This is a genomic window from Venatoribacter cucullus (assembly GCF_016132445.1).
Taxonomy (GTDB): Bacteria; Pseudomonadota; Gammaproteobacteria; order Pseudomonadales; family Oceanobacteraceae; genus Venatoribacter; species Venatoribacter cucullus.
On the sequence record NZ_CP046056.1, the window covers coordinates 2,773,187 to 2,827,114 of the forward strand.

At 57.1% G+C, this 53,928-nt stretch carries 53 protein-coding genes and 2 tRNA genes (1 of these 55 running past the window's edge); 20 read left to right on the top strand and 35 right to left on the bottom strand.

Going from position 1 to position 53,928, the window contains the following annotated elements; genetic code table 11:
- Nucleotides 1–658: the end of an FG-GAP repeat domain-containing protein gene (locus tag GJQ55_RS13065; protein ID WP_228345410.1), read on the top strand. The gene continues 707 nt to the left of window position 1, outside the view; only the last 658 of its 1,365 coding nucleotides appear in the window; the start codon falls outside the window, past its left edge; it ends in the stop codon at nt 656–658.
- A gap of 3 nt (nt 659–661) precedes the next feature.
- Here GJQ55_RS13065 and GJQ55_RS13070 read toward each other — a convergent pair whose 3' ends face one another.
- From GJQ55_RS13070 to GJQ55_RS13085, 4 genes are all read right to left on the bottom strand, one after another.
- Nucleotides 662–1,915 carry an NAD(P)/FAD-dependent oxidoreductase gene (locus GJQ55_RS13070; RefSeq protein ID WP_228345411.1) on the bottom strand — a complete coding sequence of 418 codons (1,254 nt, stop codon included), beginning with the start codon at nt 1,913–1,915 and terminating at the stop codon, nt 662–664.
- Between the two features lie 203 nt (nt 1,916–2,118).
- The gene (locus tag GJQ55_RS13075; RefSeq protein ID WP_228345412.1) at nt 2,119–2,412 is read right to left on the bottom strand and encodes a PA4642 family protein; all 294 of its coding nucleotides are present in this window, start codon (nt 2,410–2,412) and stop codon (nt 2,119–2,121) included.
- Between the two features lie 69 nt (nt 2,413–2,481).
- A complete protein-coding gene (trmB, locus tag GJQ55_RS13080) occupies nt 2,482–3,153 on the bottom strand; it encodes a tRNA (guanosine(46)-N7)-methyltransferase TrmB (protein WP_228346796.1) in 672 nt (223 codons plus the stop codon).
- A gap of 65 nt (nt 3,154–3,218) precedes the next feature.
- Nucleotides 3,219–3,620 (bottom strand): DUF423 domain-containing protein, encoded by a 402-nt coding sequence (locus GJQ55_RS13085; RefSeq protein WP_228345413.1) that lies wholly within the window; start codon nt 3,618–3,620, stop codon nt 3,219–3,221.
- 158 nt (nt 3,621–3,778) lie between these two features.
- Here GJQ55_RS13085 and ubiD point away from each other — a divergent pair, with 158 nt between their 5' ends.
- The 4 genes from ubiD (at nt 3,779) to GJQ55_RS13105 (ending at nt 8,733) form a co-directional block, all read left to right on the top strand.
- Nucleotides 3,779–5,242 carry a 4-hydroxy-3-polyprenylbenzoate decarboxylase gene (gene ubiD / locus GJQ55_RS13090; protein WP_228345414.1) on the top strand — a complete coding sequence of 488 codons (1,464 nt, stop codon included), beginning with the start codon at nt 3,779–3,781 and terminating at the stop codon, nt 5,240–5,242.
- The gene (locus GJQ55_RS13095; protein WP_228345415.1) at nt 5,239–6,282 is read left to right on the top strand and encodes a 2Fe-2S iron-sulfur cluster-binding protein; all 1,044 of its coding nucleotides are present in this window, start codon (nt 5,239–5,241) and stop codon (nt 6,280–6,282) included. The genes ubiD and GJQ55_RS13095 overlap by 4 nt, the downstream gene beginning before the upstream one ends.
- A gap of 19 nt (nt 6,283–6,301) precedes the next feature.
- Nucleotides 6,302–7,135, top strand: coding sequence for a mechanosensitive ion channel family protein (locus GJQ55_RS13100; protein WP_228345416.1), 834 nt, complete (start codon nt 6,302–6,304; stop codon nt 7,133–7,135).
- Nucleotides 7,136–7,449: 314 nt separating this feature from the next.
- The gene (locus tag GJQ55_RS13105; RefSeq protein WP_228345417.1) at nt 7,450–8,733 is read left to right on the top strand and encodes an ABC transporter substrate-binding protein; all 1,284 of its coding nucleotides are present in this window, start codon (nt 7,450–7,452) and stop codon (nt 8,731–8,733) included.
- A gap of 96 nt (nt 8,734–8,829) precedes the next feature.
- Here the strand turns inward: GJQ55_RS13105 and GJQ55_RS13110 are convergent, their stop codons facing one another.
- The 6 genes from GJQ55_RS13110 to GJQ55_RS13135 form a co-directional block, all read right to left on the bottom strand.
- Nucleotides 8,830–10,020, bottom strand: a complete 1,191-nt coding sequence (locus GJQ55_RS13110) for a heme biosynthesis HemY N-terminal domain-containing protein (protein WP_228345418.1) — start codon at nt 10,018–10,020, stop codon at nt 8,830–8,832.
- Nucleotides 10,017–11,177, bottom strand: coding sequence for a uroporphyrinogen-III C-methyltransferase (locus tag GJQ55_RS13115; RefSeq protein WP_228345419.1), 1,161 nt, complete (start codon nt 11,175–11,177; stop codon nt 10,017–10,019). Before GJQ55_RS13115 ends, GJQ55_RS13110 begins: the two co-directional genes overlap by 4 nt.
- A 53-nt stretch (nt 11,178–11,230) precedes the next feature.
- Entirely contained in the window at nt 11,231–11,983 is a 753-nt protein-coding gene (locus GJQ55_RS13120; protein ID WP_228345420.1) for a uroporphyrinogen-III synthase, read from the bottom strand.
- Nucleotides 11,983–12,936: a hydroxymethylbilane synthase gene (hemC, locus tag GJQ55_RS13125; RefSeq protein ID WP_228345421.1), complete on the bottom strand. Its 954-nt coding sequence runs from the start codon at nt 12,934–12,936 to the stop codon at nt 11,983–11,985. Before hemC ends, GJQ55_RS13120 begins: the two co-directional genes overlap by 1 nt.
- A 239-nt stretch (nt 12,937–13,175) precedes the next feature.
- Complete coding sequence (locus GJQ55_RS13130) at nt 13,176–13,901, bottom strand: LytR/AlgR family response regulator transcription factor (RefSeq protein ID WP_228345422.1); 726 nt, start codon at nt 13,899–13,901, stop codon at nt 13,176–13,178.
- A gap of 1 nt (nt 13,902) precedes the next feature.
- Nucleotides 13,903–14,964, bottom strand: a complete 1,062-nt coding sequence (locus GJQ55_RS13135; RefSeq protein WP_228345423.1) for a sensor histidine kinase — start codon at nt 14,962–14,964, stop codon at nt 13,903–13,905.
- Nucleotides 14,965–15,117: 153 nt separating this feature from the next.
- Between GJQ55_RS13135 and argH the strand changes: the two genes are divergently transcribed.
- From argH to GJQ55_RS13155, 4 genes are all read left to right on the top strand, one after another.
- On the top strand, nt 15,118–16,524 hold the full coding sequence (gene argH / locus GJQ55_RS13140) for an argininosuccinate lyase (RefSeq protein WP_228345424.1): 1,407 nt from the start codon (nt 15,118–15,120) through the stop codon (nt 16,522–16,524).
- Between the two features lie 180 nt (nt 16,525–16,704).
- Entirely contained in the window at nt 16,705–17,658 is a 954-nt protein-coding gene (locus GJQ55_RS13145) for an ABC transporter substrate-binding protein (protein WP_228345425.1), read from the top strand.
- Complete coding sequence (locus GJQ55_RS13150) at nt 17,655–19,724, top strand: putative bifunctional diguanylate cyclase/phosphodiesterase (RefSeq protein ID WP_228345426.1); 2,070 nt, start codon at nt 17,655–17,657, stop codon at nt 19,722–19,724. The genes GJQ55_RS13145 and GJQ55_RS13150 overlap by 4 nt, the downstream gene beginning before the upstream one ends.
- 87 nt (nt 19,725–19,811) lie before the next feature.
- Nucleotides 19,812–21,029 carry a hypothetical protein gene (locus tag GJQ55_RS13155; RefSeq protein ID WP_228345427.1) on the top strand — a complete coding sequence of 406 codons (1,218 nt, stop codon included), beginning with the start codon at nt 19,812–19,814 and terminating at the stop codon, nt 21,027–21,029.
- Between the two features lie 23 nt (nt 21,030–21,052).
- Here GJQ55_RS13155 and GJQ55_RS13160 read toward each other — a convergent pair whose 3' ends face one another.
- From GJQ55_RS13160 to rsmG, 15 genes are all read right to left on the bottom strand, one after another.
- Nucleotides 21,053–21,961, bottom strand: a complete 909-nt coding sequence (locus GJQ55_RS13160) for a LysR family transcriptional regulator (RefSeq protein ID WP_228345428.1) — start codon at nt 21,959–21,961, stop codon at nt 21,053–21,055.
- Between the two features lie 2 nt (nt 21,962–21,963).
- Nucleotides 21,964–24,825 carry a bifunctional diguanylate cyclase/phosphodiesterase gene (locus tag GJQ55_RS13165; protein WP_228345429.1) on the bottom strand — a complete coding sequence of 954 codons (2,862 nt, stop codon included), beginning with the start codon at nt 24,823–24,825 and terminating at the stop codon, nt 21,964–21,966.
- Between the two features lie 140 nt (nt 24,826–24,965).
- Nucleotides 24,966–25,042, bottom strand: a tRNA-Pro gene (locus GJQ55_RS13170).
- Nucleotides 25,043–25,197: 155 nt separating this feature from the next.
- Nucleotides 25,198–25,626 (bottom strand): F0F1 ATP synthase subunit epsilon, encoded by a 429-nt coding sequence (locus GJQ55_RS13175; RefSeq protein ID WP_228345430.1) that lies wholly within the window; start codon nt 25,624–25,626, stop codon nt 25,198–25,200.
- Between the two features lie 64 nt (nt 25,627–25,690).
- Nucleotides 25,691–27,085, bottom strand: coding sequence for a F0F1 ATP synthase subunit beta (atpD, locus tag GJQ55_RS13180; RefSeq protein ID WP_228345431.1), 1,395 nt, complete (start codon nt 27,083–27,085; stop codon nt 25,691–25,693).
- Nucleotides 27,086–27,124: 39 nt separating this feature from the next.
- Nucleotides 27,125–27,985 carry a F0F1 ATP synthase subunit gamma gene (atpG, locus tag GJQ55_RS13185; protein ID WP_228345432.1) on the bottom strand — a complete coding sequence of 287 codons (861 nt, stop codon included), beginning with the start codon at nt 27,983–27,985 and terminating at the stop codon, nt 27,125–27,127.
- 56 nt (nt 27,986–28,041) lie between these two features.
- On the bottom strand, nt 28,042–29,586 hold the full coding sequence (gene atpA / locus GJQ55_RS13190) for a F0F1 ATP synthase subunit alpha (RefSeq protein WP_228345433.1): 1,545 nt from the start codon (nt 29,584–29,586) through the stop codon (nt 28,042–28,044).
- Nucleotides 29,587–29,603: 17 nt separating this feature from the next.
- A complete protein-coding gene (locus GJQ55_RS13195) occupies nt 29,604–30,140 on the bottom strand; it encodes a F0F1 ATP synthase subunit delta (RefSeq protein ID WP_228345434.1) in 537 nt (178 codons plus the stop codon).
- A gap of 11 nt (nt 30,141–30,151) precedes the next feature.
- Nucleotides 30,152–30,622 carry a F0F1 ATP synthase subunit B gene (locus tag GJQ55_RS13200; RefSeq protein ID WP_228345435.1) on the bottom strand — a complete coding sequence of 157 codons (471 nt, stop codon included), beginning with the start codon at nt 30,620–30,622 and terminating at the stop codon, nt 30,152–30,154.
- A gap of 67 nt (nt 30,623–30,689) precedes the next feature.
- Nucleotides 30,690–30,926, bottom strand: coding sequence for a F0F1 ATP synthase subunit C (atpE, locus tag GJQ55_RS13205; RefSeq protein ID WP_228345436.1), 237 nt, complete (start codon nt 30,924–30,926; stop codon nt 30,690–30,692).
- Nucleotides 30,927–30,988: 62 nt separating this feature from the next.
- Nucleotides 30,989–31,855, bottom strand: a complete 867-nt coding sequence (gene atpB, locus GJQ55_RS13210; protein WP_228345437.1) for a F0F1 ATP synthase subunit A — start codon at nt 31,853–31,855, stop codon at nt 30,989–30,991.
- Between the two features lie 23 nt (nt 31,856–31,878).
- Complete coding sequence (locus GJQ55_RS13215; protein ID WP_229367418.1) at nt 31,879–32,211, bottom strand: ATP synthase subunit I; 333 nt, start codon at nt 32,209–32,211, stop codon at nt 31,879–31,881.
- 202 nt (nt 32,212–32,413) lie between these two features.
- Nucleotides 32,414–33,343: a ParB/RepB/Spo0J family partition protein gene (locus GJQ55_RS13220; RefSeq protein ID WP_228345439.1), complete on the bottom strand. Its 930-nt coding sequence runs from the start codon at nt 33,341–33,343 to the stop codon at nt 32,414–32,416.
- A 23-nt stretch (nt 33,344–33,366) separates the two neighbouring features.
- Entirely contained in the window at nt 33,367–34,146 is a 780-nt protein-coding gene (locus GJQ55_RS13225; RefSeq protein ID WP_228345440.1) for a ParA family protein, read from the bottom strand.
- A 34-nt stretch (nt 34,147–34,180) separates the two neighbouring features.
- Nucleotides 34,181–34,834: a 16S rRNA (guanine(527)-N(7))-methyltransferase RsmG gene (gene rsmG / locus GJQ55_RS13230; protein ID WP_228345441.1), complete on the bottom strand. Its 654-nt coding sequence runs from the start codon at nt 34,832–34,834 to the stop codon at nt 34,181–34,183.
- A 209-nt stretch (nt 34,835–35,043) separates the two neighbouring features.
- Between rsmG and GJQ55_RS13235 the strand changes: the two genes are divergently transcribed.
- From GJQ55_RS13235 to GJQ55_RS13255, 5 genes are all read left to right on the top strand, one after another.
- Complete coding sequence (locus GJQ55_RS13235; protein ID WP_228345442.1) at nt 35,044–36,222, top strand: YbfB/YjiJ family MFS transporter; 1,179 nt, start codon at nt 35,044–35,046, stop codon at nt 36,220–36,222.
- Nucleotides 36,223–36,286: 64 nt separating this feature from the next.
- Nucleotides 36,287–36,904, top strand: a complete 618-nt coding sequence (locus tag GJQ55_RS13240; RefSeq protein WP_228345443.1) for a cytochrome b/b6 domain-containing protein — start codon at nt 36,287–36,289, stop codon at nt 36,902–36,904.
- A gap of 50 nt (nt 36,905–36,954) precedes the next feature.
- Nucleotides 36,955–37,269, top strand: coding sequence for a PepSY domain-containing protein (locus GJQ55_RS13245; RefSeq protein ID WP_228345444.1), 315 nt, complete (start codon nt 36,955–36,957; stop codon nt 37,267–37,269).
- A gap of 8 nt (nt 37,270–37,277) precedes the next feature.
- The gene (locus GJQ55_RS13250; RefSeq protein WP_228345445.1) at nt 37,278–37,949 is read left to right on the top strand and encodes a response regulator transcription factor; all 672 of its coding nucleotides are present in this window, start codon (nt 37,278–37,280) and stop codon (nt 37,947–37,949) included.
- Nucleotides 37,946–39,289, top strand: a complete 1,344-nt coding sequence (locus GJQ55_RS13255) for a sensor histidine kinase (RefSeq protein ID WP_228345446.1) — start codon at nt 37,946–37,948, stop codon at nt 39,287–39,289. The genes GJQ55_RS13250 and GJQ55_RS13255 overlap by 4 nt, the downstream gene beginning before the upstream one ends.
- On the opposite strand, the gene GJQ55_RS13260 is transcribed toward GJQ55_RS13255, so the two are convergent.
- Nucleotides 39,273–39,506: a hypothetical protein gene (locus tag GJQ55_RS13260; protein ID WP_228345447.1), complete on the bottom strand. Its 234-nt coding sequence runs from the start codon at nt 39,504–39,506 to the stop codon at nt 39,273–39,275. The two genes, GJQ55_RS13255 and GJQ55_RS13260, sit on opposite strands and share 17 nt — an antisense overlap.
- A 552-nt stretch (nt 39,507–40,058) precedes the next feature.
- Between GJQ55_RS13260 and GJQ55_RS13265 the strand changes: the two genes are divergently transcribed.
- Nucleotides 40,059–40,586, top strand: coding sequence for a hypothetical protein (locus GJQ55_RS13265; protein WP_228345448.1), 528 nt, complete (start codon nt 40,059–40,061; stop codon nt 40,584–40,586).
- A 98-nt stretch (nt 40,587–40,684) separates the two neighbouring features.
- Here the strand turns inward: GJQ55_RS13265 and GJQ55_RS13270 are convergent.
- The 3 genes from GJQ55_RS13270 to GJQ55_RS13280 form a co-directional block, all read right to left on the bottom strand.
- A tRNA-Arg gene (locus tag GJQ55_RS13270) sits at nt 40,685–40,761 on the bottom strand.
- A gap of 106 nt (nt 40,762–40,867) precedes the next feature.
- Nucleotides 40,868–42,766, bottom strand: coding sequence for a tRNA uridine-5-carboxymethylaminomethyl(34) synthesis enzyme MnmG (mnmG, locus tag GJQ55_RS13275; RefSeq protein ID WP_228345449.1), 1,899 nt, complete (start codon nt 42,764–42,766; stop codon nt 40,868–40,870).
- Nucleotides 42,767–43,100: 334 nt separating this feature from the next.
- Nucleotides 43,101–43,943: a hypothetical protein gene (locus tag GJQ55_RS13280; protein WP_228345450.1), complete on the bottom strand. Its 843-nt coding sequence runs from the start codon at nt 43,941–43,943 to the stop codon at nt 43,101–43,103.
- 213 nt (nt 43,944–44,156) lie between these two features.
- Between GJQ55_RS13280 and GJQ55_RS13285 the strand changes: the two genes are divergently transcribed.
- The 3 genes from GJQ55_RS13285 (at nt 44,157) to GJQ55_RS13295 (ending at nt 46,494) form a co-directional block, all read left to right on the top strand.
- Entirely contained in the window at nt 44,157–44,825 is a 669-nt protein-coding gene (locus GJQ55_RS13285; protein ID WP_228345451.1) for a cupin domain-containing protein, read from the top strand.
- Between the two features lie 120 nt (nt 44,826–44,945).
- Nucleotides 44,946–45,797: a metal-dependent hydrolase gene (locus GJQ55_RS13290; RefSeq protein WP_228345452.1), complete on the top strand. Its 852-nt coding sequence runs from the start codon at nt 44,946–44,948 to the stop codon at nt 45,795–45,797.
- A 121-nt stretch (nt 45,798–45,918) separates the two neighbouring features.
- Nucleotides 45,919–46,494 (top strand): hypothetical protein, encoded by a 576-nt coding sequence (locus GJQ55_RS13295; RefSeq protein WP_228345453.1) that lies wholly within the window; start codon nt 45,919–45,921, stop codon nt 46,492–46,494.
- Here the strand turns inward: GJQ55_RS13295 and GJQ55_RS13300 are convergent.
- Nucleotides 46,491–47,003 carry a cytochrome b gene (locus GJQ55_RS13300; RefSeq protein WP_228345454.1) on the bottom strand — a complete coding sequence of 171 codons (513 nt, stop codon included), beginning with the start codon at nt 47,001–47,003 and terminating at the stop codon, nt 46,491–46,493. The genes GJQ55_RS13295 and GJQ55_RS13300 overlap by 4 nt on opposite strands.
- A 192-nt stretch (nt 47,004–47,195) precedes the next feature.
- Between GJQ55_RS13300 and GJQ55_RS13305 the strand changes: the two genes are divergently transcribed.
- Together GJQ55_RS13305 and GJQ55_RS13310 are read left to right on the top strand one after the other, a co-directional pair.
- Nucleotides 47,196–49,031 (top strand): sensor domain-containing diguanylate cyclase, encoded by a 1,836-nt coding sequence (locus GJQ55_RS13305; RefSeq protein ID WP_228345455.1) that lies wholly within the window; start codon nt 47,196–47,198, stop codon nt 49,029–49,031.
- 171 nt (nt 49,032–49,202) lie between these two features.
- On the top strand, nt 49,203–49,547 hold the full coding sequence (locus GJQ55_RS13310; protein ID WP_228345456.1) for a PhnD/SsuA/transferrin family substrate-binding protein: 345 nt from the start codon (nt 49,203–49,205) through the stop codon (nt 49,545–49,547).
- A gap of 9 nt (nt 49,548–49,556) precedes the next feature.
- Here GJQ55_RS13310 and mnmE read toward each other — a convergent pair whose 3' ends face one another.
- The 5 genes from mnmE to rpmH form a co-directional block, all read right to left on the bottom strand.
- Nucleotides 49,557–50,945, bottom strand: a complete 1,389-nt coding sequence (gene mnmE / locus GJQ55_RS13315) for a tRNA uridine-5-carboxymethylaminomethyl(34) synthesis GTPase MnmE (RefSeq protein WP_228345457.1) — start codon at nt 50,943–50,945, stop codon at nt 49,557–49,559.
- An 82-nt stretch (nt 50,946–51,027) separates the two neighbouring features.
- The gene (gene yidC / locus GJQ55_RS13320; protein ID WP_228345458.1) at nt 51,028–52,677 is read right to left on the bottom strand and encodes a membrane protein insertase YidC; all 1,650 of its coding nucleotides are present in this window, start codon (nt 52,675–52,677) and stop codon (nt 51,028–51,030) included.
- Nucleotides 52,678–52,679: 2 nt separating this feature from the next.
- Nucleotides 52,680–52,976, bottom strand: a complete 297-nt coding sequence (gene yidD, locus GJQ55_RS13325) for a membrane protein insertion efficiency factor YidD (protein WP_228345459.1) — start codon at nt 52,974–52,976, stop codon at nt 52,680–52,682.
- On the bottom strand, nt 52,924–53,328 hold the full coding sequence (gene rnpA, locus GJQ55_RS13330) for a ribonuclease P protein component (protein ID WP_228345460.1): 405 nt from the start codon (nt 53,326–53,328) through the stop codon (nt 52,924–52,926). The genes yidD and rnpA overlap by 53 nt, the downstream gene beginning before the upstream one ends.
- Nucleotides 53,329–53,358: 30 nt before the next feature.
- On the bottom strand, nt 53,359–53,493 hold the full coding sequence (rpmH, locus tag GJQ55_RS13335; RefSeq protein ID WP_228345461.1) for a 50S ribosomal protein L34: 135 nt from the start codon (nt 53,491–53,493) through the stop codon (nt 53,359–53,361).
- Nucleotides 53,494–53,928 lie beyond the last annotated feature (435 nt).

Below are 53,928 nucleotides of genomic sequence, written 5' to 3' on the forward strand. Positions count from 1 at the left end.
CGATGAAGATGGCAATGGCTGGATCGACAGCAACGACAGCCTGTTTCCGCAGCTGAGCCTGCTGATGTTTGAAAAGGGCGAACCCATGCTGATGTCCGCCGCCGACGCCGGACTGGGCGCACTGTATCTGGGCAGTGCCAGCGCCAACTACAGCCTGCTGGACAGCGCTGGCGAGGTACAGGGCAGCATCCGCAACAGCGGCGTAGCGCTGAGCGAAAACGGCAACGTGCTGCTACTGCAGGAAGTGCATTTAAAGGTGGAAAACCAGCCCGACGCCGGGTCGGATAAGCTGCAGACGAACCTCTGGCCCATCAACCGTACGCCGGTGCTGAGCATTGCGGCTAATGCGGAAGTCGGGCAGATGATCGGCTCCCGTATCAGCAGCCTGAACCTGCAGCAATGGGTAGCCGAGAGCATGAATGGTTTTAATCTGGCCGACCACCGCGGGCCGGATTTACCGCAGCAATACTGGGCCAGCGTACCGGACACCATGCAGCGACCGGATGAACCACGGACCCTGAACACCAGCCCGCAAGACACCGATGGACAGCTGCAGATGCTGCGCGCCACCATCGAAACCCTGCGCGCCATGCGCCAGCAAGCCAGCGCCGGCCCGTTGCATCAATATCAGCATATTGGTCGCTTCGGGCCGCGCTGAAACTCAGGCCTTAACGGCTTTTGGCAGCTGCTCGGCAAACTCGCGTTTCTGGTGGGTTTCACGCAGGTTGCGGCCTTTCAGCAGCAGATTCCAGTAAAACCAGGGCAGGAACGAACGCTTTAACCAGCCATAAAAGCGGCGCGGAATACGCGAGTCCAGCGGCAGCGTGGTGGAAATCACACCGCCATAAGTGAACTCAGCCAGCAGCACTTTGTTGCGCGACGTAGTCAGCGGGCAGGCAGCATAACCGTCGTACTGCGCGGCAAGCTCCTGCTGCGCACGCGCGCTCAGCAGGTTCGCCACCAGCACCGGCACCTGGCTTTTAATCGCGGCGGCGGTTTTGCTGTTCGGCGTGGAAGTGCAGTCGCCCAGACCAAACACATTGGCGTAACGGGCGTGGCGCAACGTCTGCTGATTCACGTCCAGCCAGCCCTCGGCGTTGGCCAGCGCACTGGTGCGGATAAAGTCCGGCGCGCTTTGCGGCGGCACCACGTGCAGCAGATCGAACGCCACTTCCTCGCGTACTTTTTCGCCGTCTTTGCTGATTTCAAACACGGCAATTTTTTCTTCGCCGCGCACTTCCACCAGCGTTTGGGTGAAGCGCGCATCGGCCTCATAAGACGCCATAATCTGATTCAGTGCCTTGGCATAAAACGGCACCCCGAATACTGCCGGCGCGCCGGTACGGAACTGCAGACTGTTCACCTGAACACCCTGCTGACGCCAGTAATCGGCGGATAAATACAGCGCCTTCTGCGGCGCACCCGGGCATTTCACCGCCCCGGCCGGCTGCGTGAAAATAGCGGTGCCGCCCTTAAATTGCTGGACCAGTTCCCAGGTGTAGGGCGCCAGATCGTAGCGGTAATTGCTGGTCACGCCATTTTTACCCAGCGTTTCCGGCAAGCCCTTAATGGCTGCCCAGTTAATCTGAATACCGGCCGCCAGCACCAGCTGGTCGTAACCGATGACATCACCATTACCCAGTAGTAACTGATTATCGTCGGCGCGTACCTCGGCCACCGCCTGCGCAATGTGCGTCACCCCGGCTGGCAGCACCGAACTGAACGGCCGCTGCGTAGCTTCGGCTTTATACGTACCGCCGCCCACCAGCGTCCAGGCCGGCTGGTAATAATGAAACTGCGCTGGCTCAACAATGGCCACATCCAGCTCTGGCTGCGTGCGGCGCAATTTGGCCGCCACACTGATACCTGCTGTGCCACCACCAACAATCACCACACTGTGCTTCTGAACTGACATAACCCACCCCACGCACGAATAAAAAAGCAGCTTTTATGCTGCGAACGGAGAAGATTCTAGGAAAAGGCAGACCGAACAAAAAGGAATATAAAAGAATATCTATATGCAATTTACTGATATTAAGAATTCTGCCTTACTGCAGAATCCGATGCTGGTTTAAACCCATCACAGCTGATGGGCTTAAACCGCAAAATCAGAGCGGATTACTCCGCTCCGGCAGCGCGCAGCGCAGCGGCGTAAGGTTCACCTTTAGCGTGGCTGGCAATGGTTTGCAGCAGGGTTACGCCGTCGGCGTTTTTGGCGTTCAGGTTGTGGCCTTCTGCTTTAAACAGTTCCACGTAGTCGGCGAATACGTCCGGCAGCATGTGGCGGTAGGCGCGAATGGCGGCGACGTAGTCGGCATCGCTGCCGTCGTAGCTGTCGGCGTGCAGAAATTCGCGCAGCATGTCTTCGGTCCACTCACCGCCGAATACTTTTTCTTTGTCTTTCTTTTGCATGATGTTCTCCTTTTAAAACCAGAAGCCAGAAGCCTATACAATGATCGCTCGGCGAGGCCTGCAACGCAGTTAGCTTACCGTTTTGCGGTACATTAAATCCCACACCCCATGCCCCAGCCTCTCACCCCGGTTTTCAAACTTGGTCAGCGGGCGGTGCTCGGGGCGCGGTACGCAATTACCAATACCGGCAATATTTTCATAGCCTTCGGCCACGTCCATCACTTCCAGCATGTGTTCTTTGTACTGCTCCCAGTCGGTGGCCAGATGAAAAATACCGCCCGGTTTTAAAACACGGCGGATGGTCTGGGCAAAGGCCGGTTGCACAATGCGGCGCTTGTGGTGTTTTTTCTTGTGCCAGGGGTCGGGGAAAAACAGCTGCACGGTATCGATGCTGTTGTCGGGCAACAGCTTCAGCACTTCAATGGCGTCTTCTTTATAAGTACGCAAATTAGTAACACCGGCTTCTTCAGCCAGATGCAGCAGCGAACCCACGCCGGGCAGGTGCACTTCCACACCAATAAAATCTTTTTCCGGCGCGGCAGCCGCCATGGCCACCAGCGACTGGCCCATGCCGTAGCCGATTTCCAGCACCACATGGCTGTCGCGGCCAAACACCTGCACCGGGTTAATTGGCCCCTGCGCCAGTTCCAGGCCCATTACCGGCCATTGGTGATCGAGTGCGCCCTGCTGACCTTTGGTTAAACGGCCGGCGCGGATCACAAAGCTTTTAATGGCGCGCATGTATTTGGGTTGTTCCGGAGTTTCACCGGCCGGGCTGCTGCCGGGCTTGAGTTCGTCGCTCACAATCATTCCTGCTCAGAGGGTTTAAGAGTGCTGGCGGCCAGCACCAGGCCGAACCAGCCCATCAGCCAGCTCAGTCCGCCAAAGGGGGTTACGATACCCAGCGCCCGCATATCGGTAATGGCCATGCTGTACAGGCTGCCGCTGAATAGCACCAGGCCCAGCACCATCATCAGGCCGGTGCGGCGCAGCCAGCGGCTGCACGAGTCGTTGGGGCTGATCTGCAACCATACCGACACACCCAGCAAGGCCACGGCATGCACCAGATGGTATTGCACGGCGGTGGTCCACCAGCCCAGCTGTTGCGGGTTAAGGCTGCCTTTCAGGCCGTGGGCACCGAAGGCGCCCAGCGCCACCGCGCTGAAGCCGGCGATGGCGGCGATGATTAACAGGTGTTTGCCTTGCATAACGGCTCCGGTTCCGGGGTTAATAGCGGGCGCTTTGCGCATACGGCGCGCGATTATAAAGGAGCCGGGCAGGCAGGTCACTTGTACAGGTTTTGCAGCAGTTTCCGGCACCGGCTGCTATCATAGCGCCCATCTATCGTTGGCCCGTGGAACTACCCGTGAAATACACCGACCTGCGTGACTTTATCGACATGCTGGAAAAGCGCGGCGAGCTGAAACGCATCCGTCGCCCGGTCGACCCACATCTGGAAATGACCGAAATCGCCGACCGCGTGCTGCGCGCCGGCGGCCCTGCCTTGCTGTTTGAAAACCCCAAAGGCTACCGCATGCCGGTGCTGGCCAACCTGTTTGGTACACCCGAGCGGGTGGCCATGGGCATGGGCGAAGAATCGGTGGAAGCGCTGCGCGATGTGGGCAAGCTGCTGGCGTTTCTGAAAGAACCCGAGCCGCCCAAGGGCATGAAAGACGCCTGGGAAAAGCTGCCGATTTTCAAAAAAGTGCTGGCCATGGGGCCGAAGGAAGTCCGTAAGGCGCCCTGTCAGGATGTGGTGCTGGAAGGCGACGATGTGGATTTAAGCCAAATCCCGGTGCAGCACTGCTGGCCTGGCGATGCCGGCCCGCTGATTACCTGGCCGCTGGTGATAACCAAAGGCCCGCACAAAGACCGCCATAACCTCGGTATTTATCGCCAGCAGGTGATCGGCAAAAACAAACTGATTATGCGCTGGCTCAGCCATCGTGGCGGCGCGCTGGATTTCCGCGAATGGCAGCTGGCGCATCCGGGTGAGCCGTTTCCGGTATCCGTGGCGCTCGGTGCCGACCCGGCCACCATTCTGGGCGCGGTCACGCCAGTGCCGGATACCCTCAGCGAATACGCCTTTGCCGGCCTGCTGCGCGACAGCAAAACCGAGCTGGTGAAAAGCATCGGCAACGACCTGCTGGTACCGGCCAGTGCTGAAATTGTGCTGGAAGGGGTGATCCACCCCGGCGAAATGGCCCCCGAAGGCCCGTTCGGTGACCACACCGGTTATTACAACGAGGTGGATAACTTCCCGGTATTTACCGTGGAACGCATCACCCATCGTAAAAACCCGATTTACCACAGCACCTACACCGGTCGCCCGCCGGATGAGCCGGCCATTTTAGGCGTGGCGCTGAATGAAGTCTTTGTGCCGATTCTGCAGAAGCAGTTTCCGGAAATTGTCGATTTCTATCTGCCGCCGGAAGGCTGTTCCTACCGTATGGCGGTGGTGAGCATGAAGAAGCAGTACCCGGGCCATGCCAAGCGCGTAATGATGGGGGTGTGGTCGTTCCTGCGTCAGTTTATGTACACCAAGTTTGTGATTGTGGTGGACGACGACGTGAACACGCGCAGCTGGGAAGACGTGATCTGGGCCATCACCACGCGCATGGACCCGGCCCGCGACACCACATTGATTGAAAACACGCCCATCGACTACCTGGATTTCGCCTCGCCGGTATCGGGTTTAGGCTCGAAAATGGGGATGGACGCCACCAACAAATGGCCGGGTGAAACCAGCCGTGAGTGGGGCACCCCCATTGTTATGGACTCCGAAGTGAAAGCACGGGTCGATGCCATGTGGGACGAGCTGGGCCTGTGAGCACGCATACAGTTACCTTTCAGCCTGCCGGCGTGCAGATTCAGTGCCGCGAAGATCAGAGCATTGCCGACGCGGCCGAAGAGCAGGGCGTAACGCTGTTTATCGGCTGCGACAACGGCGTCTGCGAAGTGTGCAAAGCTGACCGCCTGAGCGGATCGTTCCGTTTCCGCAACGCTCTGGGCCAGACCATACTTGAGCAGGATGATCAGGTATTATGCTGCGTTGCTCACCCGCTAACCGATACTGAGATTTATATGGAAGACGTTTACCCCGCCGACCACCTGCCACCCCGCACCCTGGCCTGCCAGATTACGGCGGTAGAATTGCTGGGTGATAACGTCTGGCGGGTTGAGCTGCTGGCGCCGGCCGGCAAGGCCATTGAGTTTTGGCCTGGCCAGTACCTGCTGCTGCACATTACCGATGCTCAGGGCCGCGAAGAACAGGTGCCCTATTCCATCGCCTGTGCGCCGGGCAGCCTCACCGGTGGTGATCCCCGGCGGCTGGAACTGCATATTGCCGACCACAGTGACAACGCCAGCCAGGTGCTGGCGTTTCTGCGCCAGGCGGTGGTGGTGCGGGTAACGCTGCCGCAGGGCGATTGCTTTATCAGCCCGCGGATTCTGCAACAACACCGTGGCCAGCCACTGCTGATGATTGCTGCCGGCAGCGGCTTTTCGCAGATCAAAAGTCTGGTGGAAGGCGCCCTGGCCATTAATCCGCAGCAGGAAATTCACCTGTATTGGTCAAACCGCCAGCCCGGAGGCTTCTATTTAAGCCAATTACCGCTGCAATGGGCGCAACAATTTGCCAATGTGCATTACCACCCTATTATCGAGCAGCACAGCAATGGCTGGGATGGCCGCGCCGGCTGGATTTATCAGGTGATTCATGAAGATTTCACCAACCTGAGCCATACACAGGTGTACGCCTGCGGCTCACCGAATATGGTGTATGGCACCCTCGACCAATTGGCCCCGCTGGGCTTAACCCAAAAAAATATGCACGCGGATGTATTTTCCTACGCCCCGCGCAGTGAATAACCAACCACAGGAGTGACCCATGGATATGAACCTGAATGAACTGACCGTGAACAGTCAGATGCTGATCGAAACCTACCTGCTGCCCTGGGGCACCAAGCTGCTGCTGGCCCTGCTGATTTTTATTGTGGGTCGCATGGTGGCGCGGCTGATCGCCCGCGGCGTGGGCAAAGCCCTCACCAGTGCACATCTCGATCCGATTCTGGTCAACTTCGCCGGTGCCGTGGTGAATACCGCGCTGTTGGTGCTGGTCATTATCTTCGCCCTGTCGCAGCTGGGGCTGGATACCACCTCACTGGTCGCTCTGGTCGGTGCCGCCGGTCTGGCCGTTGGTCTGGCGCTGAAAGATTCCCTCGCCCACTTTGCCGCCGGCGTCATGCTGATTGTGTTCCGTCCGTTCAAGCTGGGTGACTACGTTGAAGTCGGCGGCGTCGCCGGCTCGGTGGATAAAATCAGCATTTTCAGCACCCGCCTGAAAACCCCGGACAACAAAGTGGTGACCGTGCCGAACGGTAATATTTTCGGCAACACCATGACCAACTATTCCGAAGAAAGTACCCGCCGCATCGACCTGGTGGTGAGCATCAGCTACGGCAGCGACCTGCTGAAAGCCAAACACCTGCTGGATGACATCGTCGGCAGCCACGATAAAGTGCTGAAAGACCCAGCCTACCGCATCGCCGTTTCTGAACTGGCCGACTCCTCGGTGAATTTTATTGTGCGCCCCTGGGTGAACGCTGCCGACTACTGGGATGTGCGCTTCGAACTGCTGGAAACCATCAAACTGCGCTTCGATGCCGAAGGCATTGAAATTCCGCTCCCACAAATGGCCCTGCATATCAATAAGCCGGAATAATTATTCGCCCACCCGGCAGCCGCTGGGCTATGGTTAAGCGGCTGGAATCGCAGTTATGCGGTTCCGGCCACACAACCACAGAATTCTTTACGGTACCTGCATGCTGACGCCCCTTCTGCAACGCTTACCCGCGCCGGCCCGACCTTTTCTTCTCCCTGCTTTGCTGTTTATCAGCCTCATTGCCCTGGCTGACCTGTTTCTTTCATCACAACCCTGACCTGAATCAAGGCGTGGCAGGTCTATCCGACTAATAGACTAAAGCCAGCCAACCCCTCCCTGTGGATGATGGCCAACCCCCCACAAGGAGAGTTGTTATGCATGCTGCTGTTGTTCGCACTGTTGCCCGGTCAGCCGCCACACTGCTGCTGTTGACCTTCCCTTTTCTGAGCGCCGTGCAGGCTGCTCCTGCCGGTGAAAGCATTAAACTGGGGCTGAATTACCCGGCCACCGGTCGTTACAAAGAAGAAGGCATTGCCCAGGCGCAAGGCGCATTAATGGCCATTGAAGAAATCAACGCCGCCGGCGGTGTGCTGGGCCGGCCGCTGGAACTGCTAACCGCCAATACGGCTTCTGACCCGGCCAAAGCGGTGGAAAACGTGAAGGCACTGGCCAAACAGGGCGCCGCTATGCTGTTTGGCGGCTCCTCCAGTGCGGTGGCCGTTGAAGCCGGCAAAGAAGCCGCCCGCCACCAGCTGCTTTATTTCGGCACTCTCACCTACGCCAACGAAACCACCGTGGCCGATGGCCACCGCCATATGTTCCGCGAAACCTACAACGCCCACATGGCCGCCAAAGCACTGGGGGCATACCTGAATGAGCGTCTGCAGGGGAAGAAATTCTTCTATATGACCGCCGATTACAACTGGGGCTGGTCGAGCGAAACCTCACTGCGTAATTACACCGGCACCACCGATGTGAACCAGCACCCCGGCACTCTGGTGGCCTATCCGCGCCCGCGGGAAAACGATATGCGCAACGCGCTGGAGCTGGCGGTAAAAGCCGGTGCCGACGTGCTGATGCTGATTCAGTTTGGTGACGATATGGCGCTGGCCCTGCGCACCATCCACAGCATGGGCCTGCAGGACAAACTGACCATTGTGGTACCCAACCTGACGCTGGCGATGGCCAAGACGGCCGGCTCCGGCATTCTGGAAGGCGTTATTGGTGCCGCACCCTGGAGCTGGCAGGTGCCTTACCGCTACGGTTACGAACAGGGCAAAGCCTTTGTGGAAAAGTTTGTGCGCCTTAACGCCACCTACCCGACCAGTTCCGCCGCTTCCGCCTACAGCATTGTGTACCAGTTTAAAGACGCCGCCGAACGGGCCGGTTCACTGGATACCAACCGTCTGATCAAAGCACTGGAAGGGCATAAGTACAGCCTGCTGAAAGACGAACAGGAATGGCGCGCGCTGGATCACCAGAATGTACAAAGCGTGTACGTGGTGCGCAGCCGCACCCGCGAAGAGATTCTGCAAAGCCACCTGCGCGAAGATTTCTTTGAAATTCTGCTGCGGCTGGACGGTAAAGACACGGTACAAACCCCGGATGAATGGCGGGCAGAACGCCGCGCCGTGGGAGCGCCACTGACGTTGCAGTAATGCGTTATCGTTCAAGGTTGGGCGTTCAAAGTTGGGCGTGCATTGGTGTTTAACTCCGGGCACGCTGAACTCTCAACGCCTAACGCTTAACGCCCCTCAGCGCAACGCCAGCCGGAAGTGCTCACAGGCCTGGCTTTCATTACCTTCCGCCAGCCGCACCAGCGCCATTTCGGTGTGCAGCTCCGGCAGGTTACGCAGCCGCAGGCCGGTTTGCAGGTAGTCAGCGGCTTTCTCCAGATCATTCAGGCGTAACGCCAGTTTCCCCAGCACCAGCAACAGCACCGGGTCATTCGGACGCTCGGTCAGCTGTTGCTCGGCAAACAACAGCTGGCGGCTGGTATCTTCGCCGTGCAGGTTGCCGTACAGGATGACCAGGTCATCGTGCCAGACGTATTTAAGCGCCCGGCGCAGTTCCTGTTCAGCCAGACCATCAGCAGGCAGGGCATGCAGCAATTCAATATAACGCTTCACCACCGGCACCGACTCGCGCGCTGAGCGCGGCATATCGCGGTACAGCCGCTTCAGTTCCTGGGCTTGTTGTTCCGGCGCCTGGCCACTGTTGCGGCCGGTGCGTTCCAGTAACTGCAGCTGAATATTCTGCTCCAGCTCGCTGAGCTTATCGGCCGCAATACGGGACGACTTACGCAGTAGCGGCAGCAGTTCGTGCAGGGCCGACCAGTCTTCCAGATCAACATGCAGCTTCACCAGCAGTTTCAGCAGATAAGCATGTCTGGGATGCTGCTGGCGCAGTTTCAGCAATACCGCCAGCGCCTGTTCTTTCTGACCGCGCGAACTGAGCAGCTCGGCCTGATTCAGTCCCACCGCCAGATCAGCTCCTTTGGTGCTGTCACGGGCAGCTTTCAGCCACTCATCAGCGGCATCGTTTTTACCCTGCTCATAGGCGGCACGGGCAGCGGCCAGATAATTGATTAACGGGGTATCAGAATCGTCCGCGCTGAGGGTCAGTAAACGCTCGGCACGACGCCACTGTCCCTGCGCCAGACTCAGCAAACCTTTGGTGGTTTGCCGGCGGGCCCGCTGGTTACGGCGCTGGGCGCGCCATTCGTTAAAACGCCAGTCACTGCCCAGCAGCACCAGTGCTGAGCGCAGCAAGGTATAGAGCAGCAGCATCAGCAACAGGGTTAAACCGGCATACAGCCACAGACTGGTTTCCAGCGTGTAGTTGCCCCAGCTGATCAGCACGTAGCCGCTGTCAAAACCCATCAGGGTGCCGGCCACCAGACCGCCAGCCAGCGTCAGTACCAGCAGCAGTAACCAGGCTCTCATGCCGACTCCTCCACCGGGGCCATGCCGCGGCGCTGCTGCTCTACCCATTGCTGTAATTGCAGCAGCGAGCGGCTGATATCCGGCCGCTCGGGTGCCACCGGCCAGTCCTGCAGTTCCTGCAGCGACTGTTGTACGGCGCGGGTGCGGTCATCTTCGATCAGCAGGTACTGCTGCAACCAGTTCAGCACCCGTTGCAGGCTGTGCCCGTACAGGTCAGCCTGTTCACGCAACAACGCCGCCTGCGCCTGTTCCAGCATCAGGTTCATATTCTGTTGCAGATAGTATTGCTGGTCGGGAGTGAGCGGGGTGGCCACGGCATCGGCACGCTCACGGATACGCACCAGCCCGGTTAAGGCGGTTGTTATCTTATGCCACAGCTGGCCGTACCAGCTGTCCGGCAGTGGTTGCTGTGCTTCGCCCGCCAACAGGTCGGCGCCACTGTCCGGCAATAAGCGATCCGGCAACCAGGGCAGTTGCGGCAGCTGTTGCTGCAACGCCTGTAAGCGCAGAACGGCACCCGTGGCGTCCAGCGCCGGTGCCTGCCGCAGCGCCAGCATATCCTGCGCCAGGGTTTCGCGAATGCGGGTTAAGCCGGGATTACGGGTTTCCACCAGCACCGCATCGGCCGCCTGTAACAGGCTGAGAGCACCGTTCCAGTCACGTTCCAGCTGCAGCCGCTGGTTAGCCAGCCGCAGCAGATACTCGGCTTCCGCCAGCAGCCAGTCCTGCCGCTCAGCGCCGGGCAGCTGCGCCAGCCGGTCGCTGTTGTGCTGCAGCTGTTGCTGCAACTGTTGGTAGCTTTGCTGCTGCGTCTGCAGTTGCTGTTGCAGTTGCGCGATGTCCTGTTGCTGGCGGCGCTCCTGATCCTGTGTGCTGGCAATACGATCACGCAGCACGGCCATGTCGGTCAGCATCTGCTGATGCAGCCGCTGGGCAAACCAGCCGGCAGCGGCCAGCACGCCCAGCAGAATCAGTACCAGTAACAGCCACCACCAGCCAGCACGCCGGGCCGGCGTAGCGGCGGCTTGTTTGGCGGCCTTTGGCTTGTCTGCGGGCTGTTTGTCCGCCGGCTTCTGCTCAGCAGCAGTGGATTCAGGGGCAGGCAGGTTAGCCGGTTCGGCGGCGGCGTTAGAAGGTGTTTTGTTTTCGCTGCTCACTCTGACATTCCTTTTAGTGGCCGCCCGACCGGCGGCAGGTATTTTTTATTGGTTCAGCCTGGCGGCAAACAGGCCAGCATGTGTTCATCACGGGCGCTGGCCGCTACCAGTACCCGGGTAAATCCACGTTCCCGCGCCATGTCGGCACTGCGCTCGGCCGGCAAAATCAGGGCCTGAATGCGCTGCGGCAAATCCGGCACCTGGGCACAAACAATATCCAGTGCCTGGGTACTGCTGAGCATCAGCAGCGGCTTATCCTGCAGGGCGGCTTGCCACTGGTCGGCGCTGTAGTGCTGCTCGCGGCGTTCATACAGCTCTGCATAATCCACCTGGGCACCGCGTTCGCGCAAGACCGAGGCCAGTTTTTCCCGCCCGCCAATGCCACGCCAGAGCAAGACTTTTTGCCCGGCAATGACCTCTGGCTGCAACCCCGGCAGCGCCAGAATGCCTTCGCTGTCGAAGCGTTCCGCCGGGCAGTGTACGGTTAAACGGGCCTGTTCCAGCACCTCGGCGGTACTCGGGCCAACGGCGTAGAATTCGATGCCCAGCGGTGGCTGCGGCCAGTAACGGTCGAGCCATTCCAGCCCGATGGTGGCGGCGTTCACGCTGATAACAATAACCGCACGGTATTCGTCCAGATTCATCAGGCGCGCCCGCAGGCCGGAGGTTGCTGCGGCGTCATCGTCGGCCAGCGGCACGATGTCCATTAACGGCAGATGACGGGTTGCATAACCGCGTTGCTGCAGCGCCTGCAACAATGGCCCGGCCTGCTCAGCCGGGCGGGTAACAATCACCGCCGGTTGCATTATTTCACTTCGTGGCCGTAAACGGCGCTGAGAATGGCACCGGCACCCTGGGCCAGCAGATGCTCAGCGGCGTCAATGCCCATGGCTTCTGCCTCGCTGGCCAGACCACGACGTTCAGTGCGCAGAATGGTTTGGCCATCGACACTGCCCACCAACCCACGCAGCCACAGCTGCTCGCCGGTACGCTCGGCGTAACAGGCGATGGGCACCTGACAACCGCCCTGCAGGCGGCGGTTCAGCGCCCGCTCGGCCAGCACACAGCTGGCAGTGATGTCATCGTGCAGGGGTTTAATGAGTTCCTGAATCGCACGGTCGTAATCGTTATTACCCACGCGCCACTCAATACCCAGCGCGCCCTGACCACCGGCCGGCAGGGATTGTTCGGCGGGAATAAACGATGCAATGCGATCCTGCATTTCCATGCGCAGCAGGCCGGCGGCGGCCAGAATAATGGCGTCAAATTCACCGGCATCCAGCTTGCTCAGCCGGGTCTGGACGTTGCCGCGCAGGCTTTTGATGATCAGATCCGGGCGTTGCTGCTGGATCTGACACTGGCGGCGCAGGCTGGAGGTACCCACCACCGCGCCCTGCGGCAGTTCTTCAATGGTTTTATAGCGGTTGGAGACAAAGGCATCCTGCGGGTTTTCACGCGCACAGATCACCCCCAGCTCCAGCCCTTCCGGGAACTCCATCGGTACGTCTTTCATGGAATGCACGGCGATGTCGGCGCGGCCATCCAGCATGGCGGCTTCCAGTTCTTTTACGAACAGGCCTTTGCCGCCGATTTTGGCCAGCGGCACATCGAGAATTTTGTCGCCCTGAGTGGTGAAGGTAACCAGCTCAACGGTCAGCTGCGGATACAACGCCAGCAGACGCGCTTTGATGTGTTCAGCCTGCCACATGGCAAGCGGGCTTTTGCGGGTGGCGATGCGGAGCGTGGTTACAGCAGACATGGCTTTCCTTAACGCGAAGTAAATTCAGAGACGCCGGGCATGATAGCAGCGCTGGCCGTGCGGGGGTAATGATGCAGGGCAGATTCGCTGGCGTTGAGGGTTCAGGGTTCGGCGGGTAGTAAAGTTGAGCGTTCAGGGTTGAGGGTTCGGCGTGCTCCGCAGAAAATCCCAACGCCCAACGCCCAACGCCCAACGCCCAACGCCCAACGCCCAACGCCCAACGCCCAACGCCCAACGGGCTACAACCGCCGCAACAGCTGCCGCACTTCCGACAAGTGCCGGCGGCTGACCGGTATCCCCTGCGCATGGCCACGCAGTACCAGCTGATGGCCGCCGGCGGTCAGGGTTTCCAGCCGTTCGATGCGATCCAGCGCCACCAGCGTGCTGCGATGGGCGCGGACAAAGCGGGTGGGGAATTCTTCTTCCAGTTGTTTCAGCGATTCGTCGATCAGGGTTTCACCCTGATCATGCACCACGGTGACGTATTTCTGGTCGGCCTGACAGTACAGGATGTCATCCAGCGGTATCAGCTGCAGGCCATGATAGGTACGGGCCGTCAGGTGATTACGGGCCGCTGCCGGCACCGGGGCCGGGCGCTGTTGCAGCCATTCCTGCGCGCGCTGCAGGGCGCGCGCCAGGTCTTCCGGGCGCACCGGTTTCAGCAGATAGTCGATGGCTTTTACCGCGAAGGCCTGCAGCGCGTGCTCGTCATAGGCGGTGCAGAACACCAGCAGCGGCGGCTGGGGTAATTGCTGCATGGCGGCGGCAGTTTCCAGCCCATTGCGGCCGGGCATCTGAATATCCAGCAACACCAGATCGGCGGGCTGTTGCTGCAACCAGTCCAGGGCGGCATCACCGTGTGTGGCTTCGCCGGCAACACAGAAGGCGTCAAATGGCTGCAACAGCCGTTTCAATCGCTCCCGCGCCAGTGGTTCATCGTCCACCAGTAAAATCCGGTACGTCATTTCAGCTCTCCTTGGCCTCGGTTACTGCTGCCGGCAGCAGCAGATGCGCCTGATATTCTGCCGCGCTGGCGTCCAGTTGCAAGCCGGCCTGCTGCCCCAGCACCGCCAGCCGGGCACGGATGTTGTCATGCGCCATCTGGTTACCCGGCGTACTGCCACTGTGGGCGCGGGAATTAATAATGCTCAGGCGCCAGCGCTCACCCTCAGGCTGCAGCTGAATACGGATATAACCGCCTTCAATCCCGGGCTGGATGCCGTGGTAAACCGCATTTTCCAGCAACGGCTGCAGAATCAGTTGCGGCACGGTCAGTGCCGGCAAGTCGGCCGGCAGTTGCCACTGTACCCGCAGCCGTTGCTCGCCCAGCCGTACCTGCTCAATGGCCAGATACTGACGGCCCAGTTCAATTTCCTGTGCCAGCGGAATCAGGCTGTCATCGTTTTTCAGCACCACCCGGAACAGCTGCGCCAGATCGAGCAGCAGCCGTTCGGCTTTATCCGGATCGACCACGATCAGCGATGCCACAGTATTCAGGGTGTTAAAGAAGAAGTGCGGGCGGATATTGGCCTGCAACGCCGCCAGCCGCGCTTTCAGTTCGGCCTGGGTTTTCTGCCGCCACTGGCTGCGCACATAGAAATAGCGCATCGCCATGGCACCGAAAATAAGGCTGACGATGATATTGCGCAGTACCCATTGCCAGTCGATCCGGCCTTCGGCCAGCGGCCACAACAGTTCGCCGGTGACGCTGACCAGCAGCGTCACCAGCATAATCACCAGCAGCGCCAGCAAGGCGGCGGCACTTTCGTGCAGGCGCAGCAACCAGTGTCGTGACTGGCACAGGGCCGCCACCGACAGCAGGCACACCCACTGCACAAAGAACGACAGAATACTGAAGCGCGGCCAGGAAAAGTTATCCAGCCCCATTTCCAGCAGGCTTAACGCCAGCACCAGTGCTTCACTGACCGCCAGTAAAATCAGCACCGCCCGGGCATTGCACAGGTCGGGCAGAAAAAAAGCATTCAGGCGGGCCTGCTCAGCCTGGCGCAGAGGGTGCGGTTCCGACACGGCGTGATCCATTCAGAAGGAAAGGGGCAGTCTGCTGTGCGCCGTGCCCTTCGGCAAGTACCCGCCGTGCAATTTGGTGCGATACAGGACAGGCTGGCCGGCAGGTGGTTATAATCTGCGCCATTTCGTTCTCTGCACCCGTCTGAGGTCTTCATGTCTGATTCCAATAACGCCACCAACTCTGCCTGGGGCGGTCGTTTTTCTGAACCCACCGATGCCTTTGTGGCCCGCTACACCGCCTCAGTCAATTTCGACAAGCGCATGTACCGGCAGGATATTCAGGGCTCCGTCGCCCACGCCAAAATGCTGGCCAAAGTCGGCGTGCTGACGGCGCAGGAGCGCGATGACATTATCCGTGGTCTGGAAGAAGTGCGGATCGAGATTGAACGCGGTGAATTCGAATGGTCGGTGGCGCTGGAAGATGTGCATATGAACATCGAAGCGGCACTGACCAAAAAGATCGGCATTACCGGCAAGAAACTGCACACCGGCCGTTCGCGCAACGATCAGGTGGCCACCGATATCCGTCTGTACCTGCGCGACGAAACAGACACTATTTGCGCCGAACTGACCCGTTTACAGCAAGGTCTGGTGGAACTGGCTGAGCAAGAAGCCGACACCATTATGCCGGGCTTCACCCACCTGCAAACCGCTCAGCCGGTAACCTTTGGCCATCACCTGCTGGCCTGGAACGCCATGCTGGAGCGCGATTTTGCCCGTCTGCAGGACTGCCGCAAGCGCATTAACCAGCTGCCGCTGGGCGCGGCCGCACTGGCCGGTACTACTTACCCGATTGACCGTCATTACACCGCCGAGCTGCTGGGCTTTGACGCGCCGACCGAAAACAGCCTGGATTCCGTCTCCGACCGTGACTTTGCCATCGAATTTACCAGCGCCGGCGCGCTGATCATGATGCACCTGTCACGCTTCTCGGAAGAGCTGGTGCTGTGGGCCTCAGCGCAGTTCCGCTTTGTCGATCTGCCCGACCGTTTCTGCACCGGCTCCAGCATCATGCCGCAGAAGAAAAACCCCGACGTGCCTGAGCTGGTACGTGGCAAAACCGGCCGTGTGTACGGTCACCTGATGGGGCTGCTGACGCTGATGAAATCCCAGCCGCTGGCCTACAACAAAGATAATCAGGAAGACAAAGAACCGCTGTTCGACACTGTCGACACCCTGCGCGACAGCCTACGCGCCTTCGCCGATATGGTGCCGCACCTGATGGCGCGCAAAGACGATATGCGCGAAGCCGCCAAACGCGGTTTCTCTACCGCCACCGATCTGGCCGATTACTTAGTGCGCAAAGGTATTCCGTTCCGTGATGCCCATGAAATCGTCGGTAAGTCCGTGGCTTATGGCGTGCAGACCGGCAAAGACCTGAGCGAAATGTCACTGGCAGAACTGCAGCAGTTCTCTGGCGAAATCACGGCTGAGGTCTTTGATGTACTGACGCTGGAAGGCTCGGTAGCCGCCCGTAACCACATCGGTGGCACCGCCCCGGAACAGGTACGCGCCGCGGCTGCCCGCGCCCGTACCGCCCTGGCGCAACGTCAGGACTGATAACCTTTGCCTTACCCCGGCATCTGCCCCAGATGCCGGGTTCCCGCTCCCCTCAGCCTCCCTGATAACAAATTCATCTGTCAGCAATGGACAAAGCTGATAATGATCAAGTGCGCATCCTGCGCCAGCTGCTACCCTTTGTGGCTTATTCCCTGATACGTATTTTTTGCGGAGCTGTCGGTGTTGCGCCTTGCCACCCTGATGATCACCCTGCTGCTGACGGCAGCCCTGAGTGCCTGCAACCACCCCTCTCAACCGTTGCGGGTGGGTACTAACCTGTGGCCGGGTTACGAGCTGCTGTATCTGGCCCGCGAACAGGGTTATTACGACCGTCATATCAAACTGGTGGAGTTACCTTCGGCCTCGGATGTTATTGATGCCTTACGGCTGGGGCATCTGGAAGCCGGCGCGCTGACCCTGGATGAGGTGCTGACCCTGCAGCAGGAAGGCGTGGATCTGGTGGTGGTGCTGGTTTTTAACATCTCCATGGGGGCCGATGTACTGCTGACCCATCCCACGGTTACAGGGCTGAGCGACCTGCGCGGGCGCACGGTTGCCGTTGAAACCACCGCCGTTGGCGCGCTGATGCTGCACAGCGCACTGGAAGCCACCGATCTGAATATCAGCGACGTCACCGTGCGTCACCTGCCCCTAATCGAACATTTACCCGCCTATCAGGCCGGCAGGATCGACGCCATGATTACCTTTGAGCCTTATGCTTCACGCCTGCAGGCGGCCGGTGCGATACCCCGCTTTGACAGCGCGGCCATTCCCGGCAAAGTGGTGGATGTGCTGGCCGTGCGGCGCGAAGCCCTGCGACAGCATGACCATAATCTGCGTCACCTGCTGCAGGGCTTTTTCCGCGCCCGCCAGGATTTGCTGCAACGCCCTGAAGCAGCGCTGGCGATTATTAATCAACGGCTGAAGGTCTCTGCCGCTGAGCTGCCCTCGCTGTTTAATGGCCTGCAGCTGCCCGATGTCATCGAAAACGCCGCGCTGTTAGAGCACGACCCATCGGTTTTAACCTACAACGCGGCTGATCTGGCCCAGCTGATGCAGCAGCAACAACTGCTGCCCGGCGTACCGGATCTGACCGCCTTTACTTCAGCCGCCTGGCTGCCGGAGCAACCATGAACCGGCACCCTATGTACTCACTCAGCAAAATCCTGCTCAGCTGGTCGGCACTGGCCTTAGGCATTACCGCCCTGGTGTTAAGCTACTTCCTCTATCAGGCCTTAACGGCCCAGTTCAACAGCACCTGGGCCGGTAAGCTAGAAGCCGAACTGAACGGCCTGCGCCTGTCTCTGCAACACCAGCTGTCTGACGGTGAGTGGGCACTGGCCGATCAGACCCTGAGCCGCATGGCGGTGCGCCCCCATATCAGCCATCTGGTACTGGTGATTGATGGCAAGGTACGTCTTTCAACCCGCCGCGCCGATCTGGGCGAACCCCTGCCGGCCGATCTGCAAGCCGCCGGGCTGGAGCCAGCGCTGCCGGACTTTCAGTATCAGCAGCAAAAAGGGCATTTTTACGGCCTGCTGCCGCTGCAATTCCGCAGCGGTAAAGAGTTACGCGGACAAACCAACGGCTGGCTGTACGCTCATTACGACACCACCACCCAACGATATGAGACGCTGATCGATACACTGGAAAAAGTGGCACTGGTGCTGGCCATGCTGGCGCTTTACACCCTGGGGCTGCAGCGTATTGTGAAGCATCAGGTTTTATTACCCCTGCAACGACTGGTGGGGTTTACCCGCGCTCTTACCGAAGGCCAGCTGGGCAGCCGGGTACATGCCGGTCATTCACAGGAATTTGCGCATCTGGAGCGGGCCTTTAACCAGCTCAGTGCTCACCTGCAACAATCCATGCAACAGATTGAATACCAGGCCAATTTTGATTCGCTGACCAATCTGGCCAACCGCCGCTTTGCGATGCTGCATCTGGAAAAGAAAATTGCCCATGCCCGCCGGCATCAGCACTATGGCGCCGTGTTGTTCATCGACCTCGATCACTTTAAGAACATCAATGATTCCCTCGGTCACCCGGTTGGCGACCAATTACTGATCGAGGTCGCTAAACGCCTGCGCGTAACCGTGCGCAATGAGGATCTGACGGCCCGCCTGGGCGGGGATGAATTTCTGGTGCTGCTGGATCAGGAAGACAACAGCCCGGAAATGGCCGCCAGCCACGCCAGCGATTGCGCGCAACGGGTATTGGATGCCATTCGTCAGCCCTTTGAAATTGATGTGCACTGCTTCCACCTGTCGGCCAGCATCGGCATCGCGATTTTTCCGTCCGGCCAGGACAGCGTAGCGGATTTGGTACGTCAGTCTGATACCGCCATGTACCACGCCAAATCACTGGGTCGCAGCGCCTACAGCCTGTACACCGACAATATGCAGCAACAGACGCAGGACAAACTGAATCTGTTTAACGATCTGCATCAGGCCATTGAAGAGGAAGCCTTTTATCTGGTGTTCCAGCCACAGCTGAACAGCCGTGGCGAGGCCAGCGGCGCCGAAGTGCTGTGCCGCTGGAATAATAACGGCGTACCAGTGGCACCGGATGTGTTTATTGCCGCGGCCGAAGAAACCAACCTGATTATTCCGCTGGGCCGCTGGATTCTGCGCCAGAGCTGCCGGCATCTGCAGCACTGGCGGCAGCAGGGCTGTTTGCCGGCGTCCTTCCGCCAGCTGGCGGTGAATATCAGCCCGATCCAGTTCCGCGACCCGCAGTTTGAAAGCCTGATCAATGAGCTGCTGGAAGAATATTCGCTGGAACCTCAGTGGCTGGAGCTGGAAATTACCGAAAATACCTTCCTCGGTAATAATGATGAAGCGCGCAACAAGATAGAGCGCCTGAGCCAACTGGGCATCCGCTTTGCACTGGACGACTTCGGTACCGGCTACTCCTCTCTCAGCTACCTGCAGCAATTACCGCTGCATAAACTGAAAATTGACCGCTCCTTCATCACCGATATCGACAAAACCGACCAGCCGGTGCCCATCATCGAGTCCATTATTCAGCTGGGCCATAATCTCGGCCTGGATGTGATTGCCGAAGGGGTTGAAACCGAACAGCAGCGCGATTACCTGCTGGCGCACCAGTGCTACGAATTCCAGGGCTACTGGTTCAGCAAACCGCTGAACGATGAAGCCTTCTGCCGCTATCTGGCCGAATTGCAAAGCTGCCCGTAAACATAGGGCAAAGGCAAATAACGGCCATTGTCAGAGGCCAGCCGCCGCTTTACTCTGTCGCACAATAAAAATAATAAGGATAACGCTGTGCGCATTTCATCTTTGTGGCTGTTGACCTTGTTGCTGAGCCTGAGCGGCTGCGGCGCGGATTCCTCACTGTCTGCGGGAACGGATAACGCCCAGACACCTGGCACCGATACCGGTACGACTGACCCCGATGACGATGATGCGGGTGAAGGGGGCGACGCTGAGAACCCCGATGATCCGGTCATTTCCAACCCCAGGGAATTTGATTACCGTCCCGATAACGGCGCTCCGGTAGAAACCTGCACGCCAGACGATGCCGATATTGCCGCCGACGCGACCGGGCTGGGCACCACCGGGGCCGACAGCACCTATGCCATAACCGGCTACGCTGAAGACACCAGTGGCAGCGGCCTGACCGGCACCTGGGTCATCGTCGCCCGCGACAACACCGCAGCCCCCATCCGGCGTATGCAGAAATATTTTATGGTGATCCGCAGCAACGGCAGCGGTGAGTATGAAATGGCCAACTGCAGCGCCATGCCGACCATAACCGAAGAAACTACCAAGCAGTGGGTGGATGAGTATGACAAGCCGGTAACAGAAGACGATCCCGCTCGGGTTGTACAAATAGATGTGGTCACCAAGCGCACCTATAACGCCTGGCAACCCTTTGTCCTGCCGCAGGCCACCGCAGGCACAACCATCACCTTGCCGCTGCTGACACCCAGTGAGATGGTGCCGGAAAACGGCGTCACGCTGACGGTGACCGACACCAGCCGGCTGAGCAGCACTGACGGGGTGTATCAGGGGCTGAAGTTATCCACCAGCACTGCACCTTTGGGTACTGCAGGCGCGGATATCACGCCCTCGCCATCAAACAGCAACCCCAATCCAACTCAGATTAACTTCAGTACTGAAAACATCTGGTGCGTGGTTCAATCGCGCCAGATTGAACAGCAATGCAGCACCAGCAACCCCCAACCCGAACCCATTGTCGATTCGATTATCCGCGCCTCCACTGAAAAGTGGCAGCTGGGCGTGGCCACCAGCACCGAAGCCAGCTGGACGAACAAGTTTCTGCTGGTGGCCCGTAATGTTTTGGAGGGTATAAGTACGGATGCGAACAGTGGTGTGCGCACCACCGCCACGGCCGGTGAAGCCGACAGCATCAGTCACAGCACCAGTGAACTGCAGGTACAGGTAGATGTCGGTCTGAGGCTGGGAAGTAGCGACAGCATCAGTATTGATACCAATATCCCCGGCAGTTTAAAGCCCTGAAACCTGGCGTTAAACGGCAGCACTCAGAACAGATTTAACAGCTGCTCTTTCAGCCACATCACGGCCGGATCGCCGTTGGCTTTACGATGCCAGTACAGGTGCAGCTCCAGCGCCGGCAGCGGCATTGGCAGCTCGCGCACCAGCAGATCGGGCGTTTGCTGCACCAGCCGGGCGGCAAATTCCTGCGGCATGGTCAGCAATAAGTCGGTCTGTTGCACCACCTGCACGGCGGCATGGTAATTCTGGCAGCGTAATGCGATGCGCCGGGCTTTGCCCTGGCGGGTTAAGGCAAAATCTTCCACTCCCGGGCCTTCCGGCCGGCTGGATACCTGCACATGGCGGGCGCTCAGATAAGCCTCCAGATCCCAGTGCTGCCCCGCCAGCGGGTGTTGCGCCCGCAGCATCACCACCAGCCGTTGTTCTCCAATGACGCAGTGTTCAATGTCTTCACCGACCGGCAACAAAACATCCACGGCAAAATCCAGCTGACCGGAGGTTAAGGCAGCGGCAATATCGCGGCGCGGCACGCGGATGCTGTGCAGCTGAACGGCCGGGGCCTGCTGCTGCAATTGCTGCATCAATACCGGCAGGGCGGTCGCTTCCATCACATCGCGGGCGGCCAGGGTGAAAACCCGGCTGGCGCTGGCCGGATCAAAGGCCAGACCATCGGTAAGGGTGGTTTCCAGTCCCTGCAGCGCGGTGCGCACCCGGCCAATAATGGCTTTGGCCAGTGGCGTCGGTGCCACCCCCCGGCCGGAGCGTTCAAACAACGGATCATTGAAACACTCACGCAACCGACTGAGCGCATGGCTGACCGCCGGCTGCGATAAATTAAGCTGCTCAGCGGCGCGGGTGAGGCTGCCTTCGCGGTATATCACATCAAACACCACAAACAGGTTCAGATCGATGCGGGCGAAATTTTTCTGATACATAGTCAGTTCCCGCCCCGGAGCCGGCAGAAATCAGCCAGCTGGCCGGCCGCTAACGGCTTACTGTAGTAATAGCCCTGAATCAGATCACAGCCCTGCTGCTGCAGAAAGGCCAGCTGTTCCGCTTCCTCCACACCTTCGGCCACCACCTGCATATTCAGGCTGTGTGCCAGCTGAATAATGGCGGTAACAATGCCTTTATCGGTGTCGTTATGGCCCAGTTCACGCACGAACGACTGGTCGATTTTCAGCTCATCCACCTGAAAACGCTTCAGGTAGCTCATGGAAGAATAACCGGTACCGAAATCATCAATGGATAAGTAGAAACCGGCGGCTTTCAGTTCGGCCATAATGCGCTGGGCATCATCCGGATTATTCAGCGCCACCGCTTCGGTCAGTTCCAGTTCAAAATCAGCCGGCGTAAGACCTTCAGCCTGCACCAGCGCCGCAGCATGGGCGGCAAAATCCGGCTGAATAAACTGCAGTGCCGATAAATTAATGGCCAGCCGGAATACGGGTAAGCCATCATTGCGCCATTGCTGCAGCTGCCGCGCTGCCTGCTGCAGTACCCATTCCCCAATGCCGACAATCAGGCCGTTGGTTTCCGCCAGCGGGATAAATTCAGCCGGTGACACCTGGCCCCACTTCGGGCTGTTCCAGCGCAATAAGACTTCCGCTGCGATCATGCGTTGCCGGCGCAGATCCAGCTGCGGCTGAAACGCCAGCCACAGCTCTTCCCGTTGCTGAGCCCCGGCCAGCGCACTGCCCAATTCCAGTTTGCGCAGGCTATTAGCCTGCATTTCCGGGGCGTAAAAACGATAGCTGTTCCGGCCCTCCTGTTTGGCCCGGTACATGGCGGTTTCAGCACTGGTCAGCAGGGTCTCAAAATCCTGGCCATCGGTCGGATACAAAGCGATGCCCACCGATGCCGTCAGGGTTAACTCCTGATTGTCTTGCAGCAGCAGTAGCGGCTGTTGTATCAGCTGCAGCAAATCGGCGGCAACCTGTCCCGCTTTGCTGTCATCGGCAGCGGGCAATACAAACAGAAAGCCATCACCAGAATGGCGGCCGAGAATGTCTTTGCCGGTCAGGATGGTGCGCAAGCGCATACCGATTTCCCGCAGCACCAGATCCCCCATGCGATGGCCCAGGGTGTCGTTAATGGTTTTGAAATGGTCCAGATCCAGCCAGATTAAGGCCAGCGGCGCCGGCCGCTGTTCAGCCGCCTGATATTCACCAAAGCGCTGTTTGAGTAAATGCGGGTTGGGCAACCCGGTAAGCTGGTCGTAATGCGAGAGTTGTTCAATGCGGCGCTCGGCCTCGCGGCGGGCGGTAATATCTTCTTTGTGGGCGATGTAGTTAATAACCTGCCCCTGCTCATCACGCAGAGGATAAATCAGGGCCTTTTCCACGTATTCTTGGCCGGCCTTATTGCGGTTAACCAACTCGCCCTGCCAGGCCCGGCCCTGATGCAGACTCTGCCACATCCCTTTATAGGTCGATGCCGGTGTCTTGCCGGATTTGATAATGCCCGGATCTTTGCCCTGCACATCCTCAACGCTGTAACCACTAACGCGGGTAAATGCATCGTTTACATATTCGATATGACCCGCCAGGTCGGTGATAATGACCGGGTAGGGGCTTTGATCCACCACCGAGGACAGCAGCCGGATGCGGGCTTCACTGTGCAGCTGGGCGGTAATATCGCGGGCTGAGGCATACACAACGCCATGACGTGAGGCGGCCCGCCATTCCAGCTGACGGATGTCGCCATCCGCACGCCGCATACCGGCACAGATGGTTTCTGTGGCCTGACCACTGGCCACCCGGCTGACAAACCGCTGCACCTGTTGCTGTTCGGCCGGGGGAATAAAATCGGTGAGGAAATGTCCTTCCAGTTGTTCTGCGTGGTATCCCATCACTTTCTGCCACGAGCCGTTTACCCGCATAAAACGGCCATCGTGGCTACCGATGCAGAACAAATCCAGATTGGCGTCAAAGAAGTAATCCAGCTCTTCCTGCTGCTGTCGTAACCGCTGTTCAGATTCCTGCAGGCGGCGATAGGGCAACTGTACAACCTCCATAAATAAGGCCCGGTACAGAAACGCATAACTGACGATCTTCAGGATATGGCCCAGCAGGTTATACAGATCCGTAACGTCGGCGTAGAGCGTGAACATGAATTCACTCATGGCCATCAGCAGCGCAGCGGCAAACATACCGGCGGCATGAAAACGCCGCGGTTGGCGCAGGGCATTAACGAACAGCAAAGCGGCGGCCAGATACACCGCAATCAGGCCGTATTCGAGGGCTATTTTCAGTGCAGTCAGACCACTGCCGGGCATAAAGGTACGCGGCACGGTGGCAGGCCACAGCAAGAACCACAGGCTGCTTACCAGGGTGAACGTCAGCACCAGGATGTAGAGCCAGCCGCGCGGGAGTTTAATACCACGCTGATAAACCGCCAGCGCGCTCAGCAGCAGCCCGCTGGCGGCCAGATAACGGGCGGCCAGCCAGAAATTAATGGCCTTTTCCGGATCGGCCGGTGTAATAAAATCGGGCATGCCCTGAAACGACAGCAGGTGCAGCGTATCCAGAATGGCCACCCCCAGAAATACCGGCGCCAGACTGCTGGTGTGGGGTGCAGCAATATTGTCCATACGGCTGTGATTAATACTGACAATCATCAGCGCCACGGAGATGGCGGCCAATTCCAGCACAATATGCAGCGGTACATAATTGGCTATGCCGGCACCAAAGGCGGAAAACCACGGCAGCCAGACCAGCAGAATGATCACCACTGATAGCGCGATAAGGGCAAAGCGGGCAGTACGCCATTCGGAATGGTGACTGGGATGTATGGGCATCAGAACCTGACCGGATCAGTAAGAGTGACGGCAATTAAATGGCCGTACAGAAACATTGGTCTGTTAATTTTAGCAGTTGATAGCTAAACAGCCGGTTACAGGCGTAACGGATAAAACATGAAGGGGGGAATTCAGAAAATTGGTCGGAGTGAGAGGATTCGAACCTCCGACCCCTGCGTCCCGAACGCAGTGCACTACCAGGCTGTGCTACACTCCGACTTTGTGCGCGTACTATACGAATTTTTTTTTATTTTTCCAGTACTTGTGCGTATAAATTTTGTATCTGCAGCAACATAGTGTTCTTTTAATAACGCTCCAGCAGATATAAAAAACCCCGCTGAGCGGGGTTCTTTAACGATCGACTGCTTAAGCTTAACGCTTGCCCAGTTTTTCGCGGATCTGCTGGATGGTGCGCAGCTGAGCAACCGCTTCAGCCAGCTGAGCCAGCGCCAGGGTGTAATCCACCTCGCCACTCTTGTTTTCCATCGCCAGTTCGGCCTGACGCTTGGCTTCCAGAGCTGCAGCCTCATCAAGGTTGTCAGCACGGACAGCGGTGTCAGCCAGGATGGTGACAGAGTTCGGCTGCACTTCCAGATAGCCGCCAGAGACGTAAACAATCTCTTCTGCACCGCCTTGTCTTACAACACGGACGGTACCCGGGATCAGCGGGGTCAGCAGTGCTGCGTGACCGGGTTCAATACCCAGTTCACCCTGTGCACCACGGGCTACCACACGCTCGACCAGACCGGAGAACAGATTCTCTTCGGCGCTGACGATATCGCAATGGACGGTAATCGCCATAATCTTTTCCTCAGACTGAGGAGGCCGGCAACCTTGTTATTACGCAGTTGCCGACCCGGCCAGGTTACATTTTCTTGGCTTTCTCAACGGCTTCGTCGATGGTGCCAACCATGTAGAACGCTTGTTCCGGCAGGCTGTCGTACTCGCCGTTCAGGATACCCTGGAAACCACGGATGGTTTCTTTCAGCGACACGTACTTACCAGGCGCACCGGTAAAGATCTCAGCTACGTGGAACGGCTGAGACAGGAAACGCTCGATCTTACGTGCACGGGACACCAGCAGCTTGTCTTCGTCTGACAGTTCGTCCATACCCAGAATGGCGATGATGTCTTTCAGCTCTTTATAGCGCTGCAGAACACCCTGAACGCCACGAGCTACGTCGTAGTGTTCGTTACCGATAACCAGCGGATCCAGCTGACGAGAGGTGGAATCCAGCGGGTCAATGGCCGGGTAAATACCTTTGGACGCGATGTCACGGGACAGTACTACAGTAGAGTCCAAGTGCGCGAAGGTGGTGGCCGGAGACGGGTCAGTCAAGTCGTCCGCCGGTACGTATACGGCCTGTACCGAGGTAATAGAGCCGGTTTTGGTCGAGGTAATACGTTCCTGCAGAACGCCCATCTCTTCCGCCAGAGTCGGCTGGTAACCTACCGCAGACGGCATACGACCCAGCAGTGCAGATACTTCAGTACCAGCCAGGGTGTAACGGTAAATGTTGTCCACGAACAGCAGAACGTCTTTACCTTCGTCACGGAATTTTTCGGCCATGGTCAGACCAGTCAGGGCCACGCGCAGACGGTTACCCGGCGGCTCGTTCATCTGACCGTACACCATCGCTACCTTGGACTTCACTTTGTCGTCCAGGTTTACAACACCGGATTCAGCCATTTCGTAGTAGAAGTCGTTACCTTCACGGGTACGCTCACCTACACCGGCGAATACCGACAGACCGGAGTGGGCCTTGGCGATGTTGTTGATCAGTTCCATCATGTTTACGGTTTTACCAACACCGGCACCACCGAACAGACCCACTTTACCGCCTTTGGCAAACGGGCAAACCAGGTCAATAACCTTGATGCCGGTTTCCAGCAGGTCGGTGCTGGCTGCTTGTTCGTCGAAGCTGGGGGCAGCACGGTGAATAGAAGCAACTTCTTTCTCACCGATAGGGCCACATTCGTCGATCGGGCGACCCAGTACGTCCATGATGCGGCCCAGAGTCTCAATACCTACCGGTACAGAGATCGGAGCGCCAGAGTTAGTAACAGACAGGCCGCGTTTCAGGCCTTCTGTGGAGCCCATCGCAATGGTACGTACCACGCCGTCGCCCAGCTGCTGCTGAACTTCAAGGGTGGTTTCTGTACCATCTACGGTCAGGGCGTCGTAGACCTTAGGCACCACATCACGCGGGAATTCCACGTCGATAACGGCGCCGATGATCTGTACGATACGTCCGCTCATATTCGGTTCCTCTTAACCTTTTAACCAGTTCCCCGGGCCTTAAACGGCCGCGGCACCGCTAACGATTTCTGAAATTTCCTGGGTGATCGCCGCCTGACGCGCTTTGTTATAAAGCAGGTTCAGTTCTTTGATCATGCCGCCGGCGTTATCGGTGGCGTTTTTCATCGCCAACATACGCGCAGCCTGCTCACAGGCGTTGTTTTCAACCACACCCTGATACACCTGTGATTCGATGTAGCGCAGCAGCAGACCATCAATGATGGTTTCTGCATCCGGCTCATACAGGTAGTCCCAGTGTTTCTTGGTCAGATCGTCTTCGACTGCCTTCAACGGGAGTAATTGTTCCGCCACCGGCAGTTGGGTCATCGTGTTCACAAAGCGATTGTGCATGATGTACAAACGGTCGATACGACCCTCATCAAATGCATCCAGCATCACTTTTACCGAGCCGATCAGGCTGGCCAGTTCCGGCGCGTCACCCAGATGGGATTTGGACGCCACAACGTTGCCACCAAAACTGGAGAAGAACAGGCTGGCTTTGGAGCCAACGGCGCAGAATTCAACCTCTACGTTTTGTTCTTTCCACTCTTTTACCTGCTGTGCCAGGCGCTTGAACAGGTTGTTGTTCAGGCCACCGCACAGACCACGGTCGGAAGACACCACGATATAGCCAACTCGCTTGATGTCGCGGTCCTGCAGATAACGATGGCGTGATTCAGTGGCTGCAGAAGCCAGGTGTCCGACCACACGACGGATGTTATCCGCGTAAGGACGGCTGGACTGCATACGCATCTGAGCGCGACGCATTTTACTGACCGCGACTTTCTCCATCGCGGACGTAATTTTCTGCGTGCTTTTCACACTCGAAATCTGCTCTTTAATCTCTTTTCCGACTGCCATATAGCTGCCCTAGATTGAGTGAATCCCGCCGCGCCTGTTACAGCGCGGCACCGGACTTACCAGGCCTGAGTGCTCTTGAACTTCTCGATACACTCTTTCAGGCTGGCTTCGATCTCACCGTTGTAGTCGCCTTTCTCGTTGATTTTCGCCATCAGAGCAGCGTATTCGCTGTTGGCGAAGCTCAGCAGAGCGGCTTCAAAGGATTTGATCTTGTTCACTTCAACGTCAGCCAGATAGCCTTCGTTAGCAGCCAGCAGTACCAGACCCATGTTGGCGGTGGACATCGGAGCGTACTGACCTTGCTTCATCAGCTCGGTAACTGCACGGCCGTGTTCCAGCTGCTTACGGGTGGCTTCATCCAGGTCAGAGGCAAACTGAGCGAACGCCGCCAGTTCACGGTACTGAGCCAGAGCCAGACGGATACCACCGCCCAGTTTCTTGATGATCTTGGTCTGCGCGGCACCACCAACACGGGATACCGAGATACCCGCGTTCATCGCCGGACGGATACCGGAGTTGAACAGGTTGGTTTCCAGGAAGATCTGACCGTCGGTAATAGAAATTACGTTGGTCGGAACGAACGCAGATACGTCACCACCCTGGGTTTCAATGATCGGCAGTGCGGTTAAGGAACCGGTTTTGCCTTTCACTTCGCCGTTGGTCATCTTTTCTACGTAGTCAGCGTTTACGCGGCAAGCGCGTTCCAGCAGACGGGAGTGCAGATAGAATACGTCACCCGGGTATGCTTCACGGCCCGGCGGGCGCTTCAGCAGCAGGGAGATCTGACGGTAAGCCCAGGCTTGTTTGGTCAGGTCATCGTATACGATCAGAGCGTCTTCGCCACGATCCAGGAAGAACTCACCCATGGCGCAGCCAGAGTAAGGAGCCAGGAATTGCATAGCGGCCGGGTCGGCAGCGCCGGCGGCCACGATGATGGTGTGTTCCAGAGCGCCGTGTTCTTCCAGCTTGCGTACTACGTTAGCGATAGAAGATTGCTTCTGACCGATGGCAACGTAGATACACTTAATGCCTTTGCCTTTCTGGTTGATGATGGCGTCGATGGCCAGAGCGGATTTACCGGTCTGACGGTCACCGATGATCAGCTCACGCTGGCCACGGCCAACCGGTACCATGGAGTCAACCGCTTTGTAGCCAGTTTCAACCGGCTGGTCTACCGATTTACGGGCAATAACGCCAGGCGCAACACGCTCAACCGGAGAGGTCTGTGTGGTGTTCAGCGGGCCTTTACCGTCGATCGGGTTACCCAGAGCGTCAACCACACGACCCAGCATGCCTTCGCCTACCGGTACTTCCAGAATGCGGCTGGTGCATTTGGCCGTCTGACCTTCAGCCAGTGACTTGTAGTCACCCAGAACCACGGCGCCAACAGAGTCGCGCTCAAGGTTCATGGCCAGGCCGTAGACGCCGCCTTCAAATTCAATCATCTCACCGTACATAGCATCGGCGAGACCATGGATACGAACGATACCGTCGGATACGGATACGACGGTGCCCTCGTTCTGGGCTTGTGAAGTCACATCGAGATTTTCGATGCGTTTTTTGATGACTTCACTGATCTCAGATGGATTCAGTTGCTGCATGTGCATCGTCCTTCAAATTAGGATTTCATCGCTTCGGCTAATTTCGCCAGCTTGCCGGTTACGGAGCCGTCGATTACCAGGTCACCGGCACGAATGATGGCGCCACCGATGAGAGACTCATCGACTTCGCTGGTCATGCGTACTTCACACTGCAGTCTGGCTTTCAGCGCCTGCACGAGCTTGGTGCTTTGCTCGTCAGACAGTGGCTGGGCGGAAGTTACCACCACGTCCACGGTATTCTGCAGCTGGGCTTTCATCTCTTCGTATAACTCAGAGACTTCTGCCAGCAGCGGCAGACGCTTGTTTTCGGCCAGAACAGCGACCAGGTTTTTGGCTGCTTCATTCAGCTTATCGCCACATACGTCGACTAGCGTCTGTGCCTGCTGTTGCGCAGACAGAGAAGGATGCTGCAGGAAAGCTGCCAGTTGTTTATCGGCCACACAGGCCGCCAGCAGTGCCAGGTCGGCAGACCAGGCATCCAGTGCACCTTTCTCTTGTGCTTCAGCAAACACCGCTTTGGCGTATGGCCGAGCGAGAGTTGTTAATTCAGCCATGGAAACCTCGCTCAGAGCTCGTCAGCTAATTTATTCAGCAGGTCGCCGTGGGCGGCTGCATCGACTGACTTGCCAAGAATCTTCGCTGCACCGGCAACAGCCAGTTCAGACACCTGCTTACGCAGAGTTTCTTTAGCGCGGTTCACTTCCTGCTCGACCTCAGCCTGAGCAGCGGCTACCAGACGGGCACCTTCAGCACGAGCGGCTTCTTTAGCCTCATCGATAATCTGATTGGCGCGCTTGTTAGCCTGTTCGATGATCTCGGCAGCTTTCTCTTTGCCTTCACGCATCTGGGAAGTGGCTTTTTCCTGGGCCAGCTCCAGATCACGGGCAGCGCGGTTAGCGGCGTCGAGACCTTCCGCAATTTTCTCCTGGCGTTCGCGCATGGCACCGACCAGCGGTGGCCATACGAACTTCATGCAGAACCAGACGAAAATCGCAAAGGCAATCATTTGACCCAAAATGGTCAGGTTCATATTCACAGTGATTCACCTCTTGCCATTACGTTAAAGTAGGTAGACGAGCGACCCGGAGGGCCGCACCTACTTATCAGGCTGCAGACGGTGCTACTACGAAAATCAGGTACATCGCGATACCAACACCGATCATCGGCACGGCGTCAAGCAGACCGGCCATCAGGAAGGTTTTGGTTTGCAGCTGCGGACCCAGTTCCGGCTGACGAGCGGTGCCTTCCAGCAGCTTGCCACCCAGCAGGGCGAAACCGATGCCAGTGCCCAGTGCACCCAGACCGATCATGATAGCAGCAGCGATATATACGAGTTCCATGTGAGACTCCTGAAGTTACTAGTTAGTGATTTAAGGGTTTAAAACAGTCTGTCAATTCCGCGTCAGTGATGCTCTTCGTGGGCCTGAGACAGATATACAATCGTCAGAACCATGAAGATAAACGCCTGCAGCGGGATTACCAGAATATGGAAGATTGCCCAGGGTACGTTCAGTACCCACTGCGCGTAGAACGGCAGCAGTGCAATCAGAATAAATACCACCTCACCGGCGTACATGTTACCGAACAGACGCAGTGCCAGAGACAGCGGCTTGGTCAGCAGGCCAAGGATCTCCAGGAACAGGTTGAAAGGAACGGCCAGCCAGTGATTGAACGGGGTCAGTGACAGCTCTTTAGCGAAGCCACCCACACCTTTAATTTTGATGCTGTAGAAAATAATCAGCAGGAAAACGCCGATGGACAGACCCAGAGTACCGTTCGGGTCAGCGGTCGGAACAATCTTGAAGTAAGGCACACCCAGCGCATGCGCAATGGACGGAATAATGTCGACCGGGATCCATTTCAGGGAGTTCATCAGGAACACCCACACGAAAATGGTCAGTGCCAGCGGCGCAATCATGGCGCTGCGGCCATGGAAGGTTTCTTTCACGGTGTTATCAACGAAGCCAACCACCGCTTCCACCAGGTTCTGCGCCGCACCCGGCACACCGGAAGTGGCTTTTTTCGCCACGCGGCTGAAGAACCATACGAACAGCAAGCCCATGAAGACAGACCAGCCGAGGGAATCCACGTGCACCGCCATAAAGCCCATGTCCTGCGCTTCTTTGCCAGACTTGGCAAGCGTCCAAGTAGAGGCAGTCAGTTCCGTTTCAGTACCGTCAGCGTTTTTACGGACATAGCCGGCAGGCAGCTTGCCGTAGGTGAGGTTGGTTAAGTGATGAGCAATATACTCTTGTGAGTTAGCGGCCATTCTTCACTCTCAGTTCCAAAGGTTTATAAATTGGCAATCTTTGCCGAGAACAGATGTCCCAGCTGCACCATCACAAAGCCTGCGAACAGTGCGGGATAATTCAGTGGCCAGCCCTGACTGAAAATGGTGGCAAACATCAGGGCGGTCAGAATAAATTTCCAGGCTTCCCCCCGGTATAACGCCTCGGCGACCTTGCCGGCGTAGCGCGCCCCGCGGAAGCGAAAGGCACGCCAGACAAAATAGGCATTGGGGATCGCACAGGCGATTCCACCCAATAAAGCCGACCAACCGGCAACGCTGCTGTGCAGTGTGGCGATGGCTCCGGCCAGCAGCGTCAGACCCAGCTGTAACAACACAATCCGATGTACGGGTGGGCGCGGTAAAAATGACAACCTGAGGCTCCACACTGGACGATTTGCGGGTTAGCTGACGCAAAAGCGCGGTGATTATATTGACTCACCCCCCGGCCTTCAACCGAAACCGGGGCGCCGAGGGTGAATAATTGGTCGGATACTGTCAAGAAAGGGTGATGTGTCCGGTTGGCAAGTTTGATCTGGCTCAGCGAATGTGGGCCAGAATGCCGTCCAGTTCATCCAGCGAGCTGTAATTAATGACCAGCTTGCCTTTGCCTTTGGCGCTGTGCTGAATGGCCACATTGGCACCCAGACGGTCACCCAGCAGTTGTTCCAGGCGCTGAATATCCGGATCGGGGCGGGCCGGCACCTGCATATCCTTGCCTTTGCCTTCCTGCAGATGCCGCACCAGCGCTTCGGTCTGACGCACGGTTAACGCACGACTGACGACCTGCGCGGCCGCTTCACTCTGGGCACCACCGCTCAGGCCAAGCAGGGCACGGGCATGGCCCATTTCAATATCGCCGTGTTCCAGCAGCCGTTTAACGTCTTCGTTCAGGTTCATCAGGCGCAGCAGGTTGGCCACGGTGGCACGGTTTTTACCCACGGCTTCCGCCACTTCCATTTGCGTCAGCTCAAATTCGTGCTGCAGACGGTACAGCGCATTGGCTTCTTCCATCGGATTCAGGTCTTCGCGCTGGATGTTCTCAATCAGCGCCATGGCAATGGCAGCGTCATCGGCCACATCGCGGATAATGGCCGGTACTTTCTCCAGCTGCGCCAGCTGGGAGGCGCGCCAGCGGCGTTCGCCAGCAATGATTTCGTAGCGGTCGCTGCTGCCAGCCAGTGGCCGTACCACGATCGGCTGCATCAGGCCCTGCGCCTTAATAGAAGCGGCTAATTCTTCCAGCGCTTCGGGCTGCATGTCTTTACGCGGCTGGTACTTACCCGGCTGCAGCCATTCCACCGGCAGGTGACGCAGCTCGCCATCGCGGCTGTCAGCGCTGCTGAATTCTGCCGCATTGTCCGCTGCCGAAGCAGCGGCGGTATCGTCATGAGTGGCCACTGCCGCTGCGCGGGAGCTGGTTAACAGGGCATCCAGCCCCCGGCCAAGGCCACGTTTTCTCTTTGTCATACGTTCTGAAACCTTATGGTCGGTCAGGCACTGGCGGCCTGACGGGTACGGCGATTCATTTCTCCGGCCAGGGCCAGGTAGGCCACGGCGCCCCGGGATGCTTTATCGTACATCAGCACCGGTAAGCCATGGCTGGGCGCTTCGGCCAGCCGCACATTACGGGGAATAACGGTGCCGTACACTTTGTCACCAAAATGGCTCATCAGTTGTGCCGACACATCCACAGTCAGGCTGTTGCGCGGGTCATACATGGTGCGCAATAAACCTTCAATTTCCAGTTTCGGGTTCAGGGTGGTCTGAATCGACTCGATGGTCTGCATCAGCGCACTTAACCCTTCGAGTGCGTAATATTCACATTGCATCGGGATAAGCACCCCCTGCGCCGCCACCAGGGCGTTGACAGTCAGCATATTCAGCGATGGCGGGCAGTCGATCAGGATGTAGTCGTAATCGGGGCGCACTTCGGCCAGCGCCTCACGCAGACGGTGCTCGCGCCGGGGCAGCGTCATCAGCTCCACTTCGGCAGCGGTTAAATCACCATTGGAAGGCAGCAGGTCGTAACCTGCGTGCTCCGTCTTCACCACGGCGGCGGCCGTACGGGCCTGTCCGGTGAGCACATCGTACAAGGATACTTCCAGATCGTGCTTATCCACACCGCTGCCCATGGTGGCGTTGCCCTGCGGATCCAGATCCACCAGCAATACCCGGCGCTTGGTGGCCGCCAGCGAAGCGGCCAGATTCACCGCGGTGGTGGTTTTACCTACGCCACCTTTCTGATTGGCAATCGCCAGAACCTTGCTCACGATCTGCTTCCTTAACTGCCTGCGGCAACCTGTGTTATGCGTTGGACGTCACTGGCAACAGCTGCAGCAAGTGACGCTCGGCGTCGACACCCGGCACCTGTAATGGCCAGCTGGCGGCAACGCGGAAATGCTGTTCAATGGCGGCGATTTCATCCGCCGGATACTGGCCTTTCATCGCCAGAAAACACCCCTGCGGAGCACGCAGATGCTGACACCAGTGGGTCATATCGGCGAGCGAGGCAAAGGCGCGGCTGACGATCATATCGAAAGGATTGGCCGGATGATACGCTTCGACCCGATCGTTCACTATGGTCACATTATCCAACCCCAGCACCGTGCGCGCCTGAAACAAAAAGCGCGTTTTCTTACCGTTACTGTCGAGCAGGGTGAAGGTTTTGTGCGGGTTCATAATCGCCAGCACCATACCCGGCAGGCCGGGGCCGGTGCCGACATCAATAATGTTCTGCGCCTCCTGCACATAAGGATGCACCGCCAGACTGTCGAGCAGATGCAGCGGCACCATACGCTCCGGCTCACGGATGGCCGTCAGGTTATAGGCTTTGTTCCACTTGATCAGCAGTTGCAGGTAATCGCTTAACAACTGCAACTGGCCGGCGCTCAGCTCAATATTCAGCTGCGCGGCACCGCGGGCAATCTGCTGCTGCAGGGCTTCGGCACTCTGGGTCATAACGGACTCGGGTTGCTGCGGGAAAGGCGCGGATGGTAACACAGGGCAGGCGGGGGGCGGGAGACGCCTGAACGGAAGACGTCCGGACGCTGACTTTTTGCGGCGCCCTGCTGCCGAGGTCAGCAAGCGTCTGGCCCACTTTAGTCACCTTGGCCCAAGGCCTCTCTATGGCTACCATGCCTTTTCTCATTAACCATTTCAGGCCCGCTATGCACGCCAACACACCGCCTTCTTCTTACTGGTGGCCTATTGTCGCCGCCGCCACCGCACTGATTGTGGTGCATGGCTTCGGCCGTTTTGTGTACACCCCCTTGCTGCCGTTGCTGGTCGATGATGGCCTGATCAGCCTGCCGCAGGCGGCCTCGCTGGCAACCTGGAACTACATCGGCTATTTAACCGGCGCCATGCTGGCACTGTTTTTATACCAACGCGGTTTCGGCCGCCAGGCTCTGCTGAGCATGCTGGTCGGTAACGCCCTGATCACCCTGATTCAGGTCTGGGCCACCTATTATCCGCTGCTGGCCGGATTGCGCCTGTTAAACGGTATTGGCAACGGCGTGGTGTTTGTATTGGCGCCAGCGCTGGTACTGGAATGGCTGGTGACACAAAGCAAAGCCCACCACAGCGGCCTGATGTACCTGGGCGTTGGCGTCGGCATTCTGGGTTCCAGCCTGCTGGTTGATCTGACCTATCCCTGGCTGCAGGGCGCGACCCGCTGGATTCCGGCCGCCGCCGTTGCCTTACCGCTGGCCTTATGGAGTGCCTGGTATCTGGGCCGCCTGCCCGGTCACGGCCCGGTAACCGGTACCCCGAAGGATGATCACTCAGCCCTGTGGGACCGGGCCAGTACACCACTGTTTCTGGCCTATGCCGGTGCGGGTCTGGGCTACATCCTGCCCATGACGTTTCTGCCCGCGGTGGCCGCCGACTGGAATATCAAAATGGTGCCCAGTGCCTGGTTGTTGGTGGCACTGGCGTCACTGCCATCCACCTGGCTGTGGAATCATCTGGGTGCCCGCATCGGCGACAAGGCGGCGCTGCTGTGGAACTACGCCATTCAGGCCATCAGTATTCTGTTATTGCTGACTCTGGAGCATAAATCCGGGCTGTTCCTCAGTGCCCTGCTGATGGGCGGATCGTTTCTGGGCGCGGTTTTACTGACTCAGCGCCTGGCCCGTACCCTGCACCCGCATCAGGGGCCACGCTTAAGTGCAGCCTTAATTGCCCTGTATGGTTTTACCCAGCTGACCGGCCCCTGGCTGGCCAAACTGGGTATTGAAAGCGGCGCCACCCTCAGCTCTACCTTTATCTGGGGTTTCGGAGCACTGGTCTGGGCCTTTGTGCTGATGCTGTGGGTGCCGGTAAAGGTACCGTCCCCAAAAACCTGATGCCGTTAAGCTTGGTTTAAGCATCCGCGCTCTATTCTGGCCCCAGCTGCAGAGGAGAGCGTTTATGAATACCCCGATTCCATCCAACCACCCCATCACATCCAGTCCCGACTCACCGGAAACGGTGCGCGTCTGGGATCCGCTGGTGCGGGTGTTTCACTGGTCGCTGGTGCTGTTTTTCTTCACCGCCTACCTGTCGGAAGACGTATCCGACACCCTGCACGCATGGAGTGGTTACGCCGTTGCCGGCCTGATCAGCTTCCGTGTGTTGTGGGGCATGATCGGTACGAAACACGCCCGTTTTACTGACTTTGTGCGCTCACCGCGCTCCGTTTTGGCCTATGTAAAAGCCATTCCGGCCGGCAAAGCGCCGCGCTATCTGGGCCATAACCCGGCCGGTGGTGCCATGGTCGTCGCTCTGTTGTTAAGCCTCACCGGCACCATTGTGTTCGGCATGGCCACGCTGGGCGCGCACGATCAGGCCGGACCGTTAGCGGGAACCTGGCTGGCGTCGTTTAACGACCACACGCTGAAAGAAATCCACGAGTTCTTTGCCAACAGCACGCTGGCGCTGGTGTTCCTGCACATTGCCGGCGTGTTGTTCAGCAGTCTGCACCATCGTGAAAACCTGGTGCGTTCCATGATCCACGGCCGTAAACAACGCCGTGATAACGACCACTGACACTGGCTGTAAGCCGGTAACCAAACCATACTGACGTCCCGGAGGACATTATGAAAACACTGTTATCAATCACCGCCGTAACCGCCGCTCTGACCGCTGGCGCCTTCAGCTTGCCGGTACTGGCTGGCGACGACTTCAGCGCGGAAGAGATTCAGCAGCTGGTCAACGCCGGCATCGTACAACCGCTCGACAGCCTGCTGCAGGCCAAACCACTCACCGGCAAACTGCTGGACAGCGAACTGGAACGTGATGACGGCCGCTGGGTATACGAAGTGAAATGGCTGGATGATGAAGGCCGCCGCCATGAAACCGAGATCGACGCCAATACCGGCAAATGGCTGGACGACGACATCAAAAAACGCTGAGACAGCCGATGAAACTGTTGCTGATTGAAGATGACCGCAACTTAACCGACGCCCTGCAGCCTGTGCTGCGGGGCGCTGGCTATGCGGTAGAACTGGCCCATAACGGTATCGACGGTGAATTTCTGGGCAACGAGTTACAGCCCGACCTGATTATTCTGGACCTCGGGTTACCCGGTAAAAACGGTCTGGAGGTTCTGCGCAGCTGGCGCGCGGCCGGCAACCGCACCCCGGTGCTGATTCTGACCGCCCGCGATGCCTGGCATGAGCGGGTCGATGGTCTGAAAGCCGGCGCCGATGATTATCTGGGCAAGCCCTTTCATACCGCCGAACTGCTGGCACGACTGGAAGCCATTGGCCGCCGTCAGCAGGGCCATGCCAGCAACGAACTGCACTGGCGTGGCGTAACGCTGAATACCGACAGCCAGCAGGCCACCGGCGCCGATGGCCGCATCCTGCAATTAACCGGCATTGAATTCCGCCTGCTGCGCTACCTGATGCAGCACCCGCAGGACGTACATTCCAAAACCCGCCTCAGCGAGCATGTGTACGAAGAAGAGCAGCAACGGGACAGCAACGTGCTGGAGGTGTACATCAACCGCCTGCGCCAGCATTTCGGTAAAGACTTTATCGAAACCCGCCGCGGGCAGGGCTACCAGTTAGCGCCGGAGACCACTGCATGAGGTCGATTCAGCAGCAACTGCGCCGCCAGTGGCTGATCAGCCTGCTGGTATTAATGCTGCCGTTGTTGCTGCTGGCCGATTACGGCGTACGTCAGATGATCGGGCATTATGTTTTAAGCCGCCTGCAGCATGATGCCGACAGTCTGATTGCTGCCCTGCAGCGCGACCCGCTAAGCGAAACGTGGCAGCTGCAGGACAACCGGTTGGGTACCGTCTATCAGCGCGTCTATTCCGGCCATTATTACGCCGTCCGCAACACCGATGCGCTCCTGCAAAGCCGCTCATTGTGGGATAAAACACCGCCCGTCCTGAACCTGAGCAGCGGCGAACGCCGTGACTGGACGCAGCCCGGTATTAACACCGGCAACCGGCAGGAGATGTGGCTGAACCTGGCACTCGGTATTACGGTAGACAACCAGCCTTTTACCCTGTGGCTGGCCGAAGACATCAGCGCCCAGCAGCAACAACTGCAACGCTACCGGCTGGTCGCACTGACCCTGCTCGGGCTGACGCTGACCGTGCTGCTGCTGATTCAGCGTGGGCAATTAAGCCGCGCCTTCGCCCGGCTGCACCCTCTGCAACAACAGCTGCGCGAATTGCGCTTTGGCGAGCGCGACAATCTGGGTGCGGCCAGCGGCCAGTACCCGCAGGAAGTACAACCGCTGGCGGAAGAAATCGACCGCCTGCTGCAACAGCTGCAACAGCGGGTGGGGCGCTCCCGCAATGCACTGGGCAATCTGGCCCATGAAATGAAACGCCCGCTGCAACAGCTGCAGTTGCTGGCCGAACAGCTCAGTCCACAACAGCAACAGCAGCAGCGCGAGGTGCTGGAGCGCCTGCAAACCCTGATTCAGCGCGAACTGAAACGGGCGCGCATCGTCGGCGTGGCCTCCCCCGGCCGCCATACCAAACTGGCTGACGAACTGCCGGTCTTGCTGGACGTACTGCAACGGCTGTATCCGCAGGTGACCATTGCAAGCGACTTTCCGGCCGATGCTATCCTGCCGCAGGACCGTGACGATATGCTGGAATTACTCGGCAATCTGCTGGATAACGCCTGTCTGTACGGCGGGAACCGGGTGCAGCTGAGCATCCGCAATCAGGCTGAGGTGTGGCAGATTCAGGTGTGTGATAACGGCCCCGGCATCAGTGCCGAACAACGCGGGCAATTACTGCAACGCGGGGTGCGGCTGGATGAAAGTGGCCCGCAAGGCAGCGGACTGGGACTGGCGATAGTGCAGGATATTGTCAGCAGTTACGGCGGCACACTGGCCTTAAGCGCGAATGCCCCGCAGGGGCTGTGCGTGGACGTGCAGCTGCCGGCTAGCAGCCACGGGTAACCACCAGCTCATCCTTACTGATGTTGCGCTGCTCGAAGGTCAGGTTGTACTGCACCTGATGCAGAATGTCTTTGTCGCTGCGGCGCTCTGCCAGCCGCGCCAGCAGCTGGGTAAATAACACATCTTCCAGATACGCCTTGTTCAGCGTTTTTTCCTGCGCCGCCGCGTCGTCCAGTTGCTGCAATAACGTATTGATCAGGCGTTGCTCACCACTCATGGGCATATCCTCTGTCATGACCGAAGCAGTGTGGCAGGGGCGGGAGCGGGGCAGGTTGATGGGCGTCAATGTCAGCGTACGGCTATACACCCTAACAACATCGTCCTGACTGACCGGATAAAAATATCCGATATTAATAACACTCTTTTATTATTTTCATCTGCGGTATATGCAATTCATAGCATTGGCTGATAGCCCATGCCATCTCCGGACTCTAGTGTGACCTGCTCATCCACGTTCCGAGTCGTACATATGCTTAAAATAAATAATCTGACCATTATTGCCCTGCTGCTGTTCCTGTCAGCTCAGTCCTTTGGATTGGACTTATCCGAAATCGATATATGGTCTGACAGCAAGCGTTATCAGCGCGGCGACATTATTAAGACAGGAAACGTACCCTACATCGCACTGCTCCCATCCAGAAATGCTGATCCACTGTAGCATTCCGTCATCTGGCGACACATTCGGTTAAATTCAGATAATCCGGTAAAACTGAGGAAATTGTATTTGCCGGGGCACCTTGTTAAGCACAACGGCGATCAGTTTCTGTCCTTGAAAATTAACATGCTGATGGATATATCGCATTTACAGAATAAGCGCCAATGGCTGGTTATCACGGATAGTTTGAATGAATATCAGCCCCCTTCTGACCACGATAATGAAACAGCCGATACTCTGTATGGAACAGACAACAATAACAATGGCATTCGTGATGATTATAAGCAGAGAATTATTCAGAGCGAATTGCCGGAGCACGCTCAGAAACTGGCTTTTGCCGCAGGCAGAATATACACAACTACGATTCACGTTGGCCGGTCAGCGGATGAGATATCCACCGACCTTGCCAGATATACCATGCAGAACTTAATTAATGTCTACCGGTGCAAGCTGATAACAGCACAACAGAATAACGGCCACACATGGAAAGAATCCTGGTTCTACAACACCGTTGACCGACTGGAGGCAAAGTTTTTAATTCAGAATGCACTGAGCAAAATAGCTGGTGAAGAAACTGAATATCAATTCCCTGATAATCCGTGTGCCGAAATTCTTAAAGAAAGGTTGTTCGTATCATCCTGATACTCACCCTTCGGGCTACGCTCAAATCGGCTCCGAGCCGATTTGTCTCACCATCACGTTCGGGCACAAAAAAACCGACTTGCGTCGGTTTCTTTAAGTGGCCCGCCCGAGAGGATTCGAACCTCTGACCTCTGCCTCCGGAGGGCAGCGCTCTATCCAGCTGAGCTACGGGCGGTTTACGGTGTCAGCCGGGGCTGATGTCGTAAGTGCGCGCATTGTATACGCTTTTTAGCGGTGGCTCTACTGCTACAACAAACAGCGTAACAGCAGAGCCTCTGAGCTTACGCACTCAGTCGTTCGATCATGTTTTTCTTTTTCAGGTGCACCAGAATCTGGCTGATGGCGGCCGGGGTAATGCCCGACAGGCGCGAGGCCACGCCCAGAGTTTCCGGCTGCAATGTGCGCAGTTTCTGTTTCACTTCGTTGGACAGGCCGCCAATGGCGTCGTAGTCCAGATCAGTCGGCAGTTTGGTGTTTTCGTAGCGGCGCAGCTGTTCGATTTCTTCCAGCTGACGGGCGATGTAGCCGTCGTATTTGGCCTGAATTTCCACCTGTTCCGCCACTTGTTCGTCGGCCACCGGTTCGCCTTTCAGGCTGGCGACCTGAGCGTAGGTCAGGCCCGGGCGTTTGAGCAGGTCGTTGAGGCTGTATTCGCGCACCGGATTGGTTTCACCCATGGCTTCTACCTGCGCCGCTTCCGGCGTGCCGGGCTGAATCCAGGTGGTTTTCAGGCGTGCGGCTTCCTGTTCAATCGCTTCTTTCTTGGCTGAGAATGCCGCCCAGCGGGCATCGTCCACCACGCCCAGTTCGCGGCCAATTTCAGTTAAGCGCAGGTCGGCGTTGTCTTCACGGAGCACTAAGCGGTATTCAGCGCGGCTGGTGAACATGCGGTAGGGTTCTTTGGTGCCCATGGTAATCAGGTCGTCGACCAGCACGCCGATGTACGACTGGTCGCGGCGCGGCGTCCAGGCGTCTTTGTCCTGCGCGCGCAGGGCGGCGTTAATACCGGCCAGAATGCCTTGCGCACCGGCTTCTTCATAACCTGTGGTGCCGTTGATCTGACCGGCAAAGAACAGGTTGTTCACAAATTTGGTTTCGAGGCTGTGGCGCAGGTCCTGCGGGTTGAAGTAGTCGTACTCAATCGCATAGCCCGGACGGGTAATGTGAGCGTTTTCAAAGCCACGGATGCTGTGGATATAGTCCAGCTGCACATCAAACGGCAGCGAGGTGGAAATGCCGTTCGGGTACAGCTCCATGCTGTTCAGGCCTTCCGGTTCCACAAATACCTGATGGCTGGTTTTGTCGGCAAAACGAGTCACTTTGTCTTCAATCGACGGGCAGTAACGCGGGCCAATGCCTTCAATCACGCCGGCAAACATGGGCGAGCGGTGCAGGTTGTTGCGGATAATCTCGTGGGTGCGCTCGTTGGTGTGGGTGATGTAGCAGTTCACCTGTTGTGGGTGCTCACTCACATGGCCCATAAAGGACATCACCGGCAGCGGAGTATCGCCGGGCTGCACTTCCATGACGGAAAAATCGACGCTGCGGGCATCGATACGCGCCGGGGTGCCGGTTTTTAAGCGACCCACATTGAACGGCATTTCACGCAGACGCTTCGACAGTGCGATGGACGGCGGATCACCAGCGCGGCCGCCACTGTGGTTTTCCATACCAATGTGGATAAGTCCACCGAGGAAGGTACCGGCGGTGAGCACCACGCAGGTGGCGTGAATGCGCATATTGGTGTTGGTCACCACGCCACAGACGGTCGAACCGACGCCGTCGCCCTGTACCATCAGGTCGTCACAGGCGGCCTGGAAGATATCCAGATTCGGCTGGTGTTCCACAATGTCACGGATCGCCGCCCGATACAGCTGACGGTCGGCCTGAGCGCGGGTAGCCCGCACGGCCGGGCCTTTGCGGCTGTTGAGAATGCGGAACTGAATACCGGCTTTGTCGGTAGCACGCGCCATCGCACCGCCGAGGGCGTCGATTTCCTTAACCAGGTGGCTTTTACCGATACCGCCGATGGCCGGGTTGCACGACATCACACCCACGGTGTCGGTGTTGTGGGTGAGCAGCAGAGTTTTACAGCCGGTACGCGCCGCTGCCAGTGCCGCTTCGGTACCGGCATGGCCACCACCGACCACAATGACGTCATAACGGACAGGATAATCCACAAACCACCTCGGAAATCAGTTACCGCCGGAACCGGCGCAGGAGAAAAGGGCGCGATTATAGCAGCCTTGGCAGCCGTACGGCAGTAGCCTGTGTACTTTTTAACCAATAATTTTACGCACAGCCGTATTGCCCTGAATAAGGCTGTGCAAAATCATTTTCCACAATTGTGGAAAACTTTATATTTTACTTATAAATCATAGAGTTATTGAAAAAATAAGATCGTGGATAACATTACATAAAAAACCGGCCTGAAGCCGGTTAAAAAGTTATTCGGAACATTTCCCCGCAGAATGAACGGCTTTATCCCATCTCACTCACAGGGTTATCCACAGGCTAAGGTTCGGTGCCAGTACCGGTTTCACCGGCCGGTGGTTCGGTATCCGGCGGCGGTGTGGCGCCAGCTGGTGGAGTGAAGCTAAAAAACAGCAGGCTGCTGGTGTTGTTGCTGCGCAGGTAAAACTCCAGATTGCCATCAGCGTTGAAACCAGCGTAGCCGCTGGCGGGTTCGTTAAAAGCCGGGCAGTTTTCACGCTTACTAATCGCAACCTTATAAAGGTTATTGCGGCCACCATTCTCCAAAACCAGCGAACCGCTAAAGCTGCATCCGCTATCAGGTTCCGCAACCGCTTTAAAGGTTACTAGCTCACTTTTAGGAGCAGGAGAGGTGAAGCGCAGTGCGTAAGACGAATTTGTCCATTCACCGGCAGAGGTTAACAAGCGGAGCGGAGCCTGATTTCCCCAGGTATCATCCTTTTCCAAGCGGACATTACCCTGCGATACACCGTTGACACTGTAAGGACCGAAGAGCACATCGTTATCGCCACTCAGCAATACATCCCAAAGATAATCAGATGGGGCGCCATCTGCTACGACCTCAGGTCCAATACCAGAAGCTGTGTTTAAGGCATAGGCAAAAAGCTCAGTGGGAGCTGTTCCATCTGAGAGAAGATCTGTGGATCCGTAATAACCATTACTATCGTCAAAGGCGTATACGATTCCGTTGTATATCAAAGCACGTACATTTGATGAGCTACCCGCCGGACTGCTCCAAAACCCATTTAAAGACGACGTTGCGCCAGAAACCCGTTCGCCCTGATCGTTCACCGGATCCAGCTCGTCACTTTCTGAAATACAGCCCACCAGCCCCAACGCCAGTATCATTGCCACAATACGCACTCAGTTTCTCCTGCCCGGCAACGTCCGGGGTGTAATTCTCTGTTTCTTACATCGGCCGGCGACGCCGGCTCTTGAATGCCGGCGTGCTCGCCAGAGCGCTTCCTGCGTGAACACTGTGTGCTGCCCGCAGGGCGTTATTCCGCTCTGGCTTACGTTAAAATCCACCCACTGTTAACTCTGATCATTATTATCACGGCGTTCGCCGGAGCACCCATGACCACATCCCCGGCCTTCCAACCTATTAATATGGACCGCAGCCAACGTACGGTAATCGTGGCCGGCGAACAAACCTGGCTGCCGGCTCCGCAAGCGCCGGTTGAGCGCATCCCACTGGAGCGTGAGGCGCCAGAGCAGGGGCAAACCACCAGTTTTGTGCGCTATCTGCCCGGTGCCCGTTTTCCCCAGCATAACCACCCGTTGGGCGAAGAAATTCTGGTACTGGAAGGTGTGTTCAGTGATGAATCCGGCGACTACCCGGCCGGCAGCTATTTGCGCAATCCACCCGGTTCCAGCCATGCGCCGTTTTCCGAAGCTGGCTGCCTGATTTTTGTAAAACTGAACCAGTTTGCCGCAACCGATACCGAGGTGGTGCGCATCCGCCCGCAAGATCAGCAATGGCGGCCCGGCATCGGCAACCTGCGCGTGTGCCCGTTGCACGAACATCAGAGCGCCAGCACTGCTTTTGTGCATTGGCCTGCCGGTGAGATTTTTCAGCCGCACCGGCACTGGGGTGGGGAAGAAATTGTGGTTATCAAAGGCTGCTTCCGCGATGAGTACGGCGCTTACCCGGCCCACAGCTGGTTGCGCAACCCGCACCTCAGCCAGCACCATCCCTTTGTAGACGAAGAAACCTTAATTCTGGTGAAAGTTGGCCATATATAACCGGCCGACGGCAAAAGATTGTCGTAACCCCACCTGTTTACCCCGTAATGCCCGGCCTATTCTGTGCGCCATAATCACAATAAAAGCCACTGCAAACTCACCGGGCTTACGAGGCACAGCATGAACAATTCTCTGGAACAGGCACAGCAGATCAGCGCCAGCATCGACATTACCGGCCGCAAAATGGAATTTGATTTTGAACCCGGTGATATTCCACGCTACTGGTACGGCAACAATGCCTTCAAATCCACCTTTATGAATGCCTTATCCTGCCTGTTTCCCGAAGGCGAGCGCATGTTTATGGATGCCGTACGCGACAACCAACAGTGCGTAACTGATCCGCAATTACTGCAACAAATTAAAGGTTTTATTAAACAGGAAGCCATCCACGGCCACGAGCACGCTCAATACAACGATTTTCTGAAGCGCTGGCAGTATCCCATCGACAAAATCATGAATTTCGAAAAGAAAGAGAAAGTGTGGCTGAAAAAATGGCTGTCACCCGCCCGGCGCCTGGCCATGACCTGCGCGCTGGAACACTTCACCGCCATCATGGCGCATCAGGTATTAACCAACCCCGATTTTACCGAAGGCATGCACCCGCAATTTAAAGAAATGTGGCGCTGGCATGCTATCGAAGAAACCGAACACAAAGCCGTGGCTTACGATGTGTACCAGCAGGCGGTGGGCAGCTACTGGCTGCGCATTTACACCATGCTGGTCGTTACCGTTATGTTCTGCTTCCGCACCTCGTTATTTCAGGCCATTTTTCTGTGGAAAGACGGCCAGCTGTTCAACCCCAAAGTCTGGTGGCACGGCGTTAAGTTCTACTTCCTGAAACCCGGTTTGGTACGCAATATCTGGAGCGATTATCTGGATTATTTCCGCCGTGACTTCCACCCCTGGATGCACGATAACCGCGAACTGCTGCAGCAGTGGGAAGCCGAAGGCCAGAAATATAAGGCAGTGTGAAGGCTTAATGCCCACACCAGCCTTTTAACCGGTGCATGTGCTGATAAAGGCGGTTGGGGATTCTTGCCGAACCCATCCAACCCTGTGCTAAGGTCCCGTTATCCACAACCGGAGGTTCCTTATGCCCAAGTTGCCGCTGTTATTTGGTTTATCGGTTTTTCTGGCGTTGCCAATCACGCTGCCGGCGGATGAGGCAGCACCGCTGTCAGCCAGCATGGCCGTGGGTGATACAGCGCGCACGCCGCAGCCGGTAGCGAATCCTTTGGGAGTGCTGGCGTTATTTTCACAAACAGCCGCGCTGGCACCTGGCCTGGTAAATCAACTGCTGGGGGCGGGGTTTGAGGCGCAGATGCAAATTCCGCCCGAGCATCTGGGCGTTAAGTTCTGGGATTTGCGCACCGGCCAGGAGATTGACCGGCAGGAAATCCGTAACCTGGTCGGCGTAGGCAACCATGCCGCCCTGTTGCAGCTGTGGCAGGCGGCCGAACAGTTATCGCCCGGGCAATTGCCGTTAACCGTGGCGCAGCTGATGGATATTACCGATGCCGCCTATATTGGCAGCCTGATGCAACCGCCAGTGCATATCGATATTGAATATTACGATACCCGTCATGGCCCGACGGGTAAGGGCGGCGGCGCTTCGGGCAGTACTCCCGCGGCACCTTTACCGCCCGTTCCGGCAGAGCCCAGGCCTTAAAGCATGCGCTTTAAGGTGTCGTCTTTTTTCACAAAATGATGCAGCAAAGCCATACCCACGTGGCCAGCAATTAACAGCAACAACAGCCAGGCTATGGGTGAATGCAGGCTGCCCAGGCTGGCCATCCATTCCACGCCATCACCACGGGCAATCAGCTGCATACCGAATACTTTCAGACCGTAGCCTTTGCCCACCAGATACATAACGCCGGTAATGGGCATCACCAGCATCCCCAGGTACAGCAGGCCATGGCCGGCTTTTACCAGAGCCACCGGCTCGGAGCGCGGACGGTTGTCTTTCTGTTTAATCGCCCACACCAGGCGGATGATCACCAGCAACATAATTAAGGCGCCAATTGAAACGTGCCAGGGCACCAGGGTTTGGCCAACCCAGTGTTCGCCATCATTAATACGATCGAAAATCTTCAGCAGTTGCCAGCCAATGAGCAGGGCCATGCCCCAGTGCAGCAGGCGTGACAGGGTTCCGTAGCGTTGGGGAGTATCGTTCATGTGGCAGCTCCTTGTTGTTGCCATTGAAGGTATGGGAAGCCTAACACAAGTCATTTTTTTTGCTTATGACAGGAACGACAGGTTAGTGCTCCTCCCCACCCATATTCCCATGGAGGTACAATACGAACGTTCAGCACTGGCCAACAGAAGGATTTGGCTGTTGCAGTTAGCAACTTTTTTCTGGTCGGATTTATGTCTGCAGATAATTTCTCCCGCTCCGGCCGTCAGCTGCACAAAATGCAACTCCGGGTATTGTTGATGGCCGCCTCAGGCATTCTTATTACCGCGTTGCTGGCCGGCCTTTCCACTGTCTGGCCATTTTATCGGGCCGCTCATCAGAACATCGCTAACCTGACCCAGATTTCCGTCGAGGCACAGGCCCAGGCACTGCATAACCAGCTCGGCCGTTATCAGGACATGGCTCAACAATTTACCAGCCGCACGGAAATCCGCCGCCGCCTCAGTGCTTATGCCGAAGGCAAAACAGACCTGCCAACACTGCAAGCCTACACGCTGCCCCGGTTACAGGATGCCATGCGTCAGGCACCAGCAGCGCTTGGGCTGATACGTTTTGGGCCGAATGGGGAAGAAATCGTACGGCTGGGTACGGTTCCGGATCAGTTCCAACGGAACACCGACCATCCATCCGACTATCCCTATCAGTTGCATTACCTGCCGGATGGCACCGTGCTGGTGCAATCCTGCGCCCCCATACTGAATGACAGCGGTATACCGATTGGTATGGATGTGGTGTTTTTTGATGCCAGACTGCTGCTGAATTTGTTTGATGACAACGGCTGGCTGAACAGTGCCGGTATTCAATTGCAGGATACTCAGGGGCTGCATGAAATTTTCCGTCAGAATGGCGTTTTCAGCATACGTCCACTGGCAACGGTTCCTGCCACTGACCATCAGGAGCATTTTTTATTATTCAGTGCCCCACTGAATAACGGCACCTGGCAGTTAACCCTGAACCTGCCAGATACGTATTTCAAAGATCAGATTACCGGTTTACTGCTGTGGCCAACCTTAGTCATTTTTTCTCTGGCGGTGGGTGGTGCGTTACTGGTAGCACTGGGCATGCGCCCGTTATTGCAGCGTTTAAGCCGGCAATCGTTGCAGCTGCGCGAATCTGAACAATATCTGCGCCAGGCTGCCAGCGTATTTCGTTTTGCTCGTGAAGCCATTCTGATTACTGACCCTGATTTCAATATTATTGAGACCAACCCGGCCTTTACCGATGTGACCGGCCACAGCGCTGTGCGTCTGAAAGGACAGTCGTTACGAACCTTGCTGGTTGAACGCGAAGAGCTGGACAAAAAAATCGGGAAGGTTCAGGAGGAGCTGACCAGCACCGGCTCCTGGGAAGGGGAAGTGCATTACCAGCGGGCCGATGGCCGGAATATGGTTGCCCTGCAAACCATCAGCGCGGTACATCACAACGATGGCAAGCTGGTGCGTTATATCCATATTTTTAACGACATTACCGAAAAGCAGCAGGCCGCAGAAGTTATTCAGCACCTGGCACTGCATGATGAATTAACCGGACTGCCAAACCGGGTTTGCCTGGAACAGTACCTGGGCCGGATACTGGCCGAACGGGATGCCGCCAGCCCGATGCTGGCCATACTGTTTCTGGATCTGGACCGCTTTAAAGAAGTAAACGATACCCTCGGGCATCAGGCCGGTGATGAATTATTAAAAATCGTTACCAGCCGTCTGCAGGCCAGTGTACGCGCCGATGATCTGCTCGCCCGGCTGGGCGGCGATGAGTTTATTCTGGTGCTCAACCCGGTGCATGAAGCCGATAACGCCGCCCGGGTAGCCGCGCACATTGTGCAGGCGCTGGCCGAGCCCTTTCATATACATAACACCAATACCCGCATCGGCGTTTCTATTGGTATTGCCCTGTGTCCGCACCATGGCAGTACCATCGACAGCCTTATTAATGCTGCCGACAGCGCGATGTACCAGGCCAAACAGGGCGGGCGCAATACCTGGCGTTTTGCTCCCCGTCATGTTTCCTGAAACCAGCGGGCAAAGGGCAATAACCCTTGCTATGATTGCCACGTAAGGATTTGTATCAGGACGAGCAGGATTATTTTGTGGGTATTTTTTTGCAATCAGCGGCTGGTTGTTTGCAGCGGCTTTTTTCTTATCTGGGTTTTTATCCCACACTGTGGCTGAGCCTGCTGTTATTTGCGCTGCCCGCTGCCGCCGAAACACCGACGCCACCCGCCGAATGAACTGGATCTTATTTTTACCAATCCTTCGCACTTTATTGAACTGCGGACACTGAACCAGTTATCCGGTGCTCTGGCCACCCTGACCCGGCTGGAAAATAACCAGCCAGTATCAGAATTAGGCGGCGTTATTATCCGCCGCGCTGACCGCCCGGAACTGCAAACCCTGCACGACCTTCAGACTGTTCGTATCGCTGCCGTTGGTACTCAGTTCCTCGGTGGTTATGCCACCCAGATGATTGAGCTGAAAAAAGCCGGTCGTGATCGTTATGCGGTGTATCAGCCGGATCAACCCGGCTGATACCGCTGCTTATTTCCCGATACAGAACGAGCCGAAAATCTGACCGAGCAGATCATCGGCGGTAAAGGCGCCGGTGATTTCGTTCAGTGCGTTCTGCGCCATGCGCAAATCTTCGGCCAGCAGTTCGCCGGCACCCATGCCTTCCAGCTGTAAACGACCGTTATCCACGGCCTCTTTGGCGCGGTTCAGAGCATCAATATGGCGGCGGCGGGCGAGGAAACCGCCTTCGGCACCGGCATCAAACCCCATCACTTGTTTTAAATGCACACGCAAGGCATCCACACCATGATTGTGCTTGGCGGACAGGGTGATGGTGGGAAAACGGTCGGCGTTGTTCAGGCCGATGGTTTCTGTGGATAAGTCGGCTTTGTTGCGGATAACCGTAATACGGCCACTGTTCAGCAACTCAGTGGCCTGTTGCTGTAACCCACGCTCATCGTACAGAGCGTGCAGCAGCTGTTCAGGGTCGGTTTCGGTGGTGGTGGAATCGATCATCAGCAGCACGCGGTCAGCTTTGCTGATTTCATCCCAGGCACGCTGAATACCGATGCGCTCCACTTCGTCCGGGGCATCACGGAGGCCGGCGGTGTCGATGATGTGCAGCGGCATACCGTCGATGTGGATATGTTCTTTCAATACATCGCGCGTGGTGCCGGCAATATCGGTCACAATCGCCCGCTCCACACCCGCCAGCGCATTCAGCAGTGAGGACTTACCCGCATTCGGACGGCCGGCAATCACCACGTTCATGCCTTCGCGCAGCAGTGCGCCCTGATTGGCTTCGCGCAATACGGCCAGCAGTTCGTTGTCCACTGCATCCAGCATGGCGGCCACTTTACCGTCACTGAGAAAATCGATTTCTTCTTCCGGAAAATCGATGGCGGCTTCCACGTACATGCGCAGGTGAATCAGCTGGTCGAGCAGGCTGTGTACCCGCTTCGAGAATTCGCCCTGCAGGGAACGCAGCGCGCAACGCGCCGCCTGTTCGGAGGCCGAGTCAATCAGGTCGGCAATGGCTTCGGCCTGGGCCAGGTCGAGCTTGTCGTTCAGAAAGGCGCGCTCGGAAAATTCACCGGGGCGGGCCAGCCGGCAACCCAGCGCCACCACTTCTTTCAGCAATAAATCCAGCACCACCGGGCCGCCATGGCCCTGCAGTTCCAGCACGTCTTCGCCGGTAAAGGAATGCGGATTGGGGAAAAACAGAGCGATGCCTTCATCCAGAACCGTGCCGTCGACCGCGCGGAACGGGCCGTAATGGGCATAGCGGGGTTTCGGCGTAATACCCAGCACCGCTTGCGCGATAGTAAGCGCACGCTCACCGGAAACGCGAATAATACCCACGCCGCCGCGACCGGGCGCAGTGGCAATAGCAGCGATGGTGTCTTGATGAATATTCATAAGGTTAAGGGTTCGGAGTTAAGAGTTCAGCGCGCGTTACGGATTAATGGCAACGCACGCTGAACGCTCAACCCCCAACGGTTCAGGCGTTTTCGATCTGTTTGGTAATCACGTACTGCTGCGCAATCGACAGCAGGTTGTTCACCACCCAGTACAGCACCAGACCGGCCGGAAACCACAGGAAGAATACGGTGAAAATCACCGGCATGAATTGCATCACGCGCGCCTGCATCGGGTCCGGCGGTGTCGGGTTCAGCTTCATCTGAATGAACATGGAGGCACCCATGATCAGCGGCAGAATAAAGTAAGGGTCCATCACCGACATGTCTTTAATCCACAGAATGAACGGCGCTTGACGCAGTTCCACCGATTCCATCAGTACCCAGTACAGAGCAATGAACACCGGCATCTGAATCAGAATCGGCAAGCAGCCACCCAGTGGGTTGATCTTCTCGTCGCGGTACAGCTTCATCATTTCCTGACCAACCTTTTCCCGGTTGTCGCCGTACTTTTCCTTAATTTCCTGCATCTTCGGCGCGACTTTGCGCATATTGGCCATGGAGCGATAGCTCATCGCTGACGGCTTGTAGAACAGCAGTTTGATACAGATGGTCAGCAGAATGATGGCAAAGCCCCAGTTACCCACCAGGCCATGGAAGAAGGTCAGCAGCCAGAACAGCGGCTGAGCAATCCACCACAACCAGCCGTAATCCACGGTCAGATCCAGATGGTCGGCAATTTCCGCCAGACGATCCTGTACCTTCGGGCCCAGATACAAACCGGCACCCATTTCAGTGCTTTCACCAGCGGCCAGTGTTACCGGCGCACCATAGAAACCAAACAGGTGGTTGCCCTGCACATAACGGCCGTTGTAGGTGTACTGCTGATCCTGTGCGGTTGGCACCCAGGCAGTCAGGAAATAATGCTGCAACATGGCGGCCCAGCCACCGGTCTGCACATTTTTGTAGGCGCCGTCCTGCAGATCATCAAAAGTTACTTTTTCGTAACGGTTTTCTTTGGTGGTTAACGCCGCCCCCAGATACGCCGCCATACCCAGCTGTGAACCCGCCGACGGATCCGGAGAGCTGTCACGCTTCAGCTGCGCATAAAATACGCCCTGCCAGGATTCGGCCGAGGTATTTTTTACACGGAAATTCACATCCACCAGATAATCACCACGACGGAAGGTGAATACCTTATCAACACTGGATTTGTCGTTGCTGGCCGTCAGCACCACCTGCAACTCGTCCTGACCTTCCGCCAGCTCAAACTGGGTTTTTTCCACCCGGTATAAAGCAGCGCCTTTGCTGTCGATGCCATCACGACCCAGCAAACCACTCTGAGCGGTGTAGGTACGACGCTGGTTGCGCTCCATCAGCACAAAAGGAACATTCTGCTCATCAATAGAAGCAGGGTATTCCGGCAGCAGAACTTCCACCACTTCACCACCACGCGGATCAATAGTGATCTGCAGTACGTCGGTGGTTACCCGGATCAGGTCAGCAGCAGGTTTTTCTGCCGTTGCCACCACGGCCGGCGCATCTGCAACAGCCGGTGTTTCAACCACAGCGGCATCGCTGGTATCAGGCATATCCTGCTGCACCGGTGCTGCGGTTTGGCTGATGGGGGCGACAACCTGGGATTTCTGACCGTAATCATTGTTCCAGGCAAGAATAAGAAGGTATGAAGTGATGGCCAGGCCAATAAAAATGACCGTACGTCGGATATCCATGATCAGGGTTTCCGTTGACAACAGTGGGAGGAATGGTTGGGTAAATCAGGTACCGGATCAACACCATGGGAACCCCAGGGATGACACCGGCCCAGACGTTTCAGCGCCAGCCAACCACCACGTACAGCACCGTAACGACGAATGGCTTCGTCAGCATAGGCTGAACAGGTAGGGTAATAGCGGCAACGGCTGGGTATAAAGGGACTGATTGCATTGCGATAGACAGCGATCAGCAACAGCAATGCCTTAGCGCCCGGACGGGCGGCGGTTGGAGCGGCGGCCGTTTGCTTGTCGGTCATTGGAAGGACGCTTCAATCTGAACCAAAGGGCGTCAATCATCGCACGAATTTGCTGGTTGTCCAGTTCGGCAAGACCAGAGCGGCCGAGCACCACAAAATCCAGCGCATCCAGCTGTTGCTGATGGTGGCGGAAGGATTCCCGGATAATACGTTTTACCCGGTTGCGGTCCACGGCACGCTTGATCTGCTTTTTAGCCAGCACAAAACCGAGCCTGGCCTGGTTCTGCTCATTCGCTGTTGCCAGCAGCAAAAGCTGCGGCGAACTGCTGCGCCATTCGGTGTTGTCAAAAACCCGTTTGAACTCAGCCGGCTTTAACAAGCGGGCTGAGCGCAGGAATGAGGTTTCTGACATCAGACGGACATCACAGCGTCAGATGATCAGTTAAACAGTCAGACTGTGACGGCCTTTAGCACGACGACGGGCCAGAACCTGACGACCATTTTTGGTGGCCATACGGGCACGGAAACCGTGAGTACGCTTACGCTTCAATACGGTTGGTTGGAAAGTACGTTTCATAACACTGTCACCCAGTTAAGTGAAAGGGGCAAATTTTAAGGGCGTGAATTGTATGAGAAAGCACCGGCATAAGCAATGATCATTTTGAACGCTGTTTTGGGCGTTATCCCGTTACGGTTTTATATTGATTAAATAATGTTTGAAGAAAGAAAGAAGAGAATTTGTTGTTATTGTTATTAGTGCCCGCCTGACTTGTGGAAAACACAAAAAATACCAATAACATCATGGTGTTACGAATTTTATAAGTACGTGGAGTAGTCGCGTACAAGGCGTGCATGAGCTGGGTCTGAAGCCGGTATGGAATGTGGGTGGAATTCACTGCTGGTGGTGTTTTGCGGTTATGCACAAAAGCATCCGGAGGAAAGCACGGTAGTTATCCACAGAAGAGGCGGGTTGTTTTTTGGCCGGAAGAACTTTCTGCTGTGGATAACATAA

What these genes read in the sequence shown, in the direction of transcription:
- GJQ55_RS13235 (WP_228345442.1), top strand. Translation starts at nt 35,044, where the DNA reads ATGCACGCCAACACACCGCCTTCTTCTTACTGGTGGCCTATTGTCGCC.
- GJQ55_RS13295 (WP_228345453.1), top strand. Translation starts at nt 45,919, where the DNA reads ATGCCCAAGTTGCCGCTGTTATTTGGTTTATCGGTTTTTCTGGCGTTG.
- GJQ55_RS13075 (WP_228345412.1), bottom strand. Translation starts at nt 2,412, where the DNA reads ATGCAAAAGAAAGACAAAGAAAAAGTATTCGGCGGTGAGTGGACCGAA.
- trmB (WP_228346796.1), bottom strand. Translation starts at nt 3,153, where the DNA reads ATGCGCGCCATTAAAAGCTTTGTGATCCGCGCCGGCCGTTTAACCAAA.
- GJQ55_RS13120 (WP_228345420.1), bottom strand. Translation starts at nt 11,983, where the DNA reads ATGCAACCGGCGGTGATTGTTACCCGCCCGGCTGAGCAGGCCGGGCCA.
- GJQ55_RS13285 (WP_228345451.1), top strand. Translation starts at nt 44,157, where the DNA reads ATGACCACATCCCCGGCCTTCCAACCTATTAATATGGACCGCAGCCAA.
- GJQ55_RS13245 (WP_228345444.1), top strand. Translation starts at nt 36,955, where the DNA reads ATGAAAACACTGTTATCAATCACCGCCGTAACCGCCGCTCTGACCGCT.
- GJQ55_RS13130 (WP_228345422.1), bottom strand. Translation starts at nt 13,901, where the DNA reads ATGACGTACCGGATTTTACTGGTGGACGATGAACCACTGGCGCGGGAG.
- GJQ55_RS13150 (WP_228345426.1), top strand. Translation starts at nt 17,655, where the DNA reads ATGAACCGGCACCCTATGTACTCACTCAGCAAAATCCTGCTCAGCTGG.
- rsmG (WP_228345441.1), bottom strand. Translation starts at nt 34,834, where the DNA reads ATGACCCAGAGTGCCGAAGCCCTGCAGCAGCAGATTGCCCGCGGTGCC.
- atpA (WP_228345433.1), bottom strand. Translation starts at nt 29,586, where the DNA reads ATGCAGCAACTGAATCCATCTGAGATCAGTGAAGTCATCAAAAAACGC.
- argH (WP_228345424.1), top strand. Translation starts at nt 15,118, where the DNA reads ATGTCTGATTCCAATAACGCCACCAACTCTGCCTGGGGCGGTCGTTTT.
- GJQ55_RS13175 (WP_228345430.1), bottom strand. Translation starts at nt 25,626, where the DNA reads ATGGCGATTACCGTCCATTGCGATATCGTCAGCGCCGAAGAGAATCTG.
- atpG (WP_228345432.1), bottom strand. Translation starts at nt 27,985, where the DNA reads ATGGCAGTCGGAAAAGAGATTAAAGAGCAGATTTCGAGTGTGAAAAGC.
- GJQ55_RS13220 (WP_228345439.1), bottom strand. Translation starts at nt 33,343, where the DNA reads ATGACAAAGAGAAAACGTGGCCTTGGCCGGGGGCTGGATGCCCTGTTA.
- GJQ55_RS13165 (WP_228345429.1), bottom strand. Translation starts at nt 24,825, where the DNA reads ATGCCCATACATCCCAGTCACCATTCCGAATGGCGTACTGCCCGCTTT.
- atpE (WP_228345436.1), bottom strand. Translation starts at nt 30,926, where the DNA reads ATGGAACTCGTATATATCGCTGCTGCTATCATGATCGGTCTGGGTGCA.
- GJQ55_RS13255 (WP_228345446.1), top strand. Translation starts at nt 37,946, where the DNA reads ATGAGGTCGATTCAGCAGCAACTGCGCCGCCAGTGGCTGATCAGCCTG.
- GJQ55_RS13260 (WP_228345447.1), bottom strand. Translation starts at nt 39,506, where the DNA reads ATGAGTGGTGAGCAACGCCTGATCAATACGTTATTGCAGCAACTGGAC.
- GJQ55_RS13290 (WP_228345452.1), top strand. Translation starts at nt 44,946, where the DNA reads ATGAACAATTCTCTGGAACAGGCACAGCAGATCAGCGCCAGCATCGAC.
- GJQ55_RS13300 (WP_228345454.1), bottom strand. Translation starts at nt 47,003, where the DNA reads ATGAACGATACTCCCCAACGCTACGGAACCCTGTCACGCCTGCTGCAC.
- rpmH (WP_228345461.1), bottom strand. Translation starts at nt 53,493, where the DNA reads ATGAAACGTACTTTCCAACCAACCGTATTGAAGCGTAAGCGTACTCAC.
- GJQ55_RS13195 (WP_228345434.1), bottom strand. Translation starts at nt 30,140, where the DNA reads ATGGCTGAATTAACAACTCTCGCTCGGCCATACGCCAAAGCGGTGTTT.
- GJQ55_RS13250 (WP_228345445.1), top strand. Translation starts at nt 37,278, where the DNA reads ATGAAACTGTTGCTGATTGAAGATGACCGCAACTTAACCGACGCCCTG.
- atpD (WP_228345431.1), bottom strand. Translation starts at nt 27,085, where the DNA reads ATGAGCGGACGTATCGTACAGATCATCGGCGCCGTTATCGACGTGGAA.
- mnmE (WP_228345457.1), bottom strand. Translation starts at nt 50,945, where the DNA reads ATGAATATTCATCAAGACACCATCGCTGCTATTGCCACTGCGCCCGGT.
- GJQ55_RS13305 (WP_228345455.1), top strand. Translation starts at nt 47,196, where the DNA reads ATGTCTGCAGATAATTTCTCCCGCTCCGGCCGTCAGCTGCACAAAATG.
- yidD (WP_228345459.1), bottom strand. Translation starts at nt 52,976, where the DNA reads ATGACCGACAAGCAAACGGCCGCCGCTCCAACCGCCGCCCGTCCGGGC.
- GJQ55_RS13085 (WP_228345413.1), bottom strand. Translation starts at nt 3,620, where the DNA reads ATGCAAGGCAAACACCTGTTAATCATCGCCGCCATCGCCGGCTTCAGC.
- GJQ55_RS13240 (WP_228345443.1), top strand. Translation starts at nt 36,287, where the DNA reads ATGAATACCCCGATTCCATCCAACCACCCCATCACATCCAGTCCCGAC.
- GJQ55_RS13100 (WP_228345416.1), top strand. Translation starts at nt 6,302, where the DNA reads ATGGATATGAACCTGAATGAACTGACCGTGAACAGTCAGATGCTGATC.
- GJQ55_RS13160 (WP_228345428.1), bottom strand. Translation starts at nt 21,961, where the DNA reads ATGTATCAGAAAAATTTCGCCCGCATCGATCTGAACCTGTTTGTGGTG.
- GJQ55_RS13105 (WP_228345417.1), top strand. Translation starts at nt 7,450, where the DNA reads ATGCATGCTGCTGTTGTTCGCACTGTTGCCCGGTCAGCCGCCACACTG.
- rnpA (WP_228345460.1), bottom strand. Translation starts at nt 53,328, where the DNA reads ATGTCAGAAACCTCATTCCTGCGCTCAGCCCGCTTGTTAAAGCCGGCT.
- atpB (WP_228345437.1), bottom strand. Translation starts at nt 31,855, where the DNA reads ATGGCCGCTAACTCACAAGAGTATATTGCTCATCACTTAACCAACCTC.
- hemC (WP_228345421.1), bottom strand. Translation starts at nt 12,936, where the DNA reads ATGTCTGCTGTAACCACGCTCCGCATCGCCACCCGCAAAAGCCCGCTT.
- GJQ55_RS13110 (WP_228345418.1), bottom strand. Translation starts at nt 10,020, where the DNA reads ATGAGAGCCTGGTTACTGCTGCTGGTACTGACGCTGGCTGGCGGTCTG.
- GJQ55_RS13070 (WP_228345411.1), bottom strand. Translation starts at nt 1,915, where the DNA reads ATGTCAGTTCAGAAGCACAGTGTGGTGATTGTTGGTGGTGGCACAGCA.
- yidC (WP_228345458.1), bottom strand. Translation starts at nt 52,677, where the DNA reads ATGGATATCCGACGTACGGTCATTTTTATTGGCCTGGCCATCACTTCA.